Below are 57023 nucleotides of genomic sequence, written 5' to 3' on the forward strand. Positions count from 1 at the left end.
GGCGTTGTAAGTGCCCGTCAGGGCGGGGGCGCCGTACACGGCCGCGCCGCCCAGGTTTTGCAGGGCCGCGTAGTCGGGCGCCGCCACCGACACCCTGGTGTTGTCGGCCGCGGCGTCGTAGGCGGCGCAGCTGGCGCAGCCGGTACCGGCCAGCGCCGCCCGGAGGGCGTCGGTGGAGTACACGAGCGGGCCGCTGCTCACCAGCTCCCAGGTGGCGCCCGTGGTGGCGCCGGTGCTGATGAGCTCGGCCACGCTGTTGGCCGCCAATACCACCAGCGTGGTGAGGCCCGCGCCGTTGATGCTCTCGCCGCTGGCCGGCACGATGCTGAGCGGCAGGCTGGAGTTGTTCTTGAGCTTGTACACGCGCCCTTGCAGGCTGGCCGCGCCCGCCTGGGCGGCCGGCAGGGTGAAAGTGGCCGGGGTGGTGCCGTTGTAGGCCACGAAGTAGTCGGTGGCCGCCAGCGTGTAGCTGGCCGTGCGGCTGCCGTAGGCGGCGGCCAGGCTGCCGTCTACCGTGAGGGTCGAGGTAGGGGTGTTGGTGCCCACGCCCACGTTGCCGTTGGCTTTCACCACGAGCAGGGGGTTACTCCGGGCGGTTTGGGTGGCGCCGCCGCTCACGTCGAGGGCGGTGGCGGCGCCCGTGCCCACCACTTTCACGGCCAGGCCGTTGGCGGTGGCGTCCGTGCTGCTGTTGAACACGCTGGCCGCGTAGCCGGCCTGGGTGCTCACCCACGTCAGCGTGCTGCTGCTGCCGCCCACGTTTTCGCTGCCCACCGTGTTAAAGAACGTGTTGGCCAGCGCCGACGCCGGGTTGGACACGCCCAGGCCCACGCGCCCGTCGTTGGTGATGCTCAGGCGGCGGGTACTGGCCGTGAAAAAGTCCAGCCCGTTGCGGTTGGGGCTGCCCACGGTGCGGCCCGAGGACAGCCCCTCGCCCGACGTGATGGCCCCGAACTGAAAGGTGGGCGACGTGCCGTCGGAGACGGCGTCCAGGTCTACTATCAGCCGCCGCCGGGTGGTGACCACGCCGCCGGGCGTCCAGGTAAGGGCGCGGGCAAGCACGCCGTTGCTGCTGGTGCCCAAGCTGCCGCCGCCAAAGCCGTAGAGGTCGGGCCCGTCGGTGGTGGCGCTGTAGCTCAGGCCGTGGTTGGCGTCGGAGCCGTCGCGCAGGCGCAGGGCGTTGCCGTTGAGGGCCAGGTTTTGGGTGGCGCTGTGGTTGCCCAGGTTGTCGCCGGCGCGGCCTTTGTCGGGCAAAAACAGCCAGCTGCCCCCGGCGTAGTAGTAAAAGCCCACGCGGGTGCCGGCCGTGGGCCCGCCGGTCTGGAACACCATGAGGCCGGTGGGCGGATTGGCAATGGCCACCCGCGCCGCCGAGTCGAGGCGCGGAATCAGCAGGCCCTTGCCGACCGAGGTGATGTCGAGGGCCGCGGCGGCATTGGGGGTGGTGGTGCCGATGCCCACCTGGGCGCTCGCGGCAAAGGGTAACAGCGCGGCCGTGGCCAGCGACAGGCGTAAACGAAGCTTCATATCAAAAAGCCGGGAATGACGAAGAAGGTGCTATGGGCGCAAAGTTCGGCCCTAAACCGGTTCGCACCTATTGCCCGCAAGTACCCTGTTTAGGGGACACGCGGGCAGTGTGACCACAGTGGCGGGCGTGGCCGGGCCAGAAATGGTGACGGCCTTCAGCACCCAGCCCGCAGCCTGCCGCGCCACGCTGCCCGCGCGGCGGAGGGCCCACGCCCGGCCGGCGGCTTTTTTGTGGGGCATTTGGCTCCCCTACTCCACTGCCAGGCGCACGGTGCGGATGCCGGCGCGCACCACGTACACGCCCGCCGGCAGCCCGGCCGGTAGCGTCGCCGTGCCCGAAGCATCGGCGGTAGCTGAGGTCACGGAGCGGCCCAGGGCATCGGTTACCGTCACCGCCGTGCCGGGGGCCGCCCCCGTGAGGGTAGCCGCGCCGCCGGGGGCCGGGTTGGGGTACAGCGCAAGGGCCGCGCCCCCGCCGGCCACCAGTTGCACGGGCGAATAGCTGACGGCGCCCGCGAGGTCGGTCTGAGCCAGGCGATAGTAGGCGGTGGCCCGTTCGGCTACCTCATAGCCATAGGCGTGGGCCTCCGCCGAGCTGCCGCTGCCGGCCACGAAGCCAATGCGGGCAAAGTGCACCCCATCCGATGACTGCTCGATGCCAAAGCCAGCGTTGTTGACTTCGCTGGCGGTGTTCCAGCTCAGCTCCACCACTTCGGCCGACTGGCGGCGGGCCACGAAGCGGACGAGCTGCACGGGCAGCGGAAAGCCCGCGGCGTTGCTGGTGCGGGTGTACACGAGGCTCGGGGTGGTGGTGCCGTCGCCGAGCTGGCCGTTGGCGTTCTGGCCGGTGGAGAAGAAGTTGTAGCCGTAGGTGGTGCGGGCCAGGGCGTGGTTGCCGCCGCCCGCAATGGCCCGCCAGGCCGTGCCGCCGCTGGCTTCCTGGGTGGGGGCGTTGCGCTGGGTGGTAGAGTTGTCGCCCAACTGGCCGCTGACGTTGTAGCCCCACGCCCAAAGCGTGCCGTTGGCGCGCAGGGCCTGGCTGTGGACGTCGCCGGCGGCTATCTGGGTGTAGCTGGTGCCGGGGCTAATGGGCACGGGAGCCAGGCGCTGGGCGGTGCTGCCATCGCCGAGCTGGCCCCTGAAATTGTTGCCCCAGGCCCAGAGGCTGCCGTCGGCCCGCAGGGCCAGGCTGTGGGTGACGCCGCCTTCCACGGCCAGCCAGTCGTTGTCCGAGCCCACCTGCACCGGGCTGCGGCGCTGGGTGGTGCCGCCGTCGCCAATCTGGCCATAGGTGTTGTCGCCCCAGCTCCACAGGGTGCCGTTGGCGGCAATGGCCAGGCTGTGGGTGCTGCCCGCGGCCACCCAGCGCCAGCGCCGGGCGGTGCCCACCTGCACGGGGCTGTGGCGGTTGGTGGTGCTGCCGTCGCCGAGTTGGCCATAGAAATTATAGCCCCAGGTCCAGAGCGTGCCGTCGGCGGCCAGGGCCAGGTTGTGGCTGCCGCCGGCCCAGACCTGTCGCCACAGCCGGTTGGTGCCCACCTGCACCGGGCTGAAGTGGTCGGTGGTGGAGTTGTCGCCGAGCTGGCCGGAGAAGTTGTTGCCCCAGGTCCAGAGGGTGCCGTCGGCGCGCAGGGCCAGGCTGTGGGCCTCGCCGGCCGCCACCTGCACCCAAACCCCGTTGGGGCCCACCTGCACGGGGGCGTTGCGCTGGGCGGTGCTGCCATCGCCCAGCTGGCCCCTGAAATTGTCGCCCCAGGCGGTGAGGCGGCCACCAGGACCGATGCCCAAACTGTGCAGGGAGTTCGCCGCCAGGCTGCAGGTGGGCAGCCCCGCGAGGCCGGGTACCTGCACGGGGCTGTTGCGGGTGGTGGTGGAGCCGTCGCCGAGCTGGCCTCTGAAATTGTAGCCCCACGCCCAGAGGCTGCCGTCGGCCTGCAGGCCCAGGGCATGGGTGCTGCCCTGGGCCAGGCTCACCCAATTGGTGCCCGTGCCCACCTGCGTCGGCGTGGAGCGGTCGGTGGCGGAACCGTCGCCAAGTTGGCCGCTGCCGTTGTCGCCCCAGGCCCACAGGGTACCGTCGGCCGCCACGGCGCCGCTGCTGAGGCCGCCCGCGGCCGGCTGTCGCCACAGCCGGGTGCTGCCCACCTGCCCGGGGGCGAGGCGGTCGGTGGCGGTACCGTCGCCGACCTGGCCGTTGCTATTGTCGCCCCAGGCCCAGAGGGTGCCGTCGACCCGCAGGGCCAGGCTGTGGGAGGTGCCGGCCGCCACGCTCACCCAGTTATTGCCCGTGCCCACCTGCACCGGGCTGCGGCGGGAGGAGGTGGTGCCGTCGCCGAGTTGGCCGTTGTCGTTCAGGCCCCAGGCCCACAGAGTACCATCGGCGCGGACGGCCAGCGTGTGGTAGCCGCCGCCCGCCACGCTCAGCCAGCTGCTGCCGGTGCCCACCTGCACCGGGCCGGCCACGGCGCCGGTGGTGCCCTGCCCCAGCTGCCCGCTAAAATTGTCGCCCCACCCCCAGAGGGTGCCGTCGGCGCGCAGGGCCAGGCCGTGCTTCTCGCCGGCCGCCACCTGCCGCCAGGCGCTGCCGCTGCCCACCTGCACCGGCGTCGGGCTACTGAGGCCCGTGCCCGTGGCCAGTTGGTCGTAGTCGTTGGCGCCCCAGGCCCAGAGGGTGCCGTCGGCACGCAGCGCCAGGGTGGCGTTTTGGCAGTTGGCCACCTGCACGTAGGTGCTGCCCGTGCCGGCCGGCACGGGCAGCGGGCTGCTGACGCTGCTGGAGCCCGTGCCCAACTGCCCGCTGCCATTGGCGCCCCAGGCGCGCAGGCTGCCATCGGCCAGCAGCAGGGTGCTGTAGCCCTGGCCGGCCGCCAGGGTGCCGGGAAGTATCTGGGCGGCCGTGGCCAGGGGCAGCAGGGCCAGCAGGGCGGCCCGCAGCAGGCCACCGACAAAAGGAAAAAAGCGCATCGCCGAAAAGAGGAAAGGGCACCGGCCCGCGCCGCCAGCAGCCGGGCCTTGCCTTCAAAGAAAAGCGCCGGCCTGGCCCCTGGGGCAAAAAAGGCAGTGAACGACGCCCGGTCGGGTGCCAACAACCGCTCTTGGTATGTGGGCTGCGGCCGTGCCAGGCCACGCAAAAGCCGCCACGCGGGCGGGGCGCCGGCTTCGCAGGTTTTCCAGACGGCGAATGCGGGCCTATGCCACTGCCAGCTTCACCGCCTGGGCGCCGGCGCGCACCAGGTACACGCCCGCCGGCAGCCCGGCCGGTAGCGTCGCTGCGCCCGAAGCGTCGGCCGTGGCTGTTGCTACCGGGCTGCCCAGCGCGTCGGCCACTGTCACCGCTATACCCACCGCCGTGCCGGTGGGGCATTAAGCGCCGGGCCGTATGCTGGCGGCGCGGGGCGGTGGTAACTTGCTGCCTTACTGATTTTATGCGAGTGCCCGCCTCCAATCTTCGATTTTTGCTCGCGGCCACCGTCCTGCTGCTGTTGTTCACGGCGGCTTTTGAAGCTGCGGTCCGGTGGCCGGGCCAGCCGCCACCCGCCAGGCGGGCCCGGGCAGCCGCCGACTCGGTGGCTGGCGAGGGGCTGCCGCCGGAACCCGCTCCTGCGGCGGCGCCCGCCCCAGCGGCCCCGCCCGCCGAAGCTCCGGGGCCGCCCCACCGCGACGAGCGCCCGGTGTTTGAGCGCGGCAACTGGTGGGCGCGGCGGCCCCGGCTGCTGCGCCGCTACGTGGGCACGGTGGGCGGCCAGCCCGCCACGGCCCTGCTGGAATGGCAAACCCCCGACTCGGTGTCGGGCAGCTTTTACCTGCACCGCCGGGGGCCGGAGTATTACCTGAGCACTCCGCCCCCGCCCAACCCGACCGCCCAGCGCCCCATTCGCCGCCGGGGGCAGATGCTGGCAGTGGACGAACATGAGTGGGGCCCCAGGCGGGGCGAGTGGCGGCTGCACGGCCGGCCGGGGGCCACGCTCACCGGCACCTGGCGCGGCGGGCCCACGGGCCGGCCCCAGCCCGTGCTGCTGCGCGAAGACTACACCGGCGGCGTGCGCCTGGCCATCCAGACGTGGTGGGTGCACGGCCGCTATTCATTGATTGACGACCACGGCTACGCCCACAGTGCAGTGCCGGAGGTACGCTACGAATTCCTGCACCTGCCCGACCCATCGAGTGTGCCCCCGGCCCTGCGCCCGGTGCTGTCGCCCGGCCCGGCCACCCGGCGCCGGCTCCTGCTCGAAAGCGGCTCCAGTGACTGCATCACCAGCCAGAAACTGAGCGTGTGGCTCAACGACTTCGGCCTGCTTAGCTACTCTTACGAAGAAGATTGCAACGTCATTGGGGGCGGGGGCGACGAGCAGTACCGCCATGCGCTGCTCGACCTGCGGGCCGGGCGCTGGATAACGCCCGAAAGCCAGCTAATCCCGCACTACGAAACGGGCCTGGCCCGCCTGCAGGCTCGCCACCTGCTGCGCGACGATGACTACTGGCTAATCAGCCGCGACAGCACCTGGCGGCAGCAGCTCACCCCCTACCTCAGCGCCCGGCCCGATACGCTGGCCGCCACCACGCGTTGGCTGCTGGACCACACCCCCGTCTCGGCTGCGGGGAGTCGGCTGACCGGGGGCGGGCTGGAAATGACCGACCCGCGGGGCTATTACATTCAGGCCTTTTACCGCGAAACGGTTAATTGGTTTATCCCTTACACTGAGCTGCGGCCACTGGTGCGCCCTGGTACCGCACTGGCCCGCATGCTGCAGGCGCGGGGGCTGTGGTAGCGCTTCGCTTTGCCGGGACTCGCCAATGGCGGGCGCAGTCAGCAGCAGGAGCTTAAAAAAGGCCTGCCCAGCCCCGGGCCGGCTTTTTTGCATGGGCGTTATGCGCGTGGCTGGGCCTCTAATAGTTCTACTTCACCGGCTGCAAAGTACCTTGAGAGCAGAAACAGCGCCTTCCGATGAGTACGGCTACCCACTACCACGTTTTCCTGTCTGCCGTCTCCAAAGAGCTGGGCAGCTACCGCGCCAAAGTAGCCGCCGTGCTGCGCCGCAAAGGCCTGACCGTATGCGAGCAGCAGGACTTTCGCCAGGGCGGCGGCACCCTGATTCAATCCCTGGCCGACTACATCGCGCAGTGCGACGCCGTGATTCTGCTGGTGGGCGAGCGCTGCGGCGGCCAGCCCACCGACGCGCACGCGGCCTCGCTGGGCGAGGTGGCGGAGGCCCCGTATGCCGACTACCGCGCCCACAGCAGCGAAACGGCCCTTTCCTACACCCAGTGGGAGTATTTGTTGGCCCGGCACCACAACCGCCGCACCCTCGTGTACGAGACGACGGACGACTTCACCCCCGACGAACCCAACCCCGAAGGCCCCGCCGACCGCCGGCGCCAGCAGGCCTACCGCGCCTGGCTGCGCCACCTGGGCAAGCACACGGAACCCCTCACCACCCAGGCCAAACTGGTGGAAGACGTGCTGGTGCAAGACTTCCCGGACGTGCCCTTCACCCGGCCCACCAACCTGCCGCTGTCGCTGGACGATTTTTTTCAGGGGCGGGAGGAGGTGCTGGAAGCCCTGCGCGGCCAGCTGCGGGCCGCGCCGACGGCCGGGACGGGCGGCGTGCAGTCGTCGGTCATCGTGGGCAAGGCCCTGCACGGGCTGGGCGGCGTGGGCAAAACCCGCCTGGCCGTGGAATACGGCTGGCGCTACCGGACCAGCTACGCGGCCCTGCTGCTGGTGGCCGCCGACTCGCCCGCCGACCTCGACCGCAACCTGGCCGCGCTCTGCGGCGCCCCGGTCCTGAACCTGCCCGAACAGGACGTGCCCGAGGAAGCCCGGCAGCGGGCGGCCGTGCTGCACTGGCTGCGCACCACCCCCGGCTGGCTGCTGGTGCTCGACAACCTCGACACCCCCGAAGCCCGCCAGGCCGCCGAAGCCCTGTTGCGAACCCAGCTGCCCGGCGCCCAGGGCCACGTGCTGATGACCAGCCGCCTGAGCAACTGGCGACCCGCCCTGCGCCCGCTGGAGCTGGACGTGCTGACCGAAGCCGCTGCCGCCCACCTGCTGCTCACCTTCACCGAAGGCCGCCGCCGCCCGACACCCGACGAACAGACAGTGGCCATAGAAATTGCGCGTGTACTTGGCCAGTTACCCCTGGCCCTAGAAGTGGCAGCTGCCTACATCGCCACCCGCCGCAAATCCTTGCGTTACTATCTGGAGAGGTGGCAAGCCAACCGCGCGGCCCTGTTGGCTTGGTTTGATGAGGCCGTCATCGACTACCCTCGCAGCATGGCCGTGACCTGGCAAACCTCATTCGACCAATTGCGTCAGGAATCGCCCGACGCACAATTGCTGCTCAACCGGCTGGCTTGGCTGGCCCCCGACCCCATTCCCGAGACCCTGCTGGCGGTGCCCGTTCCCAACGCCCCGCCCTATGCCGAAGACCCTGTTGAGCTGCTGGCCCACCTCACGCGCTACTCCCTGGCCAGGCAGGACCTGCACAGCGACACTTTCACCGTGCACCGCCTGGTGCAAGCCGTGACCAGACAGCGTCTGGGTAAAGCGGAAGCCGATGCCCGTTTGGTTGAGGCGCTGGGATGGGTGAATGATGCATTTGAGGGCAACGCCCAAGATGTCCGTTCCTGGCCCACTCTGGAACCGTTGCTCCCGCACGCGCTGGCCGTCACAGCCACCGAATACACCGAACCATTAGGAAACCCGGAACCAACCAGTCGGTTGCTGAATCAGGTGGGGCAACTATTAGATACTAAAGCACAGCTACGTGAGGCCGAGCCCCTCGTACGGCGAGTCCTAGCCATTACTGAAGCCCACTTCAGCTCCAACCACCCGAAAGTGGCTACTTCCCTTAATAATTTAGCGGCATTGCTCATAAATACAAATCGCCTTTCTGAAGCTGAGCCCTTTATGCGCCGAGCCGTGGCCATTGGCGAAGAGAACTCCGGTCTCTACGACCCCAATACAGCTATTTACCTCGGTAACTTGGCTCAGTTGCTTGAAGCCACCGACCATCTGAAAGAAGCTGAGGAGATGATGCGCCGGGCCTTGGCCCTTGACGAAACTCACCTTGGCCCTAACCACCCCAATGTGGCTATTCGCCTCAACAACCTGGCAACGTTCCTTAGGGTCGCCAACTGCATGGCCGAAGCCGAGTCCCTTATGCAGCGCGCTTTGACTATTAATGAAGCCTCTTTTGGTCCAGTTCACCCGAAAGTAGCTACTTCCCTCAGCAATCTAGCGGCATTATACCAAGTCACTAACCGTCTACCCGAAGCTGAAACATTTATGCGTCGGGCCTTGAGTATTGACGAAAGTTGCTTTGGCCCCGGTCACCCCAATGTGGCTATTCGCCTCAACAACTTGGCAATATTCCTTCGGTTCGCTGACTGCATGGCCGAGGCCGAGCCCCTTATGCAGCGCGCTTTTCTGATTTTCCACAATTTAGGCTGGGAACACCCTTACATCCATGAGGCAACTTCCAATTACACCAGGCTGCTCATGGCAAAGGGCCACACCCAAGAGCAAGCCCTCGCCAGCATCCAAGCCCTACTGCGCGAAGCCGCCGACCAGCAGCCCCCACAGTAACCGCCCTCTAACCTCACGCGTTTTTGCGGGCAGGCAATTTTTGGGAGCCTAGGCGTTACCTCACCACTTTTCACATTGCTGTAAATGCGGTGAGGCCGGGCGCAACCTCACCACTTTTTGCTAACCCCAAAAGCTGGTGAGGTTCCGGATGCCTTCCTCCTGCCATGAGCCATTCTGACCAGTTGCGGGCCGTGCGGGCTTATTTCGGTCTTTCGCAATATGTGCTGCCCCCGTGGCTGGGGCTGAGCCGGGCGCTGCTGGCCAGCGTCGAAACCGGGCGCGAGCAGCTGCCGGCCCACGCCCGGCCCTGGCTGCGCCCCTGGCTGGCCGCCCTGGCACTTGCTGAGCCCGAGGCTGCCCCAGCCCCCGCCGCGCCGCCCGCGCCCAGCCTGCCGCCCGGCACCCCGCCCCCGGTGGCCGCCCGCGTGGCCGAGTGCCACTACCAGGCCCAGCGCCTAGGCCAGCAACGGGCCGCCCTGCTGGCTGCCCACCGCACGGCCGCCCGCCGCCTGGCCGCCGGCCCCCTGCTGCTCGCGGCCCTACCCGCCCCCATCCCGGAAGCGCCCGAAGCCGAGGCCCTGGCCTTGCGCCGCCGCTGGCTGGCCCGCCTGCTGGAAGAAGCGGCCGATGCCCTGCTGCCCGAGGCGCCGGGCGGCCCGGTGGCCGTGCGGCTGCTGGAGGCGCGCCGCCAGGGGTATCTGCACGAGGCGGCCTGGCTGGCAGGGATGTAGCGCGGACTCTGCGAGTCCGCGCATCGTTGGGCGGCAGGCCGTTCTAGGTCGTTCGCTCAGGCGCGGACTCGCAGAGTCCACGCTACCGTTCAAATTATTTTACTCCACTATATACCAGCCCTTCACCACGAGCGTTGGCGGGCCGAAGCTGCGCCGGGCAGCTCGGTTTTCTCTTTCATTTTTACCTTCTTACCCCGTACCGTTATGAACTACCCCGTAGAATTATTGCTCACCCGCGCCGACTGCGACGCCGTGAAGGCCGACACCCAGGAGGACATCGAACGCGTCGAGTTCCGCATCACGGCCGCCACCCGCTCGGCCACGCTGCAAACCAACGAGGCCGCCGCTGATACGGCCGAAATCAGCTCCCTCACCGACCAGATTACCCCGCTCGAAACCCGCGTGGCCGCCATGCCGCTCGGCGACGCCCGCACCAAAGAGGAAATCCGCCTGCGCGGCCTCCGGCGCGACCGCGAGAAGCTGCAGGACGAGCAGCTCGGCGGCCAGGGCGGCCGGGGCGCCTTCCGCCGCCAGCGCGAGCTGGACGCGGCCCAGCGCCAGCTCGCCGGCTACCAGGACTGCCTGGCCCAGGTGCAAACCAAGTACGACTCGCTGTCGGCTTAGCCCGCTTCCTTGCTCCGGCCCCGGCAACAAAAAAGCCCTCAGTCATTCGGCTGGGGCTTTTTTGTTGAATCTGTAGCGCTGAGGGAATGGTCCGCTTCCCTGGGCCAGGGCTGCTAACCGAACAGCGCGGAGGCGCGGACTGCCCTCCGCACTGCCAGGCTGTCGGGGCCCCTACTCGGCCTGCGTCACGGTGTAATTGATGCGAACGGCTCCGATGGCGAGGTTGGTGCTATTGACGTTGTTGGGAACAAACTGCAGGTAGTAAGCCCGGTTGTTGTCGACGACGGGGCTGAAGGGCGTGAGGGTGAGGGTGGTGTAGCCGGGGCTGCCGGAGGTGGCGCCATAGCCGATGGTGGTGGGCGCGCCCATGCCCGTGTCGGTGGGCAGCACCGCGCTAAAGTAGACCACGAAGTCGGCAGTGGGGTCGGCGTCGCGGAGATAGAGCTTAATGGTGGTGATGGTGGCCCCTTGCGGCAGGTGTACCGGCAGGCGCTGGATGCGGTTGGCATACACAAACTCGGCACCGTTGGCGTCAGTGAAGCGCTGGCGGGTCACGGCACTGCTTGGTTGGTCTTCGAGCAGCAAGTCGCTGGTGCCGTAGGTGATGGCGTAGGCCTTGGGGGCGGCGTAGGTGTAGGCGCTGGCGGCGGGCAGCTGGGCGCTGCCGCCGCTCGTCACGCTCAGGCCGGTGCTGCCGCCGTTGCCCACCAGGGCGTTGGTGCCCAGGTTGAGGTTCTGGGTGGCCGTGTGGTTGCCCAGGTTGTCGCCGGCGAGCGTGGTGGTCGTCAGGGTGCCGTTGGCGTCAGCCCCCAGCGCGCGGGTGCCGGTGCCGGCCAGGGCGGGCACGTTCACCTGCCCGGTGCTGCTCACCGCGAAGGTGGGCGTGAAGCTGCCCGTGGGGATGCCGCCTTCGCTGCTGGTGCCGCCCATGCGGCCCACCACGAACTTGTCGCTCGGGTCGGGCACGTCGCCCACCACCACGCGCAGCTCGCTCTGGTCGGCGGCGGGGTTCACCCGGTAGATGCCCACCGGGTCGGAACTCACGCCGGGGCCCACCCATTCGATGGCCTGGCCCGTGCCGGCAGCCTGGCCGCCGTCGTCGCCCAGGCGCACGTTGCCGCGCACGTCCAGCCGCTGGGTGGCGGGCTGGGCCGCGGTGGTGCCAATGCCCAGAGTGCCGCCCACCACGGTGTTGCCGGCCACGGTGGCGGGGCCGGTCACGCTGGCACTGCCCGCCGTGAGCAGCCCGCCCACGGTGCCGGGGCCCGCCACGCGGAAGCCGCCGGTCTGGTCGGTGCTGGTCTGGTTCTGGACGAAGCCGGTGGCGGCCCCGGCGGGCGTGAGGTAGTCGGTGCCGGGCGCGGCGGCGCTCACCAGGCCGCTGCCGTTGGCTTTGAGCAGGCCGCTCACGGTGCCGGCCCCGCCCTTGGCGGCGGGCAGCACGCCGGCGTAGGCGGTGGTGGTGCCGCTGCTGGTGATGTCGCCGGTGAGGTTGCCCGCGGTGCTGGCCGTGGTCTGGGTGGTGCCGTCGGGGAAGGTGAGGCCGTTGCCGGTGCCGCTGATTTTAACGTTGCCGACCACTTCGAGCTTCTGGCCGGGGCCGGTGGTGCCGATGCCCACATTGCCGGCCACGTAGCCGTTGCCGCCGATACTGAAGCCCCCGGCCTGGGGCGTGGCCGTCTGGTTCTGCACAAAGTCGGCCCCGCTGGGCAGCGCCACCGAGCTCAGGCTGCCATCGCCGGTCACGGTCACCACCCGCGGTATCCCATTAAAGCGAAAGGTCTGGAGGGTATTGTAGAGGTTGCTCACCACGTAGGCCGTAATGCCGCTCACGGCCACGCCGTAGGGTGGGCCGTCGGTTTGCACACTGCCGAGCAGGGCCGGGCTGGCGGGGTTGGCCACGTTGAAGGCCTGCAAGGTATAGTTGGAAATATTGGCCACGTAGGCGATGGTGCCACTCACGGCCACGCAGCGGGAGCCGCCGCCGGTGGCCACACTGCCGAGCAGGGCCGGGCTGGCGGGGTTGGCCACGTTGAAGGCCTGCAAGGTGTTGCTATTGTAGTTCACGACGTAGGCCGTGGTGCCACTCACCGCCACGCCGTAAGGGTTAGCGCCTGTCCCGGTGCTCACGCTGCCGGCCAGGGCCGGGCTGGCCGGGTTGGCCACATCAAATAGCTGTAGCTCGAGACTATTCACCACGCAGGCCGTGGTGCCGCTCACGGCCACGCTGCGCGGGGTGCTGCTGGTGCCCACGCTGCCGAGCAGCGCCGGGCTGGCCGGGTTGGCCACATCAAACACCTGCAAGGTGCGGCCCACAAAATTCACCACGTAGGCCCGGGTCCCGCTCACCGCCACGCTGTTGGGGCGGCTGCCTGTGGCCACGCTGCCGAGCAGGACCGGGCTGGCCGGGTCGCTCACGTTGAAGGTCTGCAGGGTGTTGCCGTTGTAGTTCACGACGTAGGCGATGGAGCCGCTCACGGCCACGCCGGTGGGGTCGCGGTCGGTGCTCACCCGGCCGGTTGCGCTAATCGTGTTGTTGACGGAGCTGGTGCCGTAGAGCGGCGCGTTCACGGCTAGGGTGCCGTCGGGCTGCACCACGGGCAGGCGGTAGTCGCTTCCGCTCAGCCCCCGCACCCGCAGGCTGCCGTCCACGTCCAGTTTCTGGGTGGGGCTGGGGGTGCCCACGCCCACGTTGCCGCTGTTGTCGATGCGCAGGCCCCCCGTGCCGTTGTTCGAAACCGCGTTGTCGTTCAGCTTCAGGCCTTGGGTCGCGGTGTGGTCGCCCAGGTTGTCGCCCGGGCTCAGGCGCAGCCAGGCCGGGGCGGCGGCCGTGCCGCTGTTGTAGTAGAAGCCGGCGGGGCTGCCGGTCTGGTACACGAGCAGGCCAGCCGCCGGACTGGCGATGGCCGCGGCGGCGGCCACGCGCGGCAGCAGCAGCCCCTTGCCCGTGCTCACGATGTCGAGCGCGGCCGAGGCGTCGGGGGCGGTGGTGCCGATGCCCACGCCGCCCGTCTGGGCCCGGGCGAGGCGGGGCGCGGCGGCCAGCAGCACGAGCACTGCGATGCCGTGGCCGAAAGAGAAGAAGTGCTTCATAGCAAGGAGAAAAGGCACCGGCCGGGACCCTCCCCACCGGTGCCACAAAGCACGGCGCCCACCCCATGCCGCGCTGTCGCATTTTGATGCGACAAGCCCAGCTGTTTTTCGGGGCCCTGGCACACCGCAACACCCCCGGCCCACAGACCGGAGGCGTTGCGGTGTTCCCAGAGAGAAACCCAGGCTACTTGCGGGCCTGGGCGCCGCCGGCCTCCAGCGCCCGCAGGCGTTGCTCGAAGCTGGCCAGGCTGGCCGTGGCCCGGGTGGCGTTGGTTTCGGCAGCGGCGGCGGCGGCTTCGGCCGTGGCGGCGCGGGCGGCGAGGGCGGCGCTCTGCCGTTGCAGGGCCGCCACCTGCCGGGCCAGCTCTTGGGTGGCACTCACGTTGAGCATGGCCAGCGCTTCGTAGTCCACGGCCCGCACGTCGGGGTGCTCCAGCCCGAAGACAAACACCCGGGCGCCGGCCAGGGCCCCGGCATCGCGCACCACCAGCGCACGGGTGCCCACGGCGGCCGGGCGGGCCACGCGAGCCAGCACTTCGCCGGCCGGGCCCACCAGCTTCAGGCGCTGGCCCACCGCGGCCGGAACCGCCAGCGCCGTGGGCAGCGCCACAGTCAGCAGCGAGTCGCCGGGCTGCGCCCGCACCTGGCTGGCCAGCTGGTACACATCGGGCAGGAAATCAGCGTGCCGGCTAACGGCCTGCGGCAGCACCTGCTCGACTTCCTGCGCCAGCACTTTCTTGAATTTCTGCTCCCCGAACTGCGCCCGGTCGCGCATCTGGTAATCGGTGATGCGCAGCTGGTTGAGCAAGGCCAGGTCGGCGGCCCGGTCGCTCCGGCCGAGCACGGTTTTCAGGCGCTCGTCGCTGGTGGCAATGAACTGCGTGGCCACCACCTGGCCGGTGGCGCGGATGCTGACGGCCCCGGTCGACGAGCCGGCGTTGGTGCCGGTGCCGCCCGGCCCCAGGTAGCCGTAGCCGGAGTATGGATAGCCGGGTTGGACCACGCGCACGTCCAGCGGCGCGCCCGGCGTGTTGGTGCCGATGCCAACGTACCCGGCGGGGCGGTACACGTCGGCCCCGCTCACGGTCCAGGTGCCGGCCACGTTCACGAAGTTGGTGCCGTCGAGCACCGGGGCGGCCGTCACCACCACGGGCTGTATCGAGAGCTGCCCGCTGCCGGTCTGCACGTTGCCCTCAAACGTGGGGAAGTAAATGGCCGCCGCATTGCTGACCCACGACGAGCCCCCGCCTCCGCCGGCCGCGCCGAGGCCGCAGCAGCCCCCGCTGCCGCCGTAGTAGCCGCCGCCCCCGCCGCCGTAGCCCGCCCCGCCCGTGCCCAGGGCGCCGTCGGAGCTGCCGGTGCCGCCGCTCACGCCGCCGCTGGTAAGGCCGCCGCCCCCGCCGCTCCCGGCGGTGGGGTTGCCGTGGCCGCCCAGTTGGCCGCCGTCTTCGCCGACGCCGGCCCTTTTACCGCCCTGGCCGGGGTTGCCGCTGAAATCGGTGGCCGCAAATCCGCCGCCGCCCGCGCCGCCGTTTGTGCCGCCCCCGCCTCCGCCCCCGCCGGCCACCAGCAGGCGGCTGGTCAGGGTGCCGGCCAGGGTGCCGCCGAGGGCCAGTGGGTTGAGGGGCGAGGCGCCCGTTACCCGGCGCAGGTCGGTGCCGCCGCCGCCGTTGTAGCCCTGAATTGGGTCGGGGCCGCCGCCGTTGTAGCCGCCGGCCTGGCCGTAGCCGTTGTTGGCGAGGTTGGGCTGGCCGCCCACTACCACGGCCAGCACCTCGCCCGGCACCACGGCGAGGGTGGCCGTGACCCGGGCGCCCCGGTTGGTGGTCGACGCCATGATGCCAGCGGCGCCAGTAGCCGTCACCAGCACGCGGGTGACGCCGGCCGGCACCTGGTACCGCTGCACCGTGCCGGTGTAGGTATACACGGCGGTGCTGCCCGAGGGGGCCAGCGGCCCGGCCCCCAGCACCTCCTGCCAACTAGTGCCGTCCCAGAAGTTGAGTCGCTGGGTATCGAGGTTGTACACCTGCAGTCCCGCCGCCGAGGCCGCGGGGCGGATGTCATCGCGCTGGGCCTGGGTCATGCGGGGTGGCAGCAGGCCCTTGGTGGTGCTGCTCACGTCGAGCACGGCCGAGGCATTGGGGGCCGGCGCCCCAATGCTCACCCCCTGGGCCAGGGCCGAAAGCGGGAGCGTCAGCCCCAATAAGGCGGCCGCCAGGGCCGACAGCAGACGATTGGTAAAGCACTGATTCATGGCTCGAATGGTACAGTTGGTTTGACCTGGCAAAGAACTGCTGCCCCGGGACGGGCATCCATTCGCTTTTATGACGCGTGCATTCGGTTTTATGGCAAAATCTTTCCTGATTGTTCCCTGGTCCCAGCTCACTTTCCCGCCGCCCGGACTCAGGCGGCTAAGCGGGTCAGAAATTGGCCCCAGTTCCCTCAGCTTCCATCTCCGACAACCCAAAGCCCCCGGTCTAAGAACCGGGGGCTTTGGGTTGAGTGGTAGCGCGGCCAGACAGTAGCTTCAGGGCTTGGCGGGCGGGGCCACGGCAATGGGCACCGTGTAGGCCACTACCACTTCCTGGCCACTCTGCTTGCCCGGCGTGAAATGAGGCAGCGCCTGCACCGCCGCCAGGGCAGCCCGGTCGGCAGCGGCCGACAGGCCCTTGACGATGCTGGCTTCCCCCACCCGACCATCAAGCCCCACCAAAAAACGCACCGTGATGACGCCCTGCACCAGCGCGCCGCCCGCCCCGGCCGGATAGCGAAACCGCGCCTGCAGCGCCGCCTTGATGGCGGCCAGCCCGCCGCCGCCTGGCAGCTCCGGCATCTGTTCCACGTAGGTGTACACGGGATTGGGCTTTATTTCTTCCACCACCTTTTTGGTCACCCCGGGGGTTGGGGGCGCCGGCTTGGGCACCAGCGGGGGCCCGGCGCCCGCCGCCGACAAGGGCGGAAAGCGCAGCGTAAGGGGCACCCGACTGGCCACGGGCTGGTTCTGGGCATCGCGCGCGGGCTGCCAGGGCGGCATGGCGTGCGCAAAGCGCAGGGCTTCCTCGTCGATGAAGGCGAGCTGGGCGGGGCGGGTGAGGGTGGCGTTCTGCACCCGGCCGTCGGCCGCTATTAGCACCAGCACGTCCACCGAACGGGCCAGCGGGGCTTTGCGGAGCGAATCGGACACCCGCAGGTTGGCCCGGACGTAGGCCTCCAGGTCCGTTGCAAACGTAGCGGGGTGCGAAGCCGAATACGGCTCGTAGACGTGGCCGGGGCCCCAGAAGCGGACGGGCAGCGTGAGGCGCATGGCTACCGTCTGGCCCCGGTACTGGCCGGGCGTGAGCAGCGGCAGGCGGCGCACAGCCGCCAGCGCCGCTGAGTCGCAGGCGGCGCTCAGCGACTGCCGGATGCGCAGCCCGTACACCCGGCCGCTCAGCCCCGCCACGGCGTCCACCAGCACCAGGCCATCCACTTTGCCCTGGCGCACTTCCTCCGGCACCACCGTGTAGTGCTGCACCAGGGCTTGAATAAACATCAGCCCGCCCCGCTCGGCAGCAGGGCGCTGCTCGGCGCTCAGGGCGTCCACAATGCCGGGCGAGTTGGCGGGCGGGTCGGCAGGCAGCGCATTGCTGACGGGCGGCTGGTAGCCGGCCGGCCGGGGCTTGAAATCCAGGTTCACCTGCAGCCGCACGGCCACCTTGCGGCGCAGGTGCCGGTAGGGCTCGAAGGGCGGCAGGGCGGCCAGCGCAGCCACGGCGGCGCGGTCGTAGGGCAGGCCACCGCTGTGCTCCAGCAGCACATCGGTGGGGTGGCCCAGGGTGTCGACGGTGAAGGCCAGCTTGACGTAGGGCACCTGGCCGTAGCGGTCGGCGGCCGCCTGGGGGTACACTACGCGTTGCAACAGCGCGGTTTGTACGCTCACGTTGCCGGGCAGGCGGGGCGCGGCCATTGGGTATTTAAACACCTCGGGCCAATCGGGCGGAAGCGTTACGGGGCCGGGTTCGGTGCGGGGGTTGTCGGCGTAGGGCCCGGCGGCCCCCACGGCCAGGGTGTAGCGCACGGCCACGGCCTGGCCCTCCTGCCGGCCCGGCGCGAAGCGGGGCAGCTGGGCCGCCGCGGCCAGCACCGCCCGCCCAAAGCCCGGTTCCAGCTTGCTCAGCACGCGGGCGTCGCGCACCCGCCCGTCAGGGCCAATGGTGAAGCTGAGCTGCGCGATGTCGGTGGCCGCGAAAGGAGGCCGGCCCGCCGGTGGCCGGTAGCGGAGATGGGCCCGCAGCGCCGCCTCGATGCTGGCGGCATCGGACGCGCCGCCGGGCAGGCGCGGCATTCGCTCGGGCCGCAGGTAGCGCAGCTCAATGGCCGGGCGGGCTGGCTCCGGCCGCGCAGGCGCTGGGCGCTGGCCATGCGCCATCCCTGCCAGCAGGAGCACAAGGCCGACGAGGGCCGGGTAGCGGGCGTAAAAATTAACCATGCGGCAAGGTACTCCGGAGCAGGCCGGGGCTGGCGGAAGTACCGGCCCCACAGTTCTCCTACCCCTGCCGCCGCTTGGCCACCATCTCGGCTTTGGAAGTCACCTCCAGCTTGTCGTAGACGCGGCGGATGTAGGTGCGCACCGTGTTGAGGGTGATGCCCAGGCGCTCGGCCACCAGCCGGTAGCTCAGTCCCTCCTCAATGGCCTGCACCAGCTGCAGCTCGCGGGCCGTGAGCACCTCCGTCTGGGCCGGGGCGGGCTGGAAGTGGCGCACCACGTGCCGGGCAATGGCCGGCGACATCGGCGAGCCTCCGTCGAGCACTTCCAGCAGGCCGGCTTTCACGTCGCGCAGCATGGTGCTTTTCAGCAGGTAGCCCACCGCCCCCGCGCACAGGGCCTGAAACAGCCGCTCGGGGTCGGCATACACGGTGATGAGGACGACCTCGGCCTTGGGCAGCGCCCGCTTGATGAGCGTGACGCCCTCGATGCCCGTCACGCCGGGCAGGCCGATGTCGCTCAGCACCAGCCGGGGCGGGCGCGGGGCTGAGGGCAGCATTTCCAGAAACTCTTCCACCGAGCCCGCCACCAGCACGCAGTCAAATTCGGGCTGAGCGCACAGGTAGGTCATGTAAGATTGGCGAATCGAAGGGTCGTCTTCGATGATGGCGAGGGGCGTAGCGGTAGACATAAGGCAAAGGTACCGGGCGCTTTCACCCGCTGGTATCGCATTTTGATGCGACAAGACGTGGCGGGGAGGATGGGGTAGTGGCGGAGCGCCTGTCATCCTGAGCATTCTGCGAAAGCAGAGACGAAGGGCCTTCTCACGGCTGAAGCAGTAAATGATTACTATTAATCGTTCATCGGAGAGAAGGTCCTTCGTCTCTGCTTTCGCAGAATGCTCAGGATGACAGGCGCCCCACTATCCCACCCATCCACCTCACACCGGCACGCTCACCCGCACGGCAAAGCCGCCGTCGGCCAGCGCCTCGGTTTGGGCGGTGCCGCCCAGCCGGGCGGTGCGCTCCTGAATGTTGCGCAGGCCGTGGCCGGAGCCGCGGCCGGGGCCCGGGCTGCTGGCCGGGGCGCCCGCACCGGTGTTTTCCACGGCCAGGCTCAGCAACGAGCCGGCGCGGTGCAGCGTCACGGTCACGGTGGCATTGGCGGGCGCGTACTTGAGCACGTTGTGCAGGGCTTCCTTGAAAATGAGGTACAAGTGCCGACGCACCAGCGGCGAAAGGTCGACGCTGGCCCCGATGGCGTCGTCGGCCACGAAGCGCACGTCGCGGCCGGTGGGCACCAGCACCTCGTGGGCGTAGTCGCGCAGGCGGTCGAGCAGGTTGGGCACCGAGTCGTTTTGCGCGTCCAGGTTCCACACCACGTCGTTGAGCTGGCGCACGGCCATGCGGCTGTTGTCGGCCACTTCGGCCAGCTGGCTCTGCTGTTGGCCGGGGGCACCGAGGCCCTCCTGCAGCAGGTCGGTTTGCAGGGCAATGCGGGCCAGCAGCGAGCCCACGTCGTCGTGCAGGTCGGCGGCCAGCTGGTGGCGCAGGGCCGCTTCGCGCTCGCGCTGCCGGCGGCGGTACGCTCCTACGAACAGGCCCACCAGCATCACCCCCACCCCGGCCCCGCCGCCCAGCAGCAGGCGGTTGCGCACGGTGCGCTGCTCGGCCTCCAGGCCCTCGATGCGGCGCTGCTGCTCCAGGGCCCGGATGCGGGCCTGCTGCCCGGCCACGTCGAAGCGGGTTTGCTGCCGAACGATTTCGGCGTTGCGGTCCTGGCTTTCCAGCGTGTCGTGCAGGGCGTTGAAGCGCAAAAGTGTGTCGAAGGCTTCGGGCCGGCGCAGGGCGTGCAGAGCGCGGGCCAGCACCAAGGTATAGTCGGCCAGCTGCGACTGGTTGCCGGTCTGGCGGGCCAGGGCCACGGCCTGCCGGGCCAGCGGCAGCGCTTCGGCGGGCTGGTGCAGGGCCAGGTGGGCGGCGGCCAGGTTGCCCAGGGCGTAGGTTTCGGCCCGGCGCTCGCGCTTGGTGCGCGCCAGCTGCAGCTCGTGCCGGAACGTGACCAGAGCCGAGTCGGGGTGGTGCTGGGCCAGCTGGAGCAGCCCAATCAGGTCGAGCAGGTTGAGCAGCGACTTGGCGGTGGTGGCGGGCCGCACCAGCTGCAGGGCCTGGCGCAGGGGCGGGCCGGCCTTGTCCAGCTGCCCGGCCTGCAGGTAGGTATTGCCCCAGTTGGTGAGCAGCACCATCTCGTAGCGCGGGCTGGGCGGCTGGCACTGCGCGTACACGGCGCGGGCCTGCCGGAAGTAGGCCACGGCGCCGGGCAGGTTGTGCATGCCGTCGGCCACCAGGCCCAGGCCCATGTACGCATGGCCCAGTATCGAGCACAGGCCGGCCCGGCGGGCGGGCCGCACGGTGGCCGCATAGGCCTGCTGGGCGGCGGGGTAATTGCCGGCCAGGTACTCCACAAACGCCAGGGCGTGCTGGCACTGGGCCAGGCCAGCGGCGTCGCCGATGCGGCGGGCCAGGGCGGCGCCCTGCCGGGCGCAGGCGCGGGCGCTGTCGAGCTGCACACTTTCCAGGGCGCGGCTCAGCCGCCAGTAGGCGCGCACCCGGGCCGTGTCGGGCAGGCCAGGGCGGTGCAGGCGGGCCCGCAGGCTATCCGCGGCCGGGGGCGGCGTGGCGGCCCGCGCGGGAACGGCCCGGCCCAGGCAGGCGGCCAGCACCAGCACCGCAGCACGGCAGCCCTTCCCGTTCCTGAAGAGGCCGACCAGGACCGGGAGCAAATGAATTAGAGAAAACATGCCGGCGCTACGCTGTTTCAGTCCAGCGAAGGTAAGCGCCCGGCTTCTCCCCTTTCGCTATTTCGCCGCCTCAATGGCCGCCGCGGCCTGCTCCACCAGCCCCGCCACCAACGCCGCATTCGGCCGCTTGCTCTGGTGCTGCTGCACCTCCCGCAGCAAGCCCACCACGCGCTTGTAGTCAACATAGCGCTTGTACTCCACGGTCAGGTCCCGGATGCGCGTGATGCCTTCCGGCAGCGCCGTGGGGTCATCCATGCGGCCCAGCATCCCGCCCAGGCCAGCCAGCATCTGAAACCGGCCGTTGGGGTCGGCCGCGTCGTACTTGGCGCGCATCCAGGGCCACTGCGATACGCTGCCCGCCTGCCCGTACACCAGCGCAATGGCCTCGGTGAGCGGCCCTTTGCTACCGGCTTCAAATGCCTTGGCGCGGGCCAGCGCCTGCGCCGGGTTCAGGGGCAGCAGGGCTTCCAGGGCTGCGGCCTGCACCCGGTACGACTGGCTGCCCAGCGCCTTGCTGAACAGCGACGCGTAGCTTTTCTGCTTGAGCGAGCCCAGCGCCGCCAGGGCCGCTGCCTGGGCTTGCGGCGCAGTATCGGTGGCGGCCATTTGGGTTAGCAGCGGCGTAGCGGCTTGGCGGAGGGCCGCGTTTTTGAGGTCGAGCACCTGCACGGCCATTTCGCGGAGGGCCGGCGTTTTATCGCGCAGCCCTGCGAGCAGGATTTGCTGGGCCTGCGGGTCAGCGGGCCGGCTTTCGGCGGCGCGCAGGGCTTCGCGGCGGTCGAGGTAGCGGGCCGCGTGGCGCTGCTGGTAGGCGAATTCGGCCAGCGGTTTGTGGTCTTCCTTCTGCCACACCAGCACCTTCCGGGCGTCCACGTTCACCAGGTCGGGCCTGGCGGCGAGGGGCATGGTGAAGGTTTGCGTGGCCTCGGTCATCGTCACAGGCTGGTGCTGCACCTTGCCGCCCACGTAATAGTCGATGATGAACGGCAGTTGGAACGTCTGGCCCGCTTGGGTCTGCTTCACGGTCACGGCCTGCACTTTTCGGGCCGCGTCCCAGGCGTAGTCGATGGTCACGATAGGGTGGCCCACGCCGTAATACCATTGGTTGAAAAACCAGTTCAGGTCCTGGCCCGAAGCCGCTTCCAACGCTAACCGCAATTGGTGCGCCTCGCCCGTGCCGAAGGCATTTTGGGTCAAATAGCGCTTCAGTCCCTGAAAAAACACCTCCTCGCCCAGGTAGGCGCGCAGCATGTTCAGGATGTTGCCGCCCTTCTGGTACACCACGCCGTCGAACATGTCGTCCTTCTCGGCGTAGCGCGCACGCACCACCGGCCGCAGGAAATTGGCTGGGTCGCGGAAGTAGGTGCGCAGGCTGAGGTCGGCTTGCTGGGCGGCGGCATCGGGGCCGTACTCGTGCTCGGCCCAGAGGATTTCGCTGAAGTTGGCGAAGCTCTCGTTCACGGTCAGCTGGCCCCAGCTTTCGGCCGTCACGTAGTCGCCAAACCACTGGTGGAACAGTTCGTGGGCAATTTCGCGCTCTACGCCGGCGTATTGCCAGTCCAGCAGCTCGCGGGCCGAGCCCTGGGCCTGCTCGCCAAACAGCGAAGCCGTGGTATTTTCCATGGCGCCGGCCACAAAATCGCGGCACACCACCTGGTGGTACTTGTCCCAGGGAAAATCCACGCCCAGGCGCTGCGCGAAAAACTCCAGCATGCGCGGCGTCTTGCCAAAAATGGCCCGGGCCTGCGCCGAATATTGCGGCTCCAGGTAGTAGTTGACCTCCTTGCCGCGCCACGTATCCTTCGTGATGCGGAAGTCGCCCACGGCCATCATAAACAGGTAGGGCGCGTGGGGCTCGTCCATTTTCCAGGTATCGGTGCGCAGGCCGGGCCCGGCGGGCTTCTGGCTCAGCAGCTTGCCGTTGCTCAGCGTCACGTACTTCGCCGGCACGGTCATCGAGATTTCCTGGGTGGTTTTCTGGTTGGGTTCGTCGATGGTCGGGAACCAGACGGAGTTGGAGTCTGGCTCGCCCTGCGTCCAGATTTGCACCGGCTTGCCGGCCACGGCGCTGTCCGGGTTGATGAAATACAGACCCTTAGCGCCTTCGATGGCGCGCCCGCCCTTCACGTCCAGCTCGTCGGGCTTGGCCGTGTATTCGATGTAAACCGTGTAAGCCTCGCCCGCCGGCACCGGCTGCTTGAGATGAATCAGCAGCTGCCGCTGGTTGTACTCAAATTTCAGCGGCACGTTGGTGGCGCCTTGCACCAGGGCCACGGTGCTAATGTCCATGCCCTTGGCGTCAAGCCGCAGGGAATCGGTGGCCGCGGCGCAGGGTTTGAGCGTGACCCACTCCCGGCCAATCAGGTGGCGCTTCTTGTAATCGAAGGCCACGTCGAGCCGGGTGTGCACCAGGTTGTTTATTTGCCGGGCCGCCGGGCGGTAAGGGGCGGGCTGTTGGGCGAGGGCCGGCGCCGCGGCCAGCAGAAAAAGGAAGAACCGTAAACTTTGCATAAGGCTGAAAAGGTGCGCCGAAAGGTAACGCGGCCGCTGATGTCGCTTCGGCGTCGCGGGTTGGCTCTCGCATCGAAAAGAAACGAACATGATTAAAAAAATAGCCCTGGCGGCTGCCATTATTGGCATCATCCTCTATTCCATCAGCGGCCTGCAGCCGGACACCGACGCATATGCCAAAGGGTTACACAAGTTTCGCAGCGAGAAGAACCGCGCCTTTCGCCAGTCGGCGAATTCGCCTTTGCCCGAAGCGCAAAAGGGGCAATTCGACAGCCTCAAGTACTACCCCGCTGATGTAGCCTTCGTAATCGAGGCCGCCATTTCGCGCAACGCTACCCCAGACACCACGCTCCTGCAAATGAGCGACAACCGCGCCGAAAAGTACCTGCGCTGGGGCCAGGCCCGATTTCGGATTGGCACCCAGGCCCAACAGTTGGCGCTGTATCTGAAGGCTGACGGCAAAGACTCCACGCTCTTCGTTCCCTTCACCGACGCCACCAACGGCCGCGACACCTACGGCGGCGGGCGTTACTTAGACGCCCCCCTTCCAGAGCCCGACGCCACCGAAATCAAGCTCGATTTCAACCGGGCCTACAACCCCTACTGCGCCTACAATAACGAGTACAGCTGCCCCGTGCCGCCCGCCGAAAACCGCCTGCAAGCCGCCATTCCGGCCGGCGAAAAGTCGTTTCACGACTAGCCACCGTCGGCCCCACCAATCCCTTCGCTGCGAAGGCGTTGGGGCCATTGCCAAAATCTTCGGCGCAAAAAAACAGCCCGAACGCTGATGCCGCCTTCTATATTTATCCCTGCTAAGGCCCGCGACGGTCGCGGAATGGCCCCGGCACCAACCCCAGCGTAATGGCAAAAATCAAAGTAGCAAACCCGGTAGTGGAGCTTGATGGCGACGAAATGACGCGCATCATCTGGAAGTTTATCAAGGACAAGCTCATCCTGCCCTACCTCGACCTCGACATCAAGTACTACGACCTCGGCATCGAGTACCGCGACGAGACCAACGACCAGGTGACCATCGACTCGGCCAATGCCATCAAGCAGTACGGCGTGGGCATCAAATGCGCCACCATCACCCCGGACGAGGAGCGCGTGAAGGAGTTCAACCTGAAGCAAATGTGGAAGTCGCCGAACGGCACCATCCGCAACATTCTGGATGGCACCGTATTCCGCGAGCCCATCGTGATGCAGAACGTGCCCCGCCTGGTGCCCAACTGGACGGCTCCGATTTGCATCGGCCGCCACGCCTTCGGCGACCAGTACCGCGCCACCGATTTCGTGACCAAAGGCAAGGGCAAGCTCACCATCACCTTCCAGCCCGAAGACGGCGGCGAGGCGCAGTCGTTTGAGGTGTTCAACTTCAAGAGCGACGGCGTGGCCCTGGCCATGTACAACACCGACGAAAGCATCCGCGGCTTTGCCCACGCCTGCTTCAACCAGGCCCTGATGAAGGGCTGGCCGCTGTACCTGAGCACCAAAAACACCATCCTGAAGAAGTACGACGGCCGCTTCAAGGACATCTTCCAGGAGATTTACGAGCAGGACTACCTGGCCAAGTTCCAGGCCGCCGGCATCACCTACGAGCACCGCCTGATTGATGACATGGTGGCCTCGGCCCTGAAGTGGAACGGCAACTTCGTGTGGGCCTGCAAAAACTACGACGGCGACGTGCAGAGCGACACCGTGGCCCAGGGCTTCGGCTCGCTCGGCCTGATGACCTCCACCCTGGTGACGCCCGACGGCACCGTGATGGAAGCCGAAGCCGCCCACGGCACCGTGACGCGCCACTACCGCGACCACCAGAAAGGCAAGCCCACCAGCACCAACCCCATCGCCAGCATCTTCGCCTGGACGCGCGGCTTGGAGTTCCGCGGCAAGCTCGACGGCAACCAGGAGCTCATCGACTTCTGCCACGCCCTGGAAGCCGTGTGCGTGGAAACCGTAGAAAGCGGCAAAATGACCAAGGACCTGGCCGTCTGCATCCACGGCAATAAGGTGGAGCACGGCCGCGACTACCTCTACACCGAGGAGTTCCTGGAAGCGCTGGACGAGAATTTGAAGAAGAAGCTAGGGCAGTAAGCCTTGGTTATTAGCATAAAATCGTCCGTCATCCTGAGCGCAGCGAAGGACCTTCTCGCGTTAAAACGACTCGTTCAACGTGATAAGGTCCTTCGCTGCGCTCAGGATGACAAATGAATTACAAAAGCCCATTCGGTCCGCCGGATGGGCTTTTCTGTGCTCAAATGCCAACTCATGCACTTCGCCTATTTCGTCTTTTCACCCCGCTGTACCTTTGCCCGGTCGTCAGCGGCCTGACAACGGACAACTACCAACCGACCATTCCCAATGCGCATTTCCCTCGACTGGCTTAAAACCCTCATTCCGACCGACAAACCTGCCGCCGAGATTGGCGCCCTGCTCACCGGCTCGGGGCTGGAAGTGGAAAGCACGGAGGAGCTGGAAAGCATCCCCGGCGGCCTGCGCGGCGTGGTGCTGGGCACGGTGCTCACCTGCGAGCGCCATCCCGACGCCGACAAGCTCAGCCTGACCACCGTGGACGTGGGCGACGGCGCCCCACGCCAAATTGTGTGCGGCGCCCCCAACGTGGCCGCCGGTCAGCGCGTGGTGGTGGCCCTGGAAGGCGCCGAGCTGCACCCCGCCCAGGGCGAGCCCTTCAAAATCAAGAAAAGCAAAATCCGCGGCGCGGCCTCCGAAGGCATGATTTGCGCCGAAGACGAAATCGGCCTGGGCCAGTCGCACGCCGGCATCATGGTGCTCGATACGAACCTGCCCAACGGCACGCCCGCCGCCGAGTATTTCGGCCTGGGGTCGGATACTGTGTACGAAATCGGCCTCACGCCCAACCGGGCCGATGCCGCCTCGCACTACGGCGTGGCCCGCGAGCTGCGCGCCCTGCTGCGCCAGCCCTGCCACTTGCCGGACGTGAGCGGCTTCGCGGCACCGGAGTCGGCGGACAGCAATATCAAGGTGACGATTGAGTACCCGGAAGCTGCCCCGCGCTACGCGGGCTTGTTGCTGGAAAACGTGCAGGTCGGCCCCTCGCCGGAGTGGCTGCAGCGCCGCCTGCGTAGCATCGGCCTGAGCCCCATCAACAACGTGGTGGACGTGACCAACTTCGTGCTGCACGAGTTGGGCCAGCCCCTGCACGCCTTCGACGCCGACCAGATTACCGGCAACCAAGTCCGCGTGAAGCGCGCCGAAGCCGGCGAGAAGTTCGTGACGCTGGACGGCGTGGAGCGAAGCCTCAAAGCCGAGGACCTGGTGATTGCCGACGCCAATGGCGTGCCCATGGCGCTGGCCGGCGTGTTCGGCGGCAAGACGTCGGGCGTGAGCGAAAGCACCACCCGCGTGTTCCTGGAAAGCGCCTACTTCGGTCCCGTGGCCGTGCGCCGTACTTCGCAAACGCACCAGCTGAAAACCGACGCCTCGTTCCGCTTCGAGCGCGGCACCGACCCCAACATGGTGCCCGTGGCCCTGAAGCGCGCGGCGCTGCTGTTGCAGGAAGTGACCGGGGCCACCGTGGCCGCGCCCGTGGTGGACGAGTACCCGACGCCCGTGCAGCCCGCCACCGTGCGCCTGCGCCTGCCCCGCGTGGAGCGGCTGGTGGGCCAGTACATCGCACCCGAGCGCATTCGTCAGATTCTCACCGACCTCGACATCGAAATCACCGAAGCAAACCCCGACGCCGGCGACCAGGACACCTGGACGCTGACCGTGCCGCCCCACAAAGTGGACGTGACGCGCGAGGCCGACGTGATTGAGGAAATCCTGCGCATCTACGGCTACAACAACGTAGCCCTGCGGCCCAACAACTCGGCTTCTTTCCTGGCGAAATTCCCGAACCCCGACCCGGAAGTGACGCGGGTGAAAATTGCTTCGCTGCTCAGCGGCCAGGGTTTTTCGGAGATTCTGACCAACTCGCTCACCAACTCGCAGTACTTCGAGAAGGAAGGCGAGCCGGAAACTTCGCTGGTGCGCATTCTGAACTATAACAGCATTGAGCTGAACGTGATGCGCCCCACACTGCTGCACTCGGGCCTGGAAATTATTCGGCACAACCTCAACCGCCGCCAGCGCGACCTGAAGCTGTACGAATTCGGCAAAGTGTACGCGCAGAACGAGAACGGCAAGTACCAGGAAAAGAACAAGCTGGTGCTGTACCTGACCGGCAACGCCACCGCCGAAACCTGGCAGCACAAGTCCGAAAAAGCCGCGTTCCATGACCTGGCGGGCGCGGTACAGCAGGTGCTAGCGGCGCTGGGCTTCGGCGGGGCGGCGTCGCAGCCGGTGCAGCACGCCTACCTGGCCGGCGGCCTCACGCTGCTGGTGCACAACCAGCCCGTGGCCCAACTCGGCGCCGTGTCGGCTTCGGTACTGAAAAAGATGGACGTGAGCCAGCCGGTATGGTACGCCGAGCTGGATTGGGACGCGCTGAGCAAGAAATACAAGCCCACGCTGGTGGCCCGCGAGTTGCCCAAGTTCCCGGAGGTGCGCCGCGACCTGAGCCTGGTGGTGGACGCTGCCGTGACCTTCGACCAGCTCCAGCAGATTGCCCGGCGCACCGAGAAGAAGCTGCTGCAGAGCATCAACGTGTTCGACGTGTACGCCGGCGAAAACCTGGGCGCGGGCAAGAAGTCGTACTCGGTGAGCTTCACCCTGCAGGATTTCACCCAAACGCTCAGCGAGCAGGCCATCGACCAGGTAATGCAGCGGCTCATTCAGCAGTTTGAGAAGCAGGCCGGCGCGCTGATTCGGAAGTAGGTTCCGGTCTGCGGTACTTTTTGGCTTCTTGCCCTTTTCACCCGCACGGTCATGCTGAACGCAGTGAAGCATCTCTGCCGCAGTAGTAAATCATAAATTACTTGCGCGGTGGAGATGCTTCACTGCGTTCAGCATGACGTTTTGGTTTTCTTTCCGTTCATTTTCCCGAACCCAAACCCCTCTGAGACACAAGCCGCGAGCAAGCCCGGGATAAAGCGCAGCTTTCGGCCCGCCGCTTTATCTTCACGCAAAAATTTACTCCACCGTGGCCTCCTCCCAACAGCTTGCGCAACTCGACCGCCTGGAGCGGCAGATTACCACTTTAGTGGCTGCCTATCAGGAGCTGCGCGAGGAAATGGCCGACGCCGCCACCACCATTCAGCAGCTGCGCGCCGACGTGCGCGAGAAGGACCGGCAGCTCAAGGAGCGACAAAACCAGGAAAATATTGTTAAACTTGTACACACCATAGCTGGGGAACCCACCCACGCCAACGAACTTAAACTGCGCCTCAACGAATACATCCGCGAACTGGACAAGTGTCTTGCCTATTTGAGAGACTAACCCGACTGACCCCCTCACCTTTTGCCGCAACTATCGCCGTATGAGCGAGCTAGCCATCAAAATTCGTATTGCTGACCGGGACTATCCCATGCGCGTGGACGTGCAGGACGAGGAACGGCTGCGCCTGGCCGGACGGCTGCTGGGCGACAAGCTGCGCGAATTCCGGGAAGGCTACGGCATTCAGGACAAGCAGGACTTGCTGGCCATGGTTGCCTTGGCCACCATGGCCGACCAATTGAAAGTGAGCAAGGAAAAGGATGGCACCGATGCGGCGCTGACCGAACGGCTGGCTCGTTTCGACGAGCTGCTTTCAGGCGTGGTGCTGGCGGGCTAACATGTAGCCCCGCCCGGCACCCGCACACTCGTTGGCCCGGTTGGGCGGCGCGGCAATCGGCCGCTTCCGCCCCGCCCGGGCACTTCTGTTCTACCTGGTTATGGTTTTTTCACCCACCCCAAAAACCATAATTCCATGTCACCCATCATATTGTACTGTATACTGACCGCAGTGGTCGCCCTTGTGGCGGGCATTGTGGTGGGTAGGCAGCTGGCCGGCAAAGCCCGGCTGGACCACGAGGGCGAGGCGCAGGCCCGCGCTCAGCAAATCCTTCGCGAGGCCGAGGAGAAAGGCAACCGCCTTCGCGACGAAAAAATCAAGCAGGCCGACGAGCGGCTGGAGCAGTCGAAGAACAAGTTCAAGACGCTGCGCAACGAGTTTGACCAGGAAAGCAAGCGCCTCAAAGCCGAGCTCGACGGCGAGCTGACCCAGCGCCGCCAGGGCGTGTTGGAGCAGGAACAAAGCATCAAGCTCCTCACCGAAACCACGCAGCGCCAGCTCGAACAGCTGCAGAAAAAGGAAGCCGACCTGGAGCGCCAGCGCGAGAAAAACCAAACCGACACCCAGCAGTTGCGCGACAAGCTGGAAGCCCAGGCCGAAAAGCGCCGCCTCGACCACGAAGAGCAAATGGCCGAGCTGGAAGCCAAGCAGCGCGAAGCCGACGAGCAGCTGCACACCGTGCAGCGCCAGCTCGAAACCATTGCCAACTTAACGGCCGCCGAAGCCCGCGAGCAGTTGGTGGAAAGCCTCAAGAACGAAGCTCAGATTCAGGCCAGCTCCTACGTGAAGGACACCGTGGCCCAGGCCAAGCTCACGGCCACCAAGGATGCCAAGAAGATTGTGCTGGAAACCATTCAGCGCACCGCCTCGGAGCACGCCATTGAAAACTGCGTGTCGATTTTCAACATTGAAAGCGACGACGTGAAGGGCAAAATTATTGGCCGCGAGGGCCGGAACATCCGCGCGCTAGAAGCCGCGACGGGCGTCGAAATCATTGTGGATGACACGCCGGAGGCCATCATTATTTCGGGCTTCGACCCGGTGCGCCGCGAAATTGCCCGCCTCTCCTTGCACTTGCTGGTGAAGGACGGCCGCATTCACCCGGCCCGCGTGGAGGAGATTGTGGCCAAAACCCGCAAGAATATTGAAGAGGAAATCGTTGAGATTGGTGAGAAAACCATTATCGACCTCGGCATTCACGGTCTGCACCCGGAACTGATTAAGATGGTGGGCCGGATGCGTTTCCGCTCGTCTTACGGCCAGAACCTGCTGCAACACTCGCGCGAAGTGGCCAACCTCTGTGCCACTATGGCCGCCGAGATGGGCCTCGATGTGAAGAAAGCCAAGCGCGCCGGCCTGCTCCACGACATCGGCAAGGTGAGCACCGAGGAGCCGGAGTTGCCCCACGCCATCCTGGGCATGGAAATGGCCAAGAAGTGGAAAGAGCACCCCGATGTGGTAAACGCCATCGGAGCTCACCACGACGAGATTGAGATGACGGCCATGATTTCGCCGCTCGTGCAGGCCTGCGATGCCATTTCGGGCTCGCGCCCCGGCGCCCGCCGCGAGATGATGGAGAGCTACATCAAGCGTCTGAAGCAGCTGGAGGAAACCGCTAACGGCTTCAAGGGCGTGAACCAGTGCTTCGCCATTCAAGCCGGCCGCGAGCTGCGCGTGATGGTGGACGCCGAGAACGTGACCGACGAGCGCGCCGCCGAGCTGAGCTTCGAGATTTCGCAGAAAATCGAGAAGGAGATGCAGTACCCCGGCCAGATTAAAATCACCGTAATCCGGGAGATGCGCGCCGTGGCGTATGCCAAGTAAGCAGTAGCGCCCGCTCTGCTGGCTGAGAATTAAAAGCCCCCGTAGCCGAAGCTGTGGGGGCTTTTTTATGCCTAACTTCCTGCTCCCTTTCGCCACCAATCTGCGCATTCTGCCCGACGATGAACCAACGGTTACTAATCCTCTTGGGTATCGGCCTTATCCTGTTGCTGCCCAGCTGCGTGGTGTACATGCCCATCCAATGCGCCGCCCCGCAGATTACCGACAAAAAGCAGGGTGAAGTCACACTCAGTACCTACCTCAATGGCCGGGCCGACATAGCGGGCACCTACTCGCCGGTGCGACACCTGCTGGTGCGGGCGGCCTTCAGCAACCTGCGCGACAATTCCAAAGACAGCACCTACTACCGAGGGCACCAATACGACCTCGGCCTGGGCACTTACTGGCAGCCGCACCCCCGCCTGCTGGTGGGCGCGCTGGGTGGCTTCGGCCAGGCCCAGAGCATGGCGGGCTTCTCCCGGGCGGGCTTTTTCTTTCCTTCCACCCGCTACGAGTACGATGCCCGCTACAACAAGGTGTATGGCGAGGCCTACGGGACCTTCCAGGCCAGCAACGCGGTGTCCTTGGGGCTGGCCTATCGGGTCACGCAGGTTAATTTCACCACCCTCACCAACCGCGGCACACCCGTAGACTTGCGTGGCATGACCCGCGGCGAGCCCATGGTGTACTTTCGGGTGCGGCTGGGCGATGGCCCGCCCGAAAGCCGCCCCGTGCAGCTGCAGGCGGCCTGGGGCTCGTCGTCCACGTTCGGCTATTATGAAAATGCCACCTACGCCGAAGGGGTGCGCGACCTGAAGCAAACCCGCGGCTACACCACTATTGGCATCACCCTTTTTCCGCATTGCCTGTTCGGCAAGGCCGCTTCCGCGCCCGAAGGCCGCTGAGCGACCGATTTTTGCGCGCGCCTGGCTTTCTGCCCCATTTCTGCTTCCGAAATTGCTTTTCTGTATGACCTTTCGCTCCTGCCTGGGCCTGGCCGGCGTGGCCGTGCTGGCCGCCTGCGCCGCCCAGCGCAACCCCTACACCGCCACCAACAGGTCGTATAAAACCCAGGTGAAGGCCTACGCCAAGGCCCTGCGCGCCACGCCCGTGCCCACGCCCGGCGCCGACAGCCTGCTGCAAGGCGCCTACTGGGTGGGCACCACCAATTTCAACCTGCGCAAGCCCAACTACGTCATCATCCACCACACGGCGCAGGATTCCACGGCCCAGACGCTCAAGACCTTCACGCTGCCGCGCACGCAGGTGAGCGCGCACTACGTCATCGGGCGCGACGGGCGGGTGTTTCACATGCTGAACGACTACCTGCGGGCCTGGCACGGCGGCGCGGCCAAGTGGGGCAACACCACAGACATCAATTCCTCCTCCATCGGCATCGAGTTGGACAACAACGGCACCGAGCCGTTTTCGGAGCCACAGATTGCCAGCCTGTTGCGCGTGCTGGCGGGCCTGAAAAAGGCCTATGGCATTCCCACCGCCAATTTCGTGGGACACGCCGACATCGCGCCCACCCGCAAGAACGACCCCAGCGCCCTGTTCCCGTGGAAGCGGCTGGCTGACAACGGCTTCGGCCTGTGGTACGACCCCGGCCCGCTGCCCAGCCCGTTTAGCGCCGATAGCGCCGCGGCCCTGGCCAGTCGCCTGCTGGCGCCCGCTCCGCCCCTGCCGGCCGACGCCGCGCCCGTTTCTGCCCCGCCCCTGCCGACCGATACGAGCAAAGTCGACGCCCAGCTGGCGCGCCTCAATGGTCCAATTACGGTTTTCAACCCCAAAGATGCGCTACGCATTATTGGCTACGACACCAGGGACTTGCCGGCGGCCATTCGGGCGTTTAAGCTGCATTTCATTCAGCAAAACGTGGGCGGGCCGCTGACGGAGGCCGACAACCGGATTCTCTACAACCTGTATAAGAAGTGCCTGTAACCGGCCCTAGCCGCTATATTTAGCGAATAGCGGGGCCCGGCTGTTGCCACAGCGCGGGCCGTCCGGTTTAAAAGTATTGTATGCCAGAAGTTTCCCAGCGCGGGCAGGCCATGCCCGTTTCGCCGTTTCGCAAGTTGCTGCCGTTTGCCGAAGCCGCCCGCCAGCAGGGCAAAATTGTCTATCCCCTCAACATCGGCCAGCCCGACGTGCTGACGCCGCCCGAAATGCTGGCCGCCGTGCGCGCCGCCGACATTCAGGTGCTGGGCTACGCGCCCGGCGCGGGCACCGACAGCTACCGCCGCAAGCTGGAAGCTTATTACCAGCGCGCCGGCATTCCGGCCCGGTTCCAGGACATCATGGTGACCACGGCGGGCAGCGAGGCCATTCACTTTGCCATGCTCACCTGCCTGAATCCCGGCGATGAAATCATCATTGCCGAGCCGTTTTATGGCACCTACACCGCCTTTGCCATCGCGGCGGGCGTGCGCATCGTGCCCGTCACGGCCCGTATTGAGGACGGCTTTGCCCTGCCGCCGCTGGCCGAATTTGAGGCCGTGATTACGGAACGCACCCGCGCCGTCCTGGTTTGTAATCCCAGCAACCCGACGGGCTACGTGTACCGCCGCGATGAGCTGGAAGCCCTGCTAAGCCTGTGCCAGCAGCACGATTTATTTCTGATTTCGGACGAAGCCTACCGCGAATATTGCTACGACGGCGCCCAAGCCACCAGCGCCCTGAGCCTGACCGGCGGCGAGCGGCACGTGGTGATGGTCGACACCATTTCGAAGCGCTACAGCGCCTGCGGGGCCCGCGTGGGCGCGCTCGTCACGCGCAACGCCGACGTGTGGCAGGCGGCGTTCCACTTTGGCCAGATGCGGGTGTGCCCGCCGGTGCTGGAGATGCTGGCCGCCGAGGCCGCCGCCGACCTGCCCGCGTCCTACTTCGACGGCACCCGCGCCGAGTACCAGGCCCGGCGCGACCTCACCGTGGCCCGCCTGCGCGCCATGCCCGGCGTGACCTGCCCGGTGCCGGGCGGCGCTTTCTACGTGGTGGCCCGCCTGCCCGTCGACGATGCCCAGCAGTTCGGCCAATGGTTGCTGGAAGAATTTACCTACCACAACCAGACACTGATGCTCTCGCCCGCCAACGGCTTCTACCACACGCCGGGCCTGGGCCGGCAGGAAGTGCGCCTGGCTTACGTCATCAACCAAACCGACTTGGCCGCCGCCCTCACTTGCCTGGAAAACGCCCTGCTGGTGTACCCTGGCCGCAGCGAACCCGTGCCCACGGCCAACGTAGAAGCCGTCTCCATCTGACTCACTGACCACCAATGAATCCCAGCATTGCCCCTGCCGTCAAAGCGCCCACCAAAGACTACCGCGGCACGCTGCGGTTCTGGCACTGGGCCAACGCCTTGCTCATCAGCCTGCAGTTGATGACCATTCTGTTTCAGAAGGTGATTGTCAAATCCAAATCGGCGGTAACGGAGCTGCAATCATCGGGCAAAGACGTTTCGGTGCCGCAGGCCCGTGAGCTGGCCCACATCATCAGCGAGCGAATTTGGGCCTGGCACGTCTATTTCGGCTGGACGCTGGTGGCGCTCTGGGTGTTCCGGCTGGGCCTGCAGCTCACGGGGCCGTCGGAGATGCGCTTCTCGGCGCGGCTGCTGGAAATTCTGCGCCGCTACCGCCTGGCGCCTCCCGCCGACAAAAGCAAGGCCGGCAAGATTCTGTTTGCCAAAACCACCTACGCGCTGTTTTACCTCTTCATCACCATCATGGTCGCCACGGGCTTGATTCTGGTATTCGAAGATGTGTCCTGGCTGCGCGGCATCCATCACCTGGCGGAGGAAACGCACAACGTGACGATGTATCTCATCATCGGCTTCATTCTCATTCACGTGGCGGGCGTGGTGTGGGCTGAAATGAAAGAAGACCACGGGCTGATTTCGCGCATGGTAGGCGGCGAGGCGCCGACGGCTAAGCTCTAACTGCTCGCCTGTCATTGCGAGCGCAGCGTGGCAATCCGTCCTCTCAGCGCGACTAGCCTTGAGGTGTTAGAAAGCCTTTGTCAACGCAAAAGCCCCGACACAATGCAGTGTCGGGGCTTTCTGGTAAAAGAGAGGGTTGGGGATTTATAGGACGGATTGCCGCGTTTCGCTGCGCTCCACTCGCAATGACGGCCGTTTGGTTCTAATATTTACTGCCCGCTGCCCACGGGCTTCTGCTCCAGCTTCTGCATGGGGCTGCTGGTGCGTGTGGTTTGCTGCTGCATGGGGTTGGGCGGGGTTTGGAACTGCTGCTGGAACAGCTCGAAGCGCGAGGCCGCGGGCTGGCGCGGGAAGGCGTTGTTGCTCAAGTCCGTATCGGCCGTTTGCTGGAAGGGGTCCAGGACGAAGCTGATGACCGGCTTCTTGGTCACGATGATTTTCGTGACCTGGGCGTTGTTTTTGCGCCAGATTTCGGCCGGAATGGTCTGGATTTCCTGCGAGTTATCGGCGTAGGTCATTTGCAGCACCACCGGCATCACCAGGCCGCCCACGTTGCGCAAACTCAGCTCGTAGAAATTCTGCGAGTCGCCGAGGCGCTGGCGCTGCTCTTCCGAGAGCGTGCCGAGGTAGGCGGTGTAGCGCTGCTGGTCGGCGGGGGTCACGGCCAGCGGGTCGTAGCTGTTGTAGAAATCCTTCAGCTCGGGCTTCTCGTCCACCAGCGTTTGGGGGATGTCGGTGGCGTTGCGCTGCGCGGTAATGGACTGCGGCGCGGCGGCGCGCTGCTGCTGCAGGCGGGCGTTTTCCACTTGCGGGTTTTTGGTGCTCACGTTGTAGCTCTTCACCGATTCCAGGGCGAGGTCGGTGTGGTCGGTGGTGTAGAACCAGCCGCGCCAGAACCAGTCGAGGTCCACCGCCGAGGCGTCTTCCATGGTGCGGAAGAAGTCGGCCGGCGTGGGGTGCTTGTAGGCCCAGCGCTGGGCGTAGGTTTTGAAGGCATAGTCAAACAGCTCGCGGCCCATCACCGTTTCGCGCAGGATGTTGAGGGCCGTGGCGGGCTTGCCGTAGGCGTTGTTGCCGAACTGCAGCACCGATTCCGAGTTGGTCATAATCGGGGTTTGCAGGCTCTTATCCGTAGCCATATAAGCGGCAATGTTGCGCGGCTCGCCGCGGCGGCTGGGGTAGTTGCGCTCCCACTCCTGCTCGGTGAGGAACTGCACGAAGGAGTTCAGGCCCTCGTCCATCCAGGTCCACTGCCGCTCGTCGGAGTTCACAATCATCGGGAAGAAGTTGTGGCCCACTTCGTGGATAATTACCGAAATCATCCCGTATTTCCGCTCGGCCGAATAAGTGCCGTCCTTCTCGGGCCGGCCGCCGTTGAAGCAAATCATGGGGTACTCCATGCCGCCGATGGCGCCGTGCACCGAAATGGCGACCGGGTAGGCGTAGGGAATGGTGTATTTCGAGTAGGTTTTGATGGTGTGGGCCACCACCTGCGTCGAGTACTGGCCCCACAGCGGGTTGCCCTCTTTGGGGTAGTAGCTCATGCACAGCACGGGCTTGCCGCTCTGCGTGATTTGCATGGCATCCCAAATAAACTTGCGCGAGCTGCACCAGGCGAAGTCGCGCACGTTTTTGGCCACGTAGCTCCAGGTTTTGGTGCCCGTAGCGCGGTTGCCTTCGGCCTTCACGGCTTCGTCCTGGGTCACGATGACCACCGGCTTCTTGGCGTTGCGGGCCTGCTCCAGGCGCTTCAGCTGGGTGGCGCTCATTACCTGGGCGGCGTTTTGGAGTGTGCCAGTGGCGCCCACCACGTGGTCGGCCGGCGCGGTGATGCTCACCTTGTAGTCGCCGAAGGGCAGCGTGAATTCACCGTTGCCAAGGAACTGCTTGTGCTGCCAGCCCTGGTTGTCGGAATACACGGCCATGCGGGGGTAGAACTGCGCCATCTCGTAGAGGTAGTTCTTGTCGGCGGGGAAGTACTCGTAGCCGCAGCGGCCGCCCTTGGTGGCGTCGTTGATGTTGTAGTGCCACTTCACGCTGAACGACACCGCTTGGTGGGGCCGCAGCGGCGCGGGCAGGTCCACGCGCATCATAGTGTGGTTCGTGACGGTGTGCAGGGCTTTGCCGTCTTTGCCGGTCACGCTTTCAATCCGGAAACCGCCATCAAAGTCATCCACCAACGTTTCGAGGGTGCGGAAGGGCACTTTGTCGCTCAGCGAGTTCACCTCGGTGGCCGTGGTCATCGAGTTTTTGTCCCAGATGTTCTGGTCGAGCTGCACCCAGAGGTAGGGCAGCACGTCGGGCGAGAGGTTGGTGTAGGTGATGGTTTCGCGGCCGGTGAGGGCCTGCTTGGCATCATCCAGCGTCACCTTGATGTCGTAGTCGGCGCGCTGCTGCCAGTAGTCGGCGCCGGGCGCGCCGCTGGCGGTGCGGTAGCTGTTGGGGGTCGGCAGCATCGTTTCGAGCTGCGCGAATTTGTCAGTGCCGGAGTTGGTGGTTTGTGCGGCGGCGGGCAATAAGCCCGTCAGCGCCAGCCCCAGGACGGCCAATAGAAAACGACGCATAAAAAAAGCAGGATGGAAAAAAGTCAGATGGAAAATGGCGACCGGTAAGGTCGCTTAAAGTTACGGCAAGGTTGCGGGCCTGTGCCCCCGGCGCCGGCCGTGGGGTGCAGAATCCGGACGCGACGCCGGAATGTTCCGGTGCCATGCTTGCGCCCGTCGGCGGCATACCGGAATGTTCCGGGGTCGTGGTTGCCGGCGTTGAGGGCATACCGGAATGTTCCAGGGTAGTGGTTGCGGGCGTTGAGGGCACTCCGCCCTCCCCCCGTGCCATGCCAACGGCCGCAACCAGAGCACCGGAATGTTACGGGGTGCCCCCGACGGGCGTTGGGGGCACCCCGCGGAAATGCGGAAGGCCGCCCCCGTCTCCCGGCCGCTACGGCCACAGCTGCTGCACCAGCAGCACCGTGGCAATGCCCAGGGCCGCGCCGCTGGTGGTGAGCAGCCAGTCGCGCCGGGCCACGCGCAGGCTGCCCAGCAGCAGCGCGCCCAGCAATAAAATGATGCTCACAATGAGAACCTGGCCCAGCTCCACGCCCACATTGAAGGCAAACAATTCTTCCACCGGCCGGCTATTTGCGCCGAGCAAGGCCCGCAAATAGCTGGAAAACCCCAGCCCGTGCACCAGCCCAAAAACCAGGGCCAGCGCATTGGGCGCGGCCGCAAACATGGGAGCCCGCCGCGTGATGAGCCGGCCGGCTCCGCGCATGTTCAGCAGGGCCGTCACCATGATGGTGACCGGAATCAGGGCTTCAATCACGGCGGGCTTGAAGCTGACCACGCCCAGCGTGGCCAGCGCCAGCGTGAGCGAGTGCCCCACCGTGAAGCTCGTGACCAGGGCCAGCACCCGCCGCCAGTCGCTGAGCACGTAGGGCGCGCACAGCGCCAGCAGGAACGTGAGGTGGTCGGCCGCCCGCGGCGTGCAGATGTGCAGGAAACCCAGTTGCAGATAAGTCTGAAAAACGGACATGTCACAAAGCTACGGCAACTGAAAACGCCCCGCGTGGCCCGCCACCACACGTCTGCTAAAGACAAAAAAAGCCCTGGCCAGCACGGCCAGGGCTTTTTCAACATGCCACCAAAGTGGCGGCAGCTTATTGTTTCACCACGCGGCGCGTGTCAAGGCCGCCTTCGGTTTTCACGCGCAGGATGTACACGCCCGCGGCCAGCTGCGTCAGGTCGAGGGCCTGCGCGGCGGTGCCGGTAGTGGCGGGCACGGTGGCCGAGAACACCACCTGGCCCAGCGCGTTCAGCACGGTCAGCTCGGCGGCGTGGCGGTAGCCGGTCAGCTCCACGGTGAGGCGGCCGTCGTGCGTCGGGTTCGGGAACACGCTCAGCGAGGTGCCGGCCAGCGGCTTCACGCTGGAAGTCACCACCAAAGCGTTAGAAGGCAGCGAGACGCAGCCGTTGGCGTTAGTGGTAGTCACCGTGTAGGAACCCAGCTGGGCGGGCAGGCCGGTGAGCACCAGGGTCTGGCCCGTGGCACCGGGCACCAGGGTGCCGCCCAGGTAGAACTGGTTGCCCGTGGCCGCGCTCGAGGTGAGCGTGGTGGTTGTGCCGTTGTAGGTAGCGGTGATGGTCGGCGTGGCCGGGCGCGGGTTCACCGTTACAGTAACGGTGGCCGTGGCCGAGCAGCCGCCGGCCGTGGTGGCCGTCAGCGTATACGTTTGGGTGATGGGCGCGCCGGTGGTGTTGGGCAGCGTCACGGTGGGCTGAGCCGCCGTGGCGCTGCTCAGGCCCGTGGCCGGCGCCCAGGCGTAGGTGGTGCCCGTCAGGGCCGCGGTGCCGAGCGTGGCCGTGGCGCCGCCGCAGATGGTCACGCTGGGGCCCGCATTGGCAATAGCGGCCGGCGCCACCGTCACCGTGGTCGTGGCCGTCACGGCCGCACAGCCACCCGCAGCGGCCACCGTGTTGGTCACGGTGTATGTGCCGGGTGTCGAAGTGGCCAGCGTGATAGCGCCGGTCGTGGCGTTAATGGTCAGGCCCGTGGTCGAGCTAAACGTGCCCGCCGTAGCACCCGTGCCCAGCGTGGACGTGAGCAGCGTGGCCGAGCCCACGCAGCCCGTGGCCGTGGCGTAGCTGAACGCAGCCACCGGCGCGGCCGTGATGGTCACGGTCGTGGTAGCCGTCACGGCCGCGCAGCCGCCTGCAGCGGCCACCGTGTTGGTTACGGTGTAAGTGCCGGGCGTCGAAGTCGAGAGCGTGATGGCGCCCGTCGTGGCGTTAAGTGTCAGGCCCGTGGTCGAAGTGAACGTGCCCGCCGTGCTGGTAGCCGGTACCACGGCCGTCGGGTTGGTGCCCGAGACGCAGTAAGTGGCGCTGCCATAAGAGAAAGCCGCCACCGGGGCCGCCGTGATGGTTACCATAGCCGTGGCCGACGAGGGGCAGGTGCCGCCCACGCTGTAGGTCACGGTGTAAGTGCCGGGCGTCGAGCTGGCGAGGGTGATGGCGCCCGTCGTGGCGCTAATGCTCAGGCCCGTGGTCGAAGTGAACGTGCCACCGGCCGTGCCCGTCACGGTGGCGGTCGGATTGGTGCCGCTCACGCAGAAGGAACTGCCGCTGTAGGCAAACGTGGCCGTGGTGGCCGGGTTCACCGTCACCGTCGTGGCCGTCGAGGTGGCCGAGCAACCGCTGGCGTTGGTCACCACCACGGTGTAGGAGCCGGCGGCCGTGGCCGTGAACGTGTTCGTGGCCGAAGCCGCGCCCAGGCTGGTGGCGCCGTTGAAGAACTGGTAGGTATTGCCCGCCCCGGCTGGCGCCGTGAGCACCACCGAGCCGCCCGCGCAGAATGTGGTCGGCGTGGTGGTGGCCAGGGTGGCGGTGGGGGCCGGATTCACGGTCACGGTCACGGGCGTGGAATTCACCTGGCGGCCGTCTGCTGTCAGGATAACGGCGCGGTAGGTGGTGGTCGCCGTCAGGTTGGTAAAGGTGAGCGTAGCCGTGTTGTTGATGGGCGATACCGGCGTAAAGCCGCTGCCGTTGTCAAACTCATAGGTCACGATGGTGCCCACGTTGCCCGCCAGGGTGAGGGTGCCCGTGTTGGCACCGGCGCACACCGGCGTCGTAACCGAGCTGGTCAGCACGCCGCCTTCGGTGTTGGCAATAACAAAGAAATCGTTGCCGGGCGTCAGGTCCAGGGTCGATACCAGGCCCGTGGTGGGCGTGGTGGCTGCCGCGCCGCCAATGGAGGCGTAGGCGCCGGCCGCCGCGGGGGCCTGGGCCACCACGGCCGTGGCCGCGTTGCCCACCACGTCATCGGCGCCGTAGCTGAGCTGCACGCGGGCCGTGGCCGGCAGGCTGGCCGTGTTCTGGAGGCGCACGTAGCGCGCGGGGTTCAGGTTGGTGACGGGCGAAACGCCCGTGCCGCCGGTGGCCCCGTTGATAACCGTCGCCGTGAAGGTCTGGTCGGTGCTGGCGGTGATGCCCGTCACCACCACCGGGCGGAAACCGGCCGCGTCGCCCACCGCAAACAGGCGCGATACCGCCGTGGCGCTGTTCACCGTGATGCCAAACGGCCCTTTCACATAGGCCGTTGCCGAGCCCGCCGGCATCACCGTGGTGGCGCTGCCGCTGATGAGCCGGTTGCCCGCCGACGTGGTCACGATGCCCCCCAGCAAGCCAACGGAACTGACCGTGGCGGAAGGGCCCACCACGGTCAGGTCGCCGCCGGCCACCGTGATGCCCTGCGGGTTGCTGAAATCAGCATAGTACACCGAGCGCGAAGCCGGCACCTCCACGCCCGTGGTGCGCGGCGCCAGTTCGGGGTTGTAAATCAAGTACAGCCCGCTGGTCGACACATCGAACGTGGGTGCCACGTCGAAGGAGCCAGCCGAAGACGTGGGATTGGCAAGGCCAAAAGACACCACAGCCAGCGCCGTGCTGCTGCTTTGCACCGTCAGGTTGTTGGCACTGATGACGTTGCCGCGGAACATGGCCACGTTGCGCGTGGTGATGGGCTGGCCCACCGTCACGCCCGTGCCGGCGTTCTGAAAGGTTATTTGCACTAATGGGCTGGTCACGGTGCCCGTGCCGCCAATGCTTTGCGCCGTCGTGCCCTGGAAGTAAAGACGGCTGCCGGTAGTCGTGCCCGTCAGGGTGCCGTTGTTGGTGATGGTCGCGCCCAGTTGCAGCAGGAGGAATCCGTTCAGGTTCAATGTGGTGCCGGGGGCAATCAGCACCGTGCCAAAGAGATTGGTCTGGCCTGCGAGCAGTGCGATTTTGGGGTTCGTAGTGTTGTCGATAGCCAGGTTGGGCATGTTGCCCCGCACCCGGAAGTCGAAGTTGGTGGCCGTGGCGGCGGTGCCAACGTTCACGGTGCCACCGGTGTAGGTATAGGTACCCGCCACGTAGTAGTCGAGCGGCGTGGTGGCCGTGCTGCGCTGCACCAGATTGATATTGCCCCCCGAAATAGTGGTGGCGCCGTTCACGCCAAACGAAGGCGTGCCGGAGGTGTTGCCCACGGTGCTCACGTTGAGGGTGCCCGCGCTCAGCGTGAACGTCATCGTGCCCGTCACCTGCGTGGCGCTGGTGAAGTTGGTGAAGCGTCCCACCGTGGTGAGCGTGCCACCTTCCTGGGTGTACACCGCGTTGGCGCCGAAATTGATGGAGTTGCCGATGCTGACGCCCACGTTGTAAGTGCCCGCCGAAATGCGTAGCAAGCCGTTCACCGTGGGCGAGCCCGTTTGGGCGGCCACCGTGAAGTTGGGGTTGTTCAGCCAGAAGCCGCCGGTGGCGGGCACCACGTAGGATGCCGCGTTGATGAAAACGCGGTTGTTGGCCGTGTTGGTGCCCGAGATTTTAAACGTCCCGGTCATGTCGTCCACCGTGTTGGTGGTGATGCGCGTGGAGAGGAAGCCGGTCGTGGTAGTGGCGCTGCCCTGCACCGTGAAGGAGGGCAGGCTCATTTCTACCACGTCGGCCCGCACGCTCTTGGCCAGCGACACGGTTTGCAAATCGGTGGTGCCGGTGCCGGTGAAGGCCGCGTTGCCGGCGCCGGTAAAGCGCAAATCCGAGCCAATGGTGCTGCTGGCGCTCAGGTCCAGGGTGCCGTTGTTGGTCACGTTGCCGGCCACTTGCAGCGAGTAGGCCGTGGTGGCCGAGGTGAGCAGCGAGCCGGTGGCCGCCACCGTGAGCGAGGCGCAGCTGGCCGCCACGTCCAGCGTGACGGTGGCACCGCCCACAATAGTCACGTCGTCGGTAGCCGTGGGCACCACGCCGCCCACCCAGGTGGCGGGGGCGCTCCAGTTGCCGCCCGTGGCCGTGGAGCTAATGGTGGCCAGGCCCTTGTGGGCTGCCGCGCTTTTGCTCAGCGTCACCGGGGCCGGAGCCGCCGAAAGCGGCCGGGCCACCGCATCGGCTGCGGCCGGCCGCGTCAGAAGGCGGTTTTGGGCCTGCGCCCCGAGGGTTAGGAAGCCAAGAGCGGCCGCCAGAAAGGGCCGCCAGGAGCGGCCCGCCGATAAAATTTGCCGCTCAGCAGATGAGTCCGGCGCCGTACCGGCAGAGAGTAAGGAGTGTTTCATGAAAATGAATTGGAGGAAAATGGAATCGAGAACAAACGATTGTGGACGGCGCTAGCCTATTTGGCAAGTGGCACCGACAAGAAAAGGCAAGCAGAAAGGGCCGGAATGCTCGCGCAATGAAGAGCACCCAATTAAAATATTGTACAATACAGGGTGTGTCGCCCGGTAAAGATGGTGCTTTTTTTGGACTTTGCCGCTTTTCCTCCCCGCTATAGTAACGTTGGCAATGTCAATGAAGTCATTGCGCACGGGGAAGAAGTCCACGCGGTGTTTTATCGTGTTGCCGGGAATACTGCCCCTCGGCCTAGCTGCAGGTGCCAGCGCAGGGCACACGGGCAGCGGCAGTGCCGGTTGCGCTCACTCCTGGCCACGGGCACCGCGGCTACGACCGGCAATAGCCCGGATTTAGTCGCGCCGCAGAATGTATGTCACGCATTGCTGGTCGCTCACGCCCCCGGTGGTGGCGCTCACGATGCGGTAGCCGTTGGTGTAGAGCCGGTCGACCACCCGCTGCAGCTGCTCAATGTCGCGCAGCTGGTCTTTTTTGCCGTAGGGCCCCACTGTGATTTCGGTTTCGGTGTGGCCTTCGCCGTAGCAGATGTAGATTTTGTTGGCCGGGCTTTCATAAGCGCGCAGCACCACGGTTTTGCTGGGTGCGGCGGCGGGGGTTTGGGCGCACGCCGGCCGGGACAGGGCCAAAGCGCAGGCCGTGACGGCGAGCAGGTGCAGGGTCGTTTTCATGCGCTGAAATAACACCCAAACGCCGGCACGCCCGAACCACAGCCGTGCAGCATCGATTAACGGGCATTATCCCTCGGCCAAAAGGGGCAAACGTGCCTTCACCGTTTGGTACCCAGGTTTTTCTCCGCCCCGCCGTGGCGGCCGCGGCCGGGGTAGCGAGGGTTTCTTGCAGTTCTTGGTCAGGGCCACCGCTGCACCGCCCCAGCCTCTCAAAAATTAAAGTCTTTAGGTTCGCCCAACAATTTGCGCCCCTTCAAAATGGCCTTGTTGTACCAGGGCGCCGTGCTGTGCGGCTCGTCTTCCGAGGCGGGCTGCGCAATGCCCCATTCCTGGCGCTGGCAGTAAGCCTCGTAGGCCTGCGGCAAGCTGGCTAGCAGCTTCTGCTTACGAAAAGCGTAGCTGGCTTCGCGCAGGGCCTGCCGCCAGTCGTCGCCGGCGGCAATGGGCACGGGCTCGTCGATGTCCTTCAAAAAATCCAGCACGCGCTCCAGCTCTTCGTCTTCCCAGGTGCTGGGCGGGTTGGCGGTTTCGTAGGAGGTGCGCTGCCGGTTGAGGGCGGCCGACTCGAACTGCTGGGCAAACACCCCCAGCAGCCGCTGGGTTTCGTCGTAGGGGATGTAGGCCGGGCGTGGGTCAGGCGGGGCGCTGGGGGCCGGCGTCGGCTCGGCCTCGCGCTTGGCTTTGTTGTGCGCGCGCCAGGCGTCGAGGTAATGCTTTTCTTTTTGCCCGCGCAGGTCGGGCAGGTGCAGCAGGCGGTCGTGGCCGGTGCGCTGGTTATGGAAGGCGTACCATTCCGATACACTACCGAAAAAGTAGGCCGAGTCACGGGCCTCTTCTTCGGCCTCGGCATGTAGCTGGGCCTTCACGTCGTCGTACCGCTGCCAGATGTGGTCGCGGTCGTGCAGTTCCTCCTCGTAATCGGCCTGCTGCACCCAGTCCAGGTACATCGCCAGCTCGGCGGGCGTGATGGGAGGAATCACCGTGCAGTGTTCGATGAGGCCGCCCAGGGTGTCGAAGTCGGCGCTGGTGTTCACGCCCGGCACGCTCACCAGTTCGGCCCGCCACTCGCACTGCAGGTCGAATAGTTTTTTCTGCTGAATGTCCCACAGCCGGATGTAAGCCTCTTCTTCAAACTGCGTCAGATTCCCGGCCAGGTGCCGCTCGTAGAAATCGCCGTACTGCGTCCACAGGTGGCGTTTGCTTACGTAGTCGCGCACGAATTGCTCGCGCACCTGAGGCTGATACGGCGCGAAAAACGCGTCGTAGCGCGGGTTGCTCATCAGGTCCTCGGCCACTTGCGCATCCACCAGGGCCTGCTGCTGGTGCTTGTCGGCCTGTTGCTGGTGGTAGTCGTGGTAGGGTTTCTTGGCCGGCTCTTCGCTGGCCGGTTGCTCGGGGGTTTCGTCGTCTGCCATCTTGGGGGAAAGGGTCGTGAGTAGATGGCACAAGGTAACGGGTTGCCAGCGCATTGCCAATGAGCTTTTTCAACTCCCCCACCCCGCCGCCGGGGCCGCCGCGGCTCGGGTAGCGGGAGTTACACAGCTAGTATCTGCTGCGCCTCACTCGGACTAATAACCAGCAATTCTCCAGCCTTAAATCCTTTGAGGTCGCCGGTAACAATAGCAACCAAGTTCGGTACGCTCAACGCAGCGAAGTATTGCATGGCATCTTCCACATCAGCAAACTCCGAATTCAGCGCAGCTTGTACCACCCGCTCATCAACGGCTACTACATGTACCAAACGCGCCAGCTTGCGCAACGCCTCCCGGGCCGATTGCGCTCCGAACTGTTTCCGCAAGGTGTAGAAAGCGTGGCTGAAACTCAGGCTTGCAACATGCAGCGTGGCCCGGCCTTCGTAGGCGGCCTGAAACAAGGCGGCTGCAGCGGCACCGTTCGGCTCGCGCCGCCCCAGGTAGTCGAACACAACGTTGGTATCCAGAAAGAAATGGCGCATCACGAAGCCGACTCGTCGCGCTGCGTCTTGTAGTCAAAATCGGCCGGCAGCGACAGGATGCCATACAGTTCGGCCACGGCCGGAGCCAGCGGTTGGGTTGCCGCCGGCTTGGCCACCACCTGGCGCAGGTACTCCTCCACCAGCGCGGCCAGGCTGCGGCCCTGCTGCCGGGCGTACTGCTCGGCCTGCTGCGTCACTTCGTCGCTCAACTCAAGGGTAATGGACATGGCCGGAAGGAGGTTGGGGTGAGGTAAAGATAACGCTGACTACTTGCGGGTGGTTTCCAGTCCCCAGCCCCGCCGCCGGGGCCGCCGCGGCCGGGGTAGCGGAAGGTTCTCGCGGATGGTGCGCTACTGGCTACAGTTCACCTCTAGGTAATTCCTCCAGCATCCTCGCCACCGTTTCGCCCAATGGGTCAATCAGCTTCTGCAACACGACCCATACAAACTCAAAATCGGTATCGAAATAATGGTGCGTAAGTTTATCGCGCATCCGGGCGATGTTGCGCCATTGGATTTCCGGGTATGCCTCCCGCCACTCGGTCGGCAGGTTTTTGGTGGCCTCGCCGATGATTTCAATGCTTTTGACAATGGCGCGGCTCATCACCTCATCGGCCACCAGCGCCACCAGGTCGGGCAGTTTTGCCCGGCAGCGCTGCAGGAAAAGGACTTCGTCGCGGATGTGCATCAGCCGCTCAAGCGGCAGCGGGGAGGACATATTCCGTCGTCTTTAAAATGTGCGGCCCAATGTATTTCGACAGTCCTGGCCGCGTCAGCAGTTCCACCTCCCGGCCAAGCAATTCTTCCAGAAAGTCAATCACCGCAAAAAACCCTTCAAACGTCTTGCGCCCTTCCTGAAAATCCACCAGCAAGTCCACGTCGCTCGTCGGCCCAGCTTCGTCGCGCACAAACGACCCGAACAAGCCCAACTGGGCCACGCCCAGCGCCCGTAGCTGCTCGCGCTGCCCTTGCAGACGGGCGATAACTTCAGCTTTGGTGCGAACGGGCTCCATAAAACAGGTTACGGGACTAGATATGCACAAGATACGGCAATTGTAGAGCTTCTCTCCCCCGCCCCGCCGCCGTGACTGCCGCGGCCAGGGGTAGCGAAAGTTTCTCGCGGACGTCCCCAAGAGAGTCAGCAGCCTTATGTAGCGGCTCGCACCATTTTGTAGGCCTTTGGCGTTAACTTGCTTTAGCATCAGCCGTCTTACTGCCATGTCTCCCACTGCTCCCATTCAGCCTACTAAACTCAATAGTTTACAAATTAGCCTCCTCCGCCTTTTCGAGCGCGGCATGAGCGACGAGGAGGTTCTGGAAATCCGGGAGTTACTGGTGGCCCACATGTCGAAGAAATTACTGGCGGAAGTAGAGCGCGTGAATGAAGAGCGCGGCTATACTGCCGCCGACGTCGAGGCCATGCTGAACGACCCGTCCTGATGCAGCGCTTGGTCGTAGACACCAATTGCTTATTGGCATCCATTAACCCACGCGGCGCCTATTTTCAGCTTTACGAACTCTTCATTGCGAAGGCGTTCGAATGGGTCATCAGCAACGAAATACTGACGGAGTATGAGGAGCAGGTTACGCGCCGCTACTCAGCCAGTACGGCGCAGCAAGTGCACGAAGTACTCATCACGGCCCCAAACACCTACTTACAGGAAGCCTATTACAAATGGCAGCTGATTGAAGCCGACCCGGACGACAACAAATTCGTGGACGTGGCCATTGCCGCAAACGCCGATTATCTGGTCACCAACGACCGTCACTTTGAGGTGCTCAAGCAACTGGAGTTTCCACGGGTGCCCGTCGTCAGCTTGCAGGAGTTTCTGCGCAGCTTTCAGTAACCTGCTTTCAAAATAAAAAAGCCCCGCCAGCATATTGCTAGCGGGACTTTTTTAGTCACTACTCCCACCCCGCCGCCATGGCCGCCGCGGCCGGGGTAGCAACAGATTCTCGCAAACGGCCTCTAGTTGAACTCGTCCAGGTAGCCCAGCTCGCGGCGCTTGGCGGCGCGGGCCTTGGGGTCGCGGTACTGGGCGTCGAGCAGGCTGAGCATGGCTTGCAGCACCTCCAGCACGTAGGCGTGCAGGGGCTCGCGGTCGGCAATGGCTTTGGTGACGCCCTGGGCGGCTTGGGTGGCCTGGCCGGTGGCCGTGGCGTACTGGTCGCGCAGGGGCTGCCAGAAGGCGGTGCCGTAGTCGCGGGCACCGAGGCCGGTGGCGGCGAGGGCATCCAGCAGCTTGTCGAGGGCTTTGAGGCGCTCGCCCTGGTCGGCGGGCAGGATGTAGCTGTCGCGGTACGTCACGATGCCGAATTGGGCGTAGTGCTCCTTGGCGCGGGCCTTGGTGAACTTCTCGGCCAGGTAGCCCTTCACGTAGTTCAGGCCGTCTTCCATCTTCGCGTCGAGGGCGCGCAGGTCGCCCGTCACCTGGGGCCGCAGCTGGCCGGCGGTTTCGCGGGCCGTCACGGCCGCCTCGAAGGCTACGGCTTTCGGCCCGTACTCGGCCGCCGTGGTCCAGAGGAACACCAGCTCGGGGGTGGCGGGCCAGGCGTCTTTCAGGCGCAGGGCCAGGTCGGCCTGCCCGCGCAGGTCGGTGGGGATGGTTGGGGTGGGCGTCGGGGTGTTCGGGGTCGGGGTGGGTTCCATCGGGGAAGGGGTTAGGGGAAGACTACGGCCGTGAAAGTAGCAGAAATTCCGGCATTTACGCGCGCCGGGCCTGGGTGCCGCCTAGGTAGGCCCTAAATCTGCTTTTAGGCCTTACCTGGTTCCTAGGTAGGGCCTAAATTTCCTTTTAGCAGCTACCTAGGAGTTAGGTAGGCCTCCAACGTGCTTTGGGAGCTTACCTAGCTCCTAGGTAGGGCTCCAACGTGCTTTTGGGGCTTACTGTAGGAACTGGGAAGCTGGGAAACGTGAATGGGGAGGTTGGGTGGGCATTATTCCAGACTGCCCCGCCGCCGTGGCCGCCGCGGCCAAGGTAGCGAGGGTTTTTATAGGCATGCAGCACAAATCATCAATTACCCACGCGCCGCAGCAGATTAATAGCCATCAAGTAGGGCATGATGAATGGAATTGCGGGAATGGAAACGGCAAAGCTGGCTATTGCCAGCGGCCCGGGCGCGGAAGCAGGCAGTGCGCCCACCACGCAGCCCACCACGCTCAGCACCATGTACACCGTGCACGCCGCAGGCCTCAACATTCCGGTCCGCTTTAAAGAAGCGGCAAAAGCCGCTGTAGCCAGATAGAGAAGCGCGACTTCCACGATGCTTATTGACTCAAACAACGCCCTGACGGGCTGGTACCAGTCCGGCCTGGCTGCAGAAGCGGAGGTGGTGAATAAGCGGTACGATTCGGTCAAATAGCTTCCCCAAAAAGCCATATTGACGATAAAAAGCGGAATAGCAATAATTACCGCCGTGCCGCCTAGGACTGAATAGAGGTGTTCGCCCTGCGCTTTTAGATATTCTTTTAGCAGCATAAACCCGCAGGCCGCTAGTATTCCGACAATTATTAAAATGTAATACCGTGCCTGCTGTTCGGTGGCCGTTGCCACCCATTCGGCAGCATTGGCGGGCAAGGGCCCCATGCCCGCGAAAATGGATATGAGCACCCACGGCATAATCAGAAACAAGCCAATGGTTGCGATGCGCTTCTTGTCGGCATCCTGTCCCTGAATACGATGCCCGCCGAGCGTCCACGCCGCTAATAACATTAGGCAGGCATGCAGCAGCCAAATGGGCATATAGATTTTATAGTTGCTATGGCCGAGTGCAAATGCAATAACAAGCCCGAGAAATGGAACCAGCATTAGGTAGATTTGGCTGATGCGCCGCGCAGAAAGATTTGCTTGCATAGATGGCTGCCGTTAGCACGGCTTGTGGATGTAAGGTTAAAGCCCGCGTAGAAAAGCAAGTTATATAGCTAAAATTAATTGTTGTATTACTAAGCCATTATAACACAAAAAAGCCCCGCCGACTTCACGCCAGCGGGGCTTTCACATTCAAAACCAACGGCCATTACACCGCCGGCATCTCCACATTCTCGAACTTCACCGCACCGTCTTCCAGCACGGCTTCCACCACGGCGTCTTTCGACACGCGGCCGGAGAGGATGTCCTTCGACAGCTCGTTGAGAATCACGCGCTGCAGCACGCGCTTGAGCGGGCGGGCGCCGAACTGCGGGTCGAAGCCCTGCTCGCCGAGGAAGTCGAGCACCTCGTCGGTGGCTTCGAGGCTGATGCCGGCTTCGGCCAGGCGCTGCTGGATTTGCTTGAACTGGATGTCGACGATGCGGCGGATTTCCTTGCGCTTGAGGGGCTGGAACATCACGATTTCGTCGATGCGGTTCAGGAACTCGGGGCGCATGTGCTGCTTCAGGCGCTCCACGACTTCCTCGCGGGTGCGGTCCACCACTTCGTCGTGGTTGTACTCGTTCAGCTCCTTGAAGTTCTTCTGGATGATGTCGGCGCCCGTGTTGGAGGTCATGATGATGATGGTGTTCTTGAAGTTCGCCACCCGGCCTTTGTTGTCGGTGAGGCGGCCATCATCGAGCACTTGCAGCAGGATGTTGAACACGTCGGGGTGGGCCTTCTCGATTTCATCGAGCAGGATGACTGAGTAGGGCTTGCGGCGCACGGCCTCGGTGAGCTGGCCGCCTTCGTCGTAGCCCACGTAGCCGGGAGGCGCGCCGATGAGGCGCGAGGTGGCGTGGCGCTCCTGGTACTCGCTCATGTCGATGCGCACCATGGCGTTTTCGTCGTTGAACAGGTACTCAGCCAGGGCCTTGGCCAGCTCGGTTTTGCCCACGCCGGTGGTGCCCAGGAAAATAAACGAGCCGATGGGCCGCTTGGGGTCTTGCAGGCCGGCGCGGGAGCGGCGCACGGCGTCGGAGATGGCCGCAATGGCTTCGGACTGGCCGGCTACGCGCTTGCCCAGCTCGGCTTCGAGGTTGAGCAGCTTCTCGCGGTCCGACTGCAGCATTTTGCTCACCGGGATGCCGGTCCACTTGGCCACCACTTCGGCGATGTCCTCGGAGGTGACGACTTCCTGCAGCATCGAACCGCCGTCTTTGTTGGCGTTGGCCTGGTCCTGCAGCTGCTTCAGCTTCTGCTCGGCTTCCTGGATTTTGCCGTAGCGCAGCTCGGCCACGCGGCCGTAGTCGCCCTGGCGTTCGGCCTGCTCGGCTTCGACCTTGAAGCGTTCGATGGCTTCTTTCTGCTCCTGGATGCCGGTGAGGACGCCTTTTTCGCTTTCCCAGCGGGCTTTGAGGCTGTCGCGCTTCTCGCCCAGCTCGGCCAGCTCCTTGCTGAGCACGGTTTCGCGGTCCTTGTTGTCTTCGCGGCGGATGGCTTCGCGCTCAATTTCGAGCTGCATGATGCGGCGCTGCACCTCGTCGAGCTCCACGGGCATGGAGTTCAGCTCGATGCGGAGCTTGGCGGCGGCTTCGTCCATGAGGTCGATGGCCTTGTCGGGCAGGAACCGGTCGGTGATGTAGCGCGAGCTCAGCTCGACGGCCGCAATCACGGCGTCGTCGGTGATGCGCACGCCGTGGTGCAGCTCGTACTTCTCCTTGATGCCGCGCATGATGCTGATGGCGTCTTCCTGCGAGGGCTCGTCGACCATCACGGCCTGGAAGCGGCGCTCCAGGGCCTTGTCTTTCTCGATGTACTTCTGGTATTCCTTGAGCGTGGTGGCCCCGATGGCGTGCAGCTCGCCGCGCGCCAGGGCGGGCTTGAGCAGGTTGGCGGCGTCCATGGCGCCCTCGCCCCCGCCGCCGGCCCCGATGAGGGTGTGCATCTCGTCAATGAAGAGCACAATCTGGCCGTCGGAGTCGGTCACTTCTTTGATGACGGCCTTGAGGCGCTCCTCAAACTCGCCCTTGTACTTGGCGCCGGCCACGAGCAGGCCCATGTCGAGGCTCATGATGGTTTTGTCGCGCAGGTTTTCGGGCACGTCGCCGGCCACGATGCGCTGGGCCAGGCCCTCCACGATGGCGGTTTTGCCCACGCCGGGCTCGCCGAGCAGCACGGGGTTGTTTTTGGTGCGGCGCGAGAGGATTTGCAGCACGCGGCGGATTTCCTCGTCGCGGCCAATCACGGGGTCCATCTTGCCGGTGCGCACCTGCTCGTTGAGGTTGCGGGCGTAGCGGTTCAGGCTCTGGTACTGGTCTTCGGCGCTGGGGCTCGTGACTTTGCGGCCCCCGCGCAGCTCCTTGATGGCGGCTTTGAGGTCTTTCTCGTTGAAGCCCGTGTCTTTGAGCAGGGTGGCCACGGCGTCTTTGCCGCCCAGGATGCCGAGCAGCAGGTGCTCGACGGACACGAATTCGTCGCCCATGTCCTTCATGGCGGCATTGGCGCGCTGCACGGCGGCGGCGGCCTCGTTGGCGAAGTAGGGCGAGCCGCCGCTCACTTTGGGGTAGGCGGCCACGAGGGCGTCGAGGCGCGGGGTGAGGATGTTGAGGTTCGCCCCGAGCTTGCTGGCGAGAAACGAGAAGACGCTCTCGTCGCTCTGGAAGAGGCCCTTCAGCAGGTGGCCCGTTTCGACGGCCTGCTGCTGGTTGCCTCCGGCAATTTCGGTGGCCTTCTGCACGGCCTCCTGCGCCTTGATGGTGAAGTTTTTAAAGTCCATTTTGCTTAGTCTCGGTTAGGTGCTTCGGGTTAGGAAGTTTGTACGAGGTGACTAGCAAACGGGGTGCGAGGATGGATTTTCGGACTTTTTGGCGGGAAAAGATACTAGTTCATGGAACAGAATGCGTCAATCTGTCTTTTTGTTTTCGCTCCTTTTTAAGTAACCTTTCAAGCTTGGCAATTTGCCTGCCATAGGAATTTCGTCACTATGGGAAATAAATACACGCTTATTAGGTGAATTAGATATTTTCAATTCAGTCATTATTGCCCCAATCAAATCACGGCTTTGCACAACTGCTCGTAGTATTCGTTCTGTTACTGCAATTGTTTTTCCAGTTGAACCATCAACTGAAGCTCTGCTTAAATCGTCTTCGGTAATTTGCTGCATTAATACCAAGTTCCTTCTCAGCAGCAGTATTGGCTCCTCTACCCTTGCTATTTGTGCAGATAAACCTGCATCTTCCTTAGCTGTATCTACTAATCCTGCTATTAGTCTCTGTTGATTACGAGTGAGCGTTAAAAGCTCCTCCAATATTTCAGAATCCTTTCCTGTCTTAGTTTCTTCCTTAATATCTGGCTCATCTTTTACAACAATTTTAGCTAACTCTTCTTCGAGATTAGGCCACCATATTTCAAATGTTTTCGCCAATTGCGCGGGTGGAATTTGGTCATCTGTGCTATTGACATTATTAATTGTCTCTAATAGCCTAAAGGTGTCTTCTTTATTAGAAGCTGTTGTTTGAAATTGAAGTAATGGCCCTTTCAAATCCGAGGGTTTTAATCGAAAAAGGAAAGGAACTACGTGTGCGCTTTCTATGGCCTTTGATAGAGCGCCAGCTTCAAAATTCAACCAAGGAGCGGAGAGGTTGTCTTTAGTGACACACAGGATGCCGAAGCTAGTTTCTTGTAACTCTTTTGCGATATCAGCAGACCATCTTGTTCCTTTTTTGATATCTTCTGATGACACGTAAGGCTTTACAGATTGTATTACGCAAGGCAACCACTCTCTTAACGTCGTAGCAACTTTTTGACTCACTGAGCCTGACCAGCTTAAAAATATTTTCATTGCATCGTGCGATGGTAAGGTACTATTGACTTTATGTGGCAAGCTACACAAGAAGCTCCTGTTTCTTCAGCGGCGGGGGCAGCGGGCGGGGGACTATTTTGTTTTGAGCACGTACCAGATGTTATATCGGTCATGGCTGATGTCGTAGTTGGGCAGGCTCAGGTGCTGGCAGTAGAAGGCAAACCGTTGAGGGACCGAAAAAGGCTGCTTGATGAGGTGTTGCACAATATCGGGCTCAAACGTAGCCAGGTAGTAGCGCTTCACCCGGAAAATGGCTTGCCACAGCGCAGCCTTTGCTTGGCGCGGGTAGCGGCTGAAATCGGCCGGAATGCTGCTGCCGAGCGGGAATAGCTGGAAGTCACTGTGGTAGATGAACCGTCCGTCGTCGGTCATCGAGCGAATTTCATAGGTTTGGGTCAGCACGTCCCAATCAGGATGCAGGTGCCGGATGCTATACTCAATGTAGCCACCGTGCCGGTCGCACTCACACCGCAGGCAATGCGGGTCATTTAGCACCTTCGCCAGCTTGCAGCTTTGTGAATGCTTCTGCCGACTTGGTGCCTGTCGCTTGTTCGTGCGCTTCGTAGCGCTGGCGCAGGGCTTTGAACGCCGCCCGCTTGCGCGCTTCACTCAACACCACCTCGGGCGCTGAAGCATCGGACGGAAGTTGAGTAGTCGTTTTCATGGTTACTAAGATACGCTCCGCTTTGGAAATCAGTTCGAGGCTCAGCTACTAAAGAAGCTGTGGTTTCGTTCCAGCGGCGGGGCAGCGGGCGGGGGTGGTGTGGCCGTTGGAGAGAAGCTGTGGTATCGTTCTAGCGGCGGCGGCAGCGGGCGGGGGAAGGTGAGGCGGCCGGGACTTTGCCGTTGGAGAGAAGCTGTGGTATCGTTCCAGCGGCGGGGGCGGCGGGCGGGGGGAGCCGTGGGGATATACCGGGGCAACTACTTATCGTCATAGTGGAAGCGGCATTGGGCAATGAAGACGGTATCGCCGCTCAGCCGATACACGAGCCGGTGTTCCTGCGTGATGCGGCGCGACCAGAAGCCTTTGCGGTCCCCTTTCAACGGTTCGGGCTTGCCGCGCCCGGTGAAAGGCGTGCGCACGCATTCCTTCAACAACTCGTTGACTTTGGCCAGAATCGTTTCGTCGTTTTCCTGCCAGTACAGGTAATCTTCCCAGGCGTAAGTGGTCCAGGAAATGTTTACTGCTGCGGCCATTCCCGAACGGTGGTTTCGCCTCGTTCGATTTCTTCCATCGCCGCCAATAGTCTTTCCCGGTTGGTTCGGGTACTCATCAGGTACTCCGTCGTGTCCTGTTTCCCTTTTTTAGCGGGCTTGGTTTCGGGCGTGAGTTTCACGTAGGAAAACGCTTGCAGTAGCTCTCTGATGAACTCCTGCTTTTGGTCGGGTATTTCGAGGGTGAATTTCATACCATCCAAAACTACAAAGATTCCGCTTAGTTCCTCACGCCTGCTACCGCTACCTAAGCAGCTTCCGTTTCTTTCAGCGGCGGGGGCAGCGGGCGGGGGAGTGGCGGGGTCGTTGGAGAGAAGCTGTGGTATCGTTCTGGCGGCAGGGCAGCGGGCGGGAGTGGTGGGGCCGGGCCGTTGGCGAGAAGCGGTAGTATCGTTCTGGCGGCGGGGGCAGCGGGCGGGTGTTAAGGATTGTCAATCCAGTTTTCCTGCACCAAGCCGGAGATATCGGCAAAGTGGCGGGTGTTGCGCGTGACGAGGGTGAGGCCGTGCCGGATGGCGGTGCAGCCTATCATCAGGTCGAAATCATCGACGGGACGGCCGACCCGACGCAGGCGTGTCTTCTCGGCGGCGTAGTGCTCGAAGCAGTCCGCAATAGGCAAAATGTGGCCTTCAAAGGCGGTGCGCAGCCCATTTAGCGCCAGCCGGTTGGCAGCCTGCTTAGTTGGGGCGCTGTTGGCCACGCCGTATAACATTTCGGCAATGGTCAGCTCACTGATAAAGCAGTTATCGAAACCGATATTATCTAGCTTTTCGACAATGCCGTATTCGTTTTTGGTAAAATGAATGCAGATGTTGGTATCCAGCAAATAGTAGCTCATAGCTCTATATCGCGGTCGCGGAAGTGCCGCGATTCCATCAGCATCTTATTGATTTCATCCCCGCTTTCGTTGGATTGCCAGGAACCTACTAGCGCTAAAAAGCGCTGCCGCCGCTCTTCCTCGGAAATAGCAGTGACCGGAGGCGTAGTAGTAGCTTTCACGCCCAACCGCTGCGCCAGACTCAGCAGCAAGTGCAGGTCGGAATCGTTAGTGGGTTCTAAGACGAGGGTAGTCATGGTTGGCAGATGCTGAATGACGAAGTGAAACGATGCCGCTTCCAAAGCTAAGCTACACAGAAGCTTCAGTTTTTTCAGCGGCGGGGGCAGCGGGCGGGGGTGGTGGAGGGTTATTTGTCGCCGTAGTGTTCGCCGCATTGGGCGATACGCAGGTTATCGCCTTCGGCTTTGTAAATCAAGCGGTGTTCCTGCGTGATGCGGCGCGACCAATAGCCCTTATAGGCGTTACCTTTCAATGGTTCCGGCTTGCCCGTACCAGCGAAAGGAGTACGGGCGCACTCGCGCAGCAGGGTGTTGATTTTTGCCAGAATTTTGGAGTCGGTGCGCTGCCAGTAGAGGTACTGCTCCCACGCGTCGGGCGCCCAGCAGAGCGTTCTATTCATTATCAATCAGGTCGTGCACTTCGCCCTGCCCCTTTTCGAGCCGTTCGATGGCCGCCAGCACGCGGGCATGATTGGCGGGGTTGCTTTCCAGGTGCTGCGTGGCATCCATCGTTTTGGAGCGTATGGGCCGGGCTTTCATGTAGGGCAAGCTATGCAGCAGCTCCATCACAAAGGCAGCTTTTTCGTCGGGGAATTCGAGGGCGACTTTCATACTATCCAAAACTACGAAGTTTCGGCTTAGTTCCTGACGCCTGCTTGCAGCTACCCAAGAAGCCGTCGTATCGTTCTAGCGGCGGGGGCGGCGGGTGGTGGTGTGGTGGGACTACTCCGCTTTGAGCACGTACCAGATGTTGTAACGGCCGTGGCTGATGTCGTAGTTGGGCAGGCTCAGGTGCTGGCGGTAGAAGGCAAACCGTTGCGAAACCGAAAACGGCTGCTTGACGAGGTGCTGCACAATATCGGGCTCGAACGTGGCCAGATAGTAGCGCTTCACCCGGAAAATGGCTTGCCACAGCGCTGCCTTTGCTTCGCGCGGGTAGCGGCTGAAATCGGCCGGAATGCTGCTGCCGAGCGGGAATAGCTGGAAGTCGCTGTGGTAGATGGACCGCCCGTCGTCGGTCATCGAGCGGATTTCATAGGTTTGGGTCAGCATGTCCCACTCGGGGTGCAAGTGCCGGATGCTGTATTCTATGTAGCCGCCGTGCCGGTCGCACTCGCACCGCAGGCAATGCGGGTCATTGAGCACCCTTTGCTGCTTGCAGTTGTGCGAATGCCTCAGCCGACTTGGTGCCTGTTGCTTTCTCGTGCGCTTCGTAGCGTTGGCGCAGGGCTTTGAACGCCGCCCGCTTGCGCGCTTCACTCAACACCACCTCGGGCGTTGAAGCATCGGACGGAAGTTGAGTAGTCGTTTTCATGGTTACTAAGATACGCTCCGCTTTGGAAATCAGTTCGAGGCTCAGCTACTAAAGAAGCTGTGGTTTCGTTCCAGCGGCGGGGGCAGCGGGCGGGGGTGGTGGGCTACTTGTCGTAATGGTAGCGGCAATACAGAACCAGTATCCGCTCACTGCTTATTTCATA

The 57023-nt window shown here is 64.6% G+C and carries 48 protein-coding genes and 1 pseudogene (1 of these 49 running past the window's edge); 16 read left to right on the forward strand and 33 right to left on the reverse strand.

Annotated elements, in window-relative coordinates:
* The 3 genes and pseudogenes from I2H31_RS18470 to I2H31_RS18480 all read right to left on the reverse strand — a co-directional run.
* A pseudogene (locus I2H31_RS18470) lies at positions 1-1527 on the reverse strand (hypothetical protein); the annotation flags it as partial.
* A gap of 249 nt (positions 1528-1776) precedes the next feature.
* Positions 1777-4491, reverse strand: coding sequence for an RCC1 domain-containing protein (locus I2H31_RS18475; protein ID WP_196294540.1), 2715 nt, complete (start codon positions 4489-4491; stop codon positions 1777-1779).
* Between the two features lie 225 nt (positions 4492-4716).
* Entirely contained in the window at positions 4717-4854 is a 138-nt protein-coding gene (locus I2H31_RS18480; protein WP_196294541.1) for a hypothetical protein, read from the reverse strand.
* A 98-nt stretch (positions 4855-4952) separates the two neighbouring features.
* Here I2H31_RS18480 and I2H31_RS18485 point away from each other — a divergent pair, with 98 nt between their 5' ends.
* The 4 genes from I2H31_RS18485 (at position 4953) to I2H31_RS18500 (ending at position 10470) form a co-directional block, all read left to right on the forward strand.
* Positions 4953-6296 (forward strand): hypothetical protein, encoded by a 1344-nt coding sequence (locus I2H31_RS18485; protein WP_196294542.1) that lies wholly within the window; start codon positions 4953-4955, stop codon positions 6294-6296.
* 176 nt (positions 6297-6472) lie between these two features.
* Complete coding sequence (locus I2H31_RS18490; protein ID WP_196294543.1) at positions 6473-9115, forward strand: tetratricopeptide repeat protein; 2643 nt, start codon at positions 6473-6475, stop codon at positions 9113-9115.
* A 164-nt stretch (positions 9116-9279) separates the two neighbouring features.
* Positions 9280-9846, forward strand: a complete 567-nt coding sequence (locus tag I2H31_RS18495) for a hypothetical protein (RefSeq protein WP_196294544.1) — start codon at positions 9280-9282, stop codon at positions 9844-9846.
* Positions 9847-10050: 204 nt separating this feature from the next.
* Entirely contained in the window at positions 10051-10470 is a 420-nt protein-coding gene (locus tag I2H31_RS18500) for a hypothetical protein (RefSeq protein WP_196294545.1), read from the forward strand.
* 171 nt (positions 10471-10641) lie between these two features.
* On the opposite strand, the gene I2H31_RS18505 is transcribed toward I2H31_RS18500, so the two are convergent.
* The 6 genes from I2H31_RS18505 to I2H31_RS18530 form a co-directional block, all read right to left on the reverse strand.
* Complete coding sequence (locus I2H31_RS18505) at positions 10642-13563, reverse strand: LVIVD repeat-containing protein (RefSeq protein ID WP_196294546.1); 2922 nt, start codon at positions 13561-13563, stop codon at positions 10642-10644.
* Between the two features lie 184 nt (positions 13564-13747).
* Entirely contained in the window at positions 13748-15817 is a 2070-nt protein-coding gene (locus I2H31_RS18510) for a tail fiber domain-containing protein (RefSeq protein WP_196294547.1), read from the reverse strand.
* 273 nt (positions 15818-16090) lie between these two features.
* The gene (locus I2H31_RS25510) at positions 16091-18031 is read right to left on the reverse strand and encodes a TonB family protein (RefSeq protein ID WP_196294548.1); all 1941 of its coding nucleotides are present in this window, start codon (positions 18029-18031) and stop codon (positions 16091-16093) included.
* Positions 18032-18089: 58 nt separating this feature from the next.
* Positions 18090-18719, reverse strand: coding sequence for a response regulator transcription factor (locus I2H31_RS18520; protein ID WP_196294549.1), 630 nt, complete (start codon positions 18717-18719; stop codon positions 18090-18092).
* A 249-nt stretch (positions 18720-18968) separates the two neighbouring features.
* Positions 18969-20810 carry a tetratricopeptide repeat-containing sensor histidine kinase gene (locus I2H31_RS18525; protein ID WP_196294550.1) on the reverse strand — a complete coding sequence of 614 codons (1842 nt, stop codon included), beginning with the start codon at positions 20808-20810 and terminating at the stop codon, positions 18969-18971.
* Between the two features lie 75 nt (positions 20811-20885).
* Complete coding sequence (locus tag I2H31_RS18530) at positions 20886-23339, reverse strand: M1 family metallopeptidase (protein WP_196294551.1); 2454 nt, start codon at positions 23337-23339, stop codon at positions 20886-20888.
* An 88-nt stretch (positions 23340-23427) separates the two neighbouring features.
* Here I2H31_RS18530 and I2H31_RS18535 point away from each other — a divergent pair, with 88 nt between their 5' ends.
* From I2H31_RS18535 to I2H31_RS18580, 10 genes are all read left to right on the forward strand, one after another.
* Positions 23428-24039, forward strand: a complete 612-nt coding sequence (locus I2H31_RS18535) for a DUF1684 domain-containing protein (protein WP_196294552.1) — start codon at positions 23428-23430, stop codon at positions 24037-24039.
* Positions 24040-24200: 161 nt separating this feature from the next.
* The gene (locus I2H31_RS18540; RefSeq protein ID WP_196294553.1) at positions 24201-25433 is read left to right on the forward strand and encodes an NADP-dependent isocitrate dehydrogenase; all 1233 of its coding nucleotides are present in this window, start codon (positions 24201-24203) and stop codon (positions 25431-25433) included.
* Between the two features lie 267 nt (positions 25434-25700).
* Positions 25701-28136, forward strand: a complete 2436-nt coding sequence (pheT, locus tag I2H31_RS18545) for a phenylalanine--tRNA ligase subunit beta (RefSeq protein ID WP_196294554.1) — start codon at positions 25701-25703, stop codon at positions 28134-28136.
* Positions 28137-28401: 265 nt separating this feature from the next.
* Positions 28402-28698, forward strand: a complete 297-nt coding sequence (locus I2H31_RS18550; protein ID WP_196294555.1) for a hypothetical protein — start codon at positions 28402-28404, stop codon at positions 28696-28698.
* A 40-nt stretch (positions 28699-28738) separates the two neighbouring features.
* Positions 28739-29032, forward strand: coding sequence for a cell division protein ZapA (locus I2H31_RS18555; protein ID WP_190922794.1), 294 nt, complete (start codon positions 28739-28741; stop codon positions 29030-29032).
* 135 nt (positions 29033-29167) lie between these two features.
* Positions 29168-30856: a ribonuclease Y gene (gene rny, locus I2H31_RS18560; protein ID WP_196294556.1), complete on the forward strand. Its 1689-nt coding sequence runs from the start codon at positions 29168-29170 to the stop codon at positions 30854-30856.
* Positions 30857-30975: 119 nt separating this feature from the next.
* Complete coding sequence (locus tag I2H31_RS18565) at positions 30976-31758, forward strand: hypothetical protein (RefSeq protein ID WP_196294557.1); 783 nt, start codon at positions 30976-30978, stop codon at positions 31756-31758.
* A 64-nt stretch (positions 31759-31822) separates the two neighbouring features.
* Positions 31823-32797, forward strand: a complete 975-nt coding sequence (locus I2H31_RS18570; protein ID WP_196294558.1) for an N-acetylmuramoyl-L-alanine amidase — start codon at positions 31823-31825, stop codon at positions 32795-32797.
* A gap of 80 nt (positions 32798-32877) precedes the next feature.
* Entirely contained in the window at positions 32878-34113 is a 1236-nt protein-coding gene (locus I2H31_RS18575; protein WP_196294559.1) for a pyridoxal phosphate-dependent aminotransferase, read from the forward strand.
* Between the two features lie 14 nt (positions 34114-34127).
* Complete coding sequence (locus tag I2H31_RS18580) at positions 34128-34787, forward strand: cytochrome b/b6 domain-containing protein (RefSeq protein ID WP_196294560.1); 660 nt, start codon at positions 34128-34130, stop codon at positions 34785-34787.
* A 209-nt stretch (positions 34788-34996) separates the two neighbouring features.
* On the opposite strand, the gene I2H31_RS18585 is transcribed toward I2H31_RS18580, so the two are convergent.
* The 9 genes from I2H31_RS18585 to I2H31_RS18625 all read right to left on the reverse strand — a co-directional run bounded on the left by I2H31_RS18585 (position 34997) and on the right by I2H31_RS18625 (position 46574).
* Entirely contained in the window at positions 34997-37351 is a 2355-nt protein-coding gene (locus tag I2H31_RS18585) for a M1 family metallopeptidase (RefSeq protein WP_196294561.1), read from the reverse strand.
* A 373-nt stretch (positions 37352-37724) separates the two neighbouring features.
* Positions 37725-38318, reverse strand: coding sequence for a HupE/UreJ family protein (locus I2H31_RS18590; RefSeq protein ID WP_196294562.1), 594 nt, complete (start codon positions 38316-38318; stop codon positions 37725-37727).
* Positions 38319-38442: 124 nt separating this feature from the next.
* On the reverse strand, positions 38443-42867 hold the full coding sequence (locus tag I2H31_RS18595) for a beta strand repeat-containing protein (protein ID WP_196294563.1): 4425 nt from the start codon (positions 42865-42867) through the stop codon (positions 38443-38445).
* Between the two features lie 405 nt (positions 42868-43272).
* Positions 43273-43608 carry a hypothetical protein gene (locus I2H31_RS18600; protein ID WP_196294564.1) on the reverse strand — a complete coding sequence of 112 codons (336 nt, stop codon included), beginning with the start codon at positions 43606-43608 and terminating at the stop codon, positions 43273-43275.
* Positions 43609-43817: 209 nt separating this feature from the next.
* Entirely contained in the window at positions 43818-45023 is a 1206-nt protein-coding gene (locus tag I2H31_RS18605) for a hypothetical protein (protein WP_196294565.1), read from the reverse strand.
* Between the two features lie 119 nt (positions 45024-45142).
* Positions 45143-45562, reverse strand: coding sequence for a type II toxin-antitoxin system VapC family toxin (locus I2H31_RS18610; protein ID WP_196294566.1), 420 nt, complete (start codon positions 45560-45562; stop codon positions 45143-45145).
* On the reverse strand, positions 45562-45789 hold the full coding sequence (locus I2H31_RS18615; protein ID WP_196294567.1) for a DUF6364 family protein: 228 nt from the start codon (positions 45787-45789) through the stop codon (positions 45562-45564). The genes I2H31_RS18610 and I2H31_RS18615 overlap by 1 nt, the downstream gene beginning before the upstream one ends.
* A 130-nt stretch (positions 45790-45919) precedes the next feature.
* Positions 45920-46279 carry a HepT-like ribonuclease domain-containing protein gene (locus I2H31_RS18620; protein WP_196294568.1) on the reverse strand — a complete coding sequence of 120 codons (360 nt, stop codon included), beginning with the start codon at positions 46277-46279 and terminating at the stop codon, positions 45920-45922.
* Positions 46257-46574, reverse strand: coding sequence for a nucleotidyltransferase family protein (locus tag I2H31_RS18625; protein WP_196294569.1), 318 nt, complete (start codon positions 46572-46574; stop codon positions 46257-46259). The genes I2H31_RS18620 and I2H31_RS18625 overlap by 23 nt, the downstream gene beginning before the upstream one ends.
* Before the next feature lie 205 nt (positions 46575-46779).
* On the opposite strand from I2H31_RS18625, the gene I2H31_RS18630 reads away from it, so the two are divergent.
* Both I2H31_RS18630 and I2H31_RS18635 read left to right on the forward strand, forming a co-directional pair.
* Positions 46780-47001, forward strand: coding sequence for a hypothetical protein (locus tag I2H31_RS18630; protein ID WP_196294570.1), 222 nt, complete (start codon positions 46780-46782; stop codon positions 46999-47001).
* Positions 47001-47408: a putative toxin-antitoxin system toxin component, PIN family gene (locus tag I2H31_RS18635; protein WP_196294571.1), complete on the forward strand. Its 408-nt coding sequence runs from the start codon at positions 47001-47003 to the stop codon at positions 47406-47408. Before I2H31_RS18630 ends, I2H31_RS18635 begins: the two co-directional genes overlap by 1 nt.
* 122 nt (positions 47409-47530) lie before the next feature.
* Here the strand turns inward: I2H31_RS18635 and I2H31_RS18640 are convergent, their stop codons facing one another.
* From I2H31_RS18640 to I2H31_RS18710, 15 genes are all read right to left on the reverse strand, one after another.
* Positions 47531-48211 (reverse strand): hypothetical protein, encoded by a 681-nt coding sequence (locus I2H31_RS18640; protein WP_196294572.1) that lies wholly within the window; start codon positions 48209-48211, stop codon positions 47531-47533.
* Between the two features lie 364 nt (positions 48212-48575).
* A complete protein-coding gene (locus I2H31_RS18645) occupies positions 48576-49415 on the reverse strand; it encodes a hypothetical protein (RefSeq protein ID WP_196294573.1) in 840 nt (279 codons plus the stop codon).
* A gap of 163 nt (positions 49416-49578) precedes the next feature.
* Positions 49579-52188: an ATP-dependent chaperone ClpB gene (gene clpB / locus I2H31_RS18650; protein ID WP_196294574.1), complete on the reverse strand. Its 2610-nt coding sequence runs from the start codon at positions 52186-52188 to the stop codon at positions 49579-49581.
* Positions 52189-52314: 126 nt separating this feature from the next.
* Positions 52315-53253 (reverse strand): TIR domain-containing protein, encoded by a 939-nt coding sequence (locus I2H31_RS18655; protein ID WP_196294575.1) that lies wholly within the window; start codon positions 53251-53253, stop codon positions 52315-52317.
* A gap of 93 nt (positions 53254-53346) precedes the next feature.
* Positions 53347-53646 (reverse strand): hypothetical protein, encoded by a 300-nt coding sequence (locus I2H31_RS18660; RefSeq protein ID WP_196294576.1) that lies wholly within the window; start codon positions 53644-53646, stop codon positions 53347-53349.
* A gap of 112 nt (positions 53647-53758) precedes the next feature.
* Positions 53759-53938, reverse strand: a complete 180-nt coding sequence (locus I2H31_RS18665) for a hypothetical protein (protein WP_196294577.1) — start codon at positions 53936-53938, stop codon at positions 53759-53761.
* 257 nt (positions 53939-54195) lie between these two features.
* The gene (locus tag I2H31_RS18670) at positions 54196-54471 is read right to left on the reverse strand and encodes a Txe/YoeB family addiction module toxin (protein WP_196294578.1); all 276 of its coding nucleotides are present in this window, start codon (positions 54469-54471) and stop codon (positions 54196-54198) included.
* Positions 54456-54683 carry a hypothetical protein gene (locus I2H31_RS18675; RefSeq protein WP_196294579.1) on the reverse strand — a complete coding sequence of 76 codons (228 nt, stop codon included), beginning with the start codon at positions 54681-54683 and terminating at the stop codon, positions 54456-54458. Before I2H31_RS18675 ends, I2H31_RS18670 begins: the two co-directional genes overlap by 16 nt.
* Positions 54684-54910: 227 nt before the next feature.
* Positions 54911-55327 (reverse strand): type II toxin-antitoxin system VapC family toxin, encoded by a 417-nt coding sequence (locus tag I2H31_RS18680; RefSeq protein WP_196294580.1) that lies wholly within the window; start codon positions 55325-55327, stop codon positions 54911-54913.
* The gene (locus tag I2H31_RS18685; RefSeq protein WP_196294581.1) at positions 55324-55563 is read right to left on the reverse strand and encodes a hypothetical protein; all 240 of its coding nucleotides are present in this window, start codon (positions 55561-55563) and stop codon (positions 55324-55326) included. The genes I2H31_RS18680 and I2H31_RS18685 overlap by 4 nt, the downstream gene beginning before the upstream one ends.
* Positions 55564-55673: 110 nt before the next feature.
* Positions 55674-55946: a Txe/YoeB family addiction module toxin gene (locus tag I2H31_RS18690; RefSeq protein ID WP_196294582.1), complete on the reverse strand. Its 273-nt coding sequence runs from the start codon at positions 55944-55946 to the stop codon at positions 55674-55676.
* On the reverse strand, positions 55939-56157 hold the full coding sequence (locus tag I2H31_RS18695; protein WP_196294583.1) for a hypothetical protein: 219 nt from the start codon (positions 56155-56157) through the stop codon (positions 55939-55941). Before I2H31_RS18695 ends, I2H31_RS18690 begins: the two co-directional genes overlap by 8 nt.
* A gap of 111 nt (positions 56158-56268) precedes the next feature.
* Positions 56269-56691, reverse strand: a complete 423-nt coding sequence (locus I2H31_RS18700; RefSeq protein WP_196294584.1) for a hypothetical protein — start codon at positions 56689-56691, stop codon at positions 56269-56271.
* A complete protein-coding gene (locus tag I2H31_RS18705) occupies positions 56681-56860 on the reverse strand; it encodes a hypothetical protein (RefSeq protein ID WP_196294585.1) in 180 nt (59 codons plus the stop codon). Before I2H31_RS18705 ends, I2H31_RS18700 begins: the two co-directional genes overlap by 11 nt.
* A gap of 103 nt (positions 56861-56963) precedes the next feature.
* On the reverse strand, positions 56964-57023 hold the final stretch of the coding sequence (locus I2H31_RS18710) for a Txe/YoeB family addiction module toxin (RefSeq protein WP_196294586.1). The gene runs 201 nt beyond the window's last position; 60 of the gene's 261 nt are visible here — the last part of the coding sequence; its start codon lies off the right edge, out of view; its stop codon occupies positions 56964-56966.

The organism is Hymenobacter ruricola, from assembly GCF_015694525.1.
Taxonomy (GTDB): domain Bacteria; phylum Bacteroidota; class Bacteroidia; order Cytophagales; family Hymenobacteraceae; genus Hymenobacter; species Hymenobacter ruricola.

Coding starts and splice junctions, on each gene's coding strand:
- I2H31_RS18475 (WP_196294540.1), bottom strand. CDS start 4,491: ATGCGCTTTTTTCCTTTTGTCGGTGGCCTGCTGCGGGCCGCCCTGCTG.
- I2H31_RS18485 (WP_196294542.1), top strand. CDS start 4,953: ATGCGAGTGCCCGCCTCCAATCTTCGATTTTTGCTCGCGGCCACCGTC.
- I2H31_RS18490 (WP_196294543.1), top strand. CDS start 6,473: ATGAGTACGGCTACCCACTACCACGTTTTCCTGTCTGCCGTCTCCAAA.
- I2H31_RS18495 (WP_196294544.1), top strand. CDS start 9,280: ATGAGCCATTCTGACCAGTTGCGGGCCGTGCGGGCTTATTTCGGTCTT.
- I2H31_RS18500 (WP_196294545.1), top strand. CDS start 10,051: ATGAACTACCCCGTAGAATTATTGCTCACCCGCGCCGACTGCGACGCC.
- I2H31_RS18505 (WP_196294546.1), bottom strand. CDS start 13,563: ATGAAGCACTTCTTCTCTTTCGGCCACGGCATCGCAGTGCTCGTGCTG.
- I2H31_RS18510 (WP_196294547.1), bottom strand. CDS start 15,817: ATGAATCAGTGCTTTACCAATCGTCTGCTGTCGGCCCTGGCGGCCGCC.
- I2H31_RS25510 (WP_196294548.1), bottom strand. CDS start 18,031: ATGGTTAATTTTTACGCCCGCTACCCGGCCCTCGTCGGCCTTGTGCTC.
- I2H31_RS18520 (WP_196294549.1), bottom strand. CDS start 18,719: ATGTCTACCGCTACGCCCCTCGCCATCATCGAAGACGACCCTTCGATT.
- I2H31_RS18530 (WP_196294551.1), bottom strand. CDS start 23,339: ATGCAAAGTTTACGGTTCTTCCTTTTTCTGCTGGCCGCGGCGCCGGCC.
- I2H31_RS18535 (WP_196294552.1), top strand. CDS start 23,428: ATGATTAAAAAAATAGCCCTGGCGGCTGCCATTATTGGCATCATCCTC.
- I2H31_RS18540 (WP_196294553.1), top strand. CDS start 24,201: ATGGCAAAAATCAAAGTAGCAAACCCGGTAGTGGAGCTTGATGGCGAC.
- pheT (WP_196294554.1), top strand. CDS start 25,701: ATGCGCATTTCCCTCGACTGGCTTAAAACCCTCATTCCGACCGACAAA.
- I2H31_RS18555 (WP_190922794.1), top strand. CDS start 28,739: ATGAGCGAGCTAGCCATCAAAATTCGTATTGCTGACCGGGACTATCCC.
- rny (WP_196294556.1), top strand. CDS start 29,168: ATGTCACCCATCATATTGTACTGTATACTGACCGCAGTGGTCGCCCTT.
- I2H31_RS18565 (WP_196294557.1), top strand. CDS start 30,976: ATGAACCAACGGTTACTAATCCTCTTGGGTATCGGCCTTATCCTGTTG.
- I2H31_RS18570 (WP_196294558.1), top strand. CDS start 31,823: ATGACCTTTCGCTCCTGCCTGGGCCTGGCCGGCGTGGCCGTGCTGGCC.
- I2H31_RS18575 (WP_196294559.1), top strand. CDS start 32,878: ATGCCAGAAGTTTCCCAGCGCGGGCAGGCCATGCCCGTTTCGCCGTTT.
- I2H31_RS18580 (WP_196294560.1), top strand. CDS start 34,128: ATGAATCCCAGCATTGCCCCTGCCGTCAAAGCGCCCACCAAAGACTAC.
- I2H31_RS18585 (WP_196294561.1), bottom strand. CDS start 37,351: ATGCGTCGTTTTCTATTGGCCGTCCTGGGGCTGGCGCTGACGGGCTTA.
- I2H31_RS18590 (WP_196294562.1), bottom strand. CDS start 38,318: ATGTCCGTTTTTCAGACTTATCTGCAACTGGGTTTCCTGCACATCTGC.
- I2H31_RS18595 (WP_196294563.1), bottom strand. CDS start 42,867: ATGAAACACTCCTTACTCTCTGCCGGTACGGCGCCGGACTCATCTGCT.
- I2H31_RS18600 (WP_196294564.1), bottom strand. CDS start 43,608: ATGAAAACGACCCTGCACCTGCTCGCCGTCACGGCCTGCGCTTTGGCC.
- I2H31_RS18605 (WP_196294565.1), bottom strand. CDS start 45,023: ATGGCAGACGACGAAACCCCCGAGCAACCGGCCAGCGAAGAGCCGGCC.
- I2H31_RS18610 (WP_196294566.1), bottom strand. CDS start 45,562: ATGCGCCATTTCTTTCTGGATACCAACGTTGTGTTCGACTACCTGGGG.
- I2H31_RS18615 (WP_196294567.1), bottom strand. CDS start 45,789: ATGTCCATTACCCTTGAGTTGAGCGACGAAGTGACGCAGCAGGCCGAG.
- I2H31_RS18620 (WP_196294568.1), bottom strand. CDS start 46,279: ATGTCCTCCCCGCTGCCGCTTGAGCGGCTGATGCACATCCGCGACGAA.
- I2H31_RS18625 (WP_196294569.1), bottom strand. CDS start 46,574: ATGGAGCCCGTTCGCACCAAAGCTGAAGTTATCGCCCGTCTGCAAGGG.
- I2H31_RS18630 (WP_196294570.1), top strand. CDS start 46,780: ATGTCTCCCACTGCTCCCATTCAGCCTACTAAACTCAATAGTTTACAA.
- I2H31_RS18635 (WP_196294571.1), top strand. CDS start 47,001: ATGCAGCGCTTGGTCGTAGACACCAATTGCTTATTGGCATCCATTAAC.
- I2H31_RS18640 (WP_196294572.1), bottom strand. CDS start 48,211: ATGGAACCCACCCCGACCCCGAACACCCCGACGCCCACCCCAACCATC.
- I2H31_RS18645 (WP_196294573.1), bottom strand. CDS start 49,415: ATGCAAGCAAATCTTTCTGCGCGGCGCATCAGCCAAATCTACCTAATG.
- clpB (WP_196294574.1), bottom strand. CDS start 52,188: ATGGACTTTAAAAACTTCACCATCAAGGCGCAGGAGGCCGTGCAGAAG.
- I2H31_RS18655 (WP_196294575.1), bottom strand. CDS start 53,253: ATGAAAATATTTTTAAGCTGGTCAGGCTCAGTGAGTCAAAAAGTTGCT.
- I2H31_RS18660 (WP_196294576.1), bottom strand. CDS start 53,646: ATGACCGACGACGGACGGTTCATCTACCACAGTGACTTCCAGCTATTC.
- I2H31_RS18665 (WP_196294577.1), bottom strand. CDS start 53,938: ATGAAAACGACTACTCAACTTCCGTCCGATGCTTCAGCGCCCGAGGTG.
- I2H31_RS18670 (WP_196294578.1), bottom strand. CDS start 54,471: ATGGCCGCAGCAGTAAACATTTCCTGGACCACTTACGCCTGGGAAGAT.
- I2H31_RS18675 (WP_196294579.1), bottom strand. CDS start 54,683: ATGAAATTCACCCTCGAAATACCCGACCAAAAGCAGGAGTTCATCAGA.
- I2H31_RS18680 (WP_196294580.1), bottom strand. CDS start 55,327: ATGAGCTACTATTTGCTGGATACCAACATCTGCATTCATTTTACCAAA.
- I2H31_RS18685 (WP_196294581.1), bottom strand. CDS start 55,563: ATGACTACCCTCGTCTTAGAACCCACTAACGATTCCGACCTGCACTTG.
- I2H31_RS18690 (WP_196294582.1), bottom strand. CDS start 55,946: ATGAATAGAACGCTCTGCTGGGCGCCCGACGCGTGGGAGCAGTACCTC.
- I2H31_RS18695 (WP_196294583.1), bottom strand. CDS start 56,157: ATGAAAGTCGCCCTCGAATTCCCCGACGAAAAAGCTGCCTTTGTGATG.
- I2H31_RS18705 (WP_196294585.1), bottom strand. CDS start 56,860: ATGAAAACGACTACTCAACTTCCGTCCGATGCTTCAACGCCCGAGGTG.